This is a genomic window from Pantoea cypripedii (genome assembly GCF_002095535.1).
Lineage (GTDB): Bacteria > Pseudomonadota > Gammaproteobacteria > Enterobacterales > Enterobacteriaceae > Pantoea > Pantoea cypripedii.
Window position 1 is genome coordinate 1,725,091 of the sequence record NZ_MLJI01000001.1, and the last position, 57,671, is coordinate 1,782,761.

The 57,671-nt window shown below is 55.9% G+C and carries 54 protein-coding genes (2 of these 54 only partly in view); 33 read left to right on the top strand and 21 right to left on the bottom strand.

Annotation, left to right across the window (positions count from 1 at the left end):
- From HA50_RS08060 to HA50_RS08070, 3 genes are all read left to right on the top strand, one after another.
- Positions 1-147, top strand: partial view of a YgdI/YgdR family lipoprotein gene (locus HA50_RS08060; protein WP_084873940.1) — the 3' portion only. Its footprint begins 78 nt before the window's first position; the window shows 147 of its 225 coding nt (coding positions 79-225); its start codon lies off the left edge, out of view; its stop codon occupies positions 145-147.
- A 123-nt stretch (positions 148-270) separates the two neighbouring features.
- Positions 271-654: a hypothetical protein gene (locus HA50_RS08065; protein WP_084873941.1), complete on the top strand. Its 384-nt coding sequence runs from the start codon at positions 271-273 to the stop codon at positions 652-654.
- Positions 655-675: 21 nt separating this feature from the next.
- Complete coding sequence (locus HA50_RS08070) at positions 676-1,089, top strand: GNAT family N-acetyltransferase (protein WP_084873942.1); 414 nt, start codon at positions 676-678, stop codon at positions 1,087-1,089.
- Here the strand turns inward: HA50_RS08070 and HA50_RS08075 are convergent, their stop codons facing one another.
- Positions 1,090-1,752, bottom strand: coding sequence for an MBL fold metallo-hydrolase (locus HA50_RS08075; protein WP_084873943.1), 663 nt, complete (start codon positions 1,750-1,752; stop codon positions 1,090-1,092).
- A gap of 24 nt (positions 1,753-1,776) precedes the next feature.
- Positions 1,777-2,700: a muramoyltetrapeptide carboxypeptidase gene (gene ldcA / locus HA50_RS08080; RefSeq protein ID WP_084873944.1), complete on the bottom strand. Its 924-nt coding sequence runs from the start codon at positions 2,698-2,700 to the stop codon at positions 1,777-1,779.
- Between the two features lie 152 nt (positions 2,701-2,852).
- On the opposite strand from ldcA, the gene emtA reads away from it, so the two are divergent.
- Positions 2,853-3,494: a membrane-bound lytic murein transglycosylase EmtA gene (gene emtA, locus HA50_RS08085; protein ID WP_139810970.1), complete on the top strand. Its 642-nt coding sequence runs from the start codon at positions 2,853-2,855 to the stop codon at positions 3,492-3,494.
- A 79-nt stretch (positions 3,495-3,573) separates the two neighbouring features.
- Here emtA and HA50_RS08090 read toward each other — a convergent pair whose 3' ends face one another.
- Positions 3,574-4,524, bottom strand: coding sequence for a sugar-binding transcriptional regulator (locus HA50_RS08090; RefSeq protein ID WP_084873946.1), 951 nt, complete (start codon positions 4,522-4,524; stop codon positions 3,574-3,576).
- A gap of 184 nt (positions 4,525-4,708) precedes the next feature.
- Between HA50_RS08090 and HA50_RS08095 the strand changes: the two genes are divergently transcribed.
- From HA50_RS08095 to HA50_RS08125, 7 genes are all read left to right on the top strand, one after another.
- Positions 4,709-5,650, top strand: coding sequence for a D-ribose ABC transporter substrate-binding protein (locus HA50_RS08095; protein ID WP_084873947.1), 942 nt, complete (start codon positions 4,709-4,711; stop codon positions 5,648-5,650).
- A 13-nt stretch (positions 5,651-5,663) separates the two neighbouring features.
- Entirely contained in the window at positions 5,664-6,275 is a 612-nt protein-coding gene (locus tag HA50_RS08100; RefSeq protein ID WP_084873948.1) for a DUF2291 family protein, read from the top strand.
- Positions 6,275-7,789: a sugar ABC transporter ATP-binding protein gene (locus HA50_RS08105; protein WP_084878419.1), complete on the top strand. Its 1,515-nt coding sequence runs from the start codon at positions 6,275-6,277 to the stop codon at positions 7,787-7,789. Before HA50_RS08100 ends, HA50_RS08105 begins: the two co-directional genes overlap by 1 nt.
- A gap of 2 nt (positions 7,790-7,791) precedes the next feature.
- Positions 7,792-8,901, top strand: coding sequence for an ABC transporter permease (locus tag HA50_RS08110; protein WP_084873949.1), 1,110 nt, complete (start codon positions 7,792-7,794; stop codon positions 8,899-8,901).
- Positions 8,902-8,992: 91 nt separating this feature from the next.
- Positions 8,993-9,823, top strand: coding sequence for a transketolase (locus HA50_RS08115; protein WP_084873950.1), 831 nt, complete (start codon positions 8,993-8,995; stop codon positions 9,821-9,823).
- Entirely contained in the window at positions 9,816-10,760 is a 945-nt protein-coding gene (locus tag HA50_RS08120) for a transketolase family protein (protein ID WP_084873951.1), read from the top strand. The genes HA50_RS08115 and HA50_RS08120 overlap by 8 nt, the downstream gene beginning before the upstream one ends.
- 2 nt (positions 10,761-10,762) lie before the next feature.
- On the top strand, positions 10,763-12,250 hold the full coding sequence (locus HA50_RS08125; RefSeq protein WP_084873952.1) for an FGGY family carbohydrate kinase: 1,488 nt from the start codon (positions 10,763-10,765) through the stop codon (positions 12,248-12,250).
- A gap of 39 nt (positions 12,251-12,289) precedes the next feature.
- On the opposite strand, the gene HA50_RS08130 is transcribed toward HA50_RS08125, so the two are convergent.
- Positions 12,290-13,024, bottom strand: coding sequence for a flagellar brake protein (locus HA50_RS08130; protein ID WP_084878421.1), 735 nt, complete (start codon positions 13,022-13,024; stop codon positions 12,290-12,292).
- 183 nt (positions 13,025-13,207) lie between these two features.
- On the opposite strand from HA50_RS08130, the gene HA50_RS08135 reads away from it, so the two are divergent.
- Positions 13,208-13,456, top strand: coding sequence for a GlsB/YeaQ/YmgE family stress response membrane protein (locus tag HA50_RS08135; RefSeq protein ID WP_084873953.1), 249 nt, complete (start codon positions 13,208-13,210; stop codon positions 13,454-13,456).
- Positions 13,457-13,550: 94 nt separating this feature from the next.
- On the opposite strand, the gene HA50_RS08140 is transcribed toward HA50_RS08135, so the two are convergent.
- Both HA50_RS08140 and treA read right to left on the bottom strand, forming a co-directional pair.
- Positions 13,551-15,650, bottom strand: a complete 2,100-nt coding sequence (locus HA50_RS08140) for a TonB-dependent siderophore receptor (protein WP_084873954.1) — start codon at positions 15,648-15,650, stop codon at positions 13,551-13,553.
- Positions 15,651-15,844: 194 nt separating this feature from the next.
- Positions 15,845-17,524, bottom strand: coding sequence for an alpha,alpha-trehalase TreA (treA, locus tag HA50_RS08145; RefSeq protein ID WP_084873955.1), 1,680 nt, complete (start codon positions 17,522-17,524; stop codon positions 15,845-15,847).
- Positions 17,525-17,732: 208 nt separating this feature from the next.
- Here treA and ghrA point away from each other — a divergent pair, with 208 nt between their 5' ends.
- Both ghrA and HA50_RS08155 read left to right on the top strand, forming a co-directional pair.
- Positions 17,733-18,671 (top strand): glyoxylate/hydroxypyruvate reductase GhrA, encoded by a 939-nt coding sequence (ghrA, locus tag HA50_RS08150; RefSeq protein ID WP_084873956.1) that lies wholly within the window; start codon positions 17,733-17,735, stop codon positions 18,669-18,671.
- A gap of 47 nt (positions 18,672-18,718) precedes the next feature.
- A complete protein-coding gene (locus HA50_RS08155; protein ID WP_084873957.1) occupies positions 18,719-19,456 on the top strand; it encodes a phosphatase in 738 nt (245 codons plus the stop codon).
- A gap of 59 nt (positions 19,457-19,515) precedes the next feature.
- Here HA50_RS08155 and HA50_RS08160 read toward each other — a convergent pair whose 3' ends face one another.
- Together HA50_RS08160 and HA50_RS08165 are read right to left on the bottom strand one after the other, a co-directional pair.
- Positions 19,516-19,881 carry a helix-turn-helix domain-containing protein gene (locus HA50_RS08160; RefSeq protein ID WP_084873958.1) on the bottom strand — a complete coding sequence of 122 codons (366 nt, stop codon included), beginning with the start codon at positions 19,879-19,881 and terminating at the stop codon, positions 19,516-19,518.
- A gap of 69 nt (positions 19,882-19,950) precedes the next feature.
- Complete coding sequence (locus HA50_RS08165; RefSeq protein WP_084873959.1) at positions 19,951-20,211, bottom strand: type II toxin-antitoxin system RelE family toxin; 261 nt, start codon at positions 20,209-20,211, stop codon at positions 19,951-19,953.
- 278 nt (positions 20,212-20,489) lie between these two features.
- Here HA50_RS08165 and HA50_RS08170 point away from each other — a divergent pair, with 278 nt between their 5' ends.
- Positions 20,490-21,050 carry a TorD/DmsD family molecular chaperone gene (locus HA50_RS08170; RefSeq protein WP_084873960.1) on the top strand — a complete coding sequence of 187 codons (561 nt, stop codon included), beginning with the start codon at positions 20,490-20,492 and terminating at the stop codon, positions 21,048-21,050.
- Between the two features lies 1 nt (position 21,051).
- Here HA50_RS08170 and HA50_RS08175 read toward each other — a convergent pair whose 3' ends face one another.
- Together HA50_RS08175 and HA50_RS08180 are read right to left on the bottom strand one after the other, a co-directional pair.
- Positions 21,052-22,416, bottom strand: a complete 1,365-nt coding sequence (locus HA50_RS08175) for a CoA transferase (RefSeq protein ID WP_084873961.1) — start codon at positions 22,414-22,416, stop codon at positions 21,052-21,054.
- 36 nt (positions 22,417-22,452) lie between these two features.
- A complete protein-coding gene (locus HA50_RS08180; protein ID WP_084873962.1) occupies positions 22,453-23,337 on the bottom strand; it encodes a DMT family transporter in 885 nt (294 codons plus the stop codon).
- A 183-nt stretch (positions 23,338-23,520) separates the two neighbouring features.
- On the opposite strand from HA50_RS08180, the gene HA50_RS08185 reads away from it, so the two are divergent.
- Positions 23,521-24,246: a glutamine amidotransferase gene (locus HA50_RS08185; RefSeq protein WP_084873963.1), complete on the top strand. Its 726-nt coding sequence runs from the start codon at positions 23,521-23,523 to the stop codon at positions 24,244-24,246.
- Here the strand turns inward: HA50_RS08185 and HA50_RS08190 are convergent.
- Positions 24,234-24,797 (bottom strand): class I SAM-dependent methyltransferase, encoded by a 564-nt coding sequence (locus HA50_RS08190; RefSeq protein WP_084873964.1) that lies wholly within the window; start codon positions 24,795-24,797, stop codon positions 24,234-24,236. The two genes, HA50_RS08185 and HA50_RS08190, sit on opposite strands and share 13 nt — an antisense overlap.
- Positions 24,798-25,045: 248 nt before the next feature.
- Between HA50_RS08190 and exaC the strand changes: the two genes are divergently transcribed.
- The 11 genes from exaC to glnT all read left to right on the top strand — a co-directional run bounded on the left by exaC (position 25,046) and on the right by glnT (position 37,897).
- Positions 25,046-26,566: an acetaldehyde dehydrogenase ExaC gene (gene exaC / locus HA50_RS08195; protein WP_084873965.1), complete on the top strand. Its 1,521-nt coding sequence runs from the start codon at positions 25,046-25,048 to the stop codon at positions 26,564-26,566.
- 123 nt (positions 26,567-26,689) lie between these two features.
- Positions 26,690-28,027 carry an aryl-sulfate sulfotransferase gene (locus tag HA50_RS08200; RefSeq protein ID WP_084873966.1) on the top strand — a complete coding sequence of 446 codons (1,338 nt, stop codon included), beginning with the start codon at positions 26,690-26,692 and terminating at the stop codon, positions 28,025-28,027.
- Positions 28,028-28,280: 253 nt separating this feature from the next.
- Positions 28,281-29,168 (top strand): ABC transporter substrate-binding protein, encoded by an 888-nt coding sequence (locus HA50_RS08205; protein ID WP_084873967.1) that lies wholly within the window; start codon positions 28,281-28,283, stop codon positions 29,166-29,168.
- Positions 29,165-30,802, top strand: coding sequence for an FAD-dependent oxidoreductase (locus HA50_RS08210; RefSeq protein WP_084873968.1), 1,638 nt, complete (start codon positions 29,165-29,167; stop codon positions 30,800-30,802). Before HA50_RS08205 ends, HA50_RS08210 begins: the two co-directional genes overlap by 4 nt.
- A complete protein-coding gene (locus HA50_RS08215; protein WP_084873969.1) occupies positions 30,790-31,557 on the top strand; it encodes an SDR family NAD(P)-dependent oxidoreductase in 768 nt (255 codons plus the stop codon). The genes HA50_RS08210 and HA50_RS08215 overlap by 13 nt, the downstream gene beginning before the upstream one ends.
- The gene (locus HA50_RS08220) at positions 31,554-32,336 is read left to right on the top strand and encodes an amino acid ABC transporter ATP-binding protein (RefSeq protein ID WP_084873970.1); all 783 of its coding nucleotides are present in this window, start codon (positions 31,554-31,556) and stop codon (positions 32,334-32,336) included. The genes HA50_RS08215 and HA50_RS08220 overlap by 4 nt, the downstream gene beginning before the upstream one ends.
- Positions 32,337-32,403: 67 nt before the next feature.
- Entirely contained in the window at positions 32,404-33,285 is an 882-nt protein-coding gene (locus tag HA50_RS08225) for an amino acid ABC transporter permease (RefSeq protein ID WP_244193566.1), read from the top strand.
- A 2-nt stretch (positions 33,286-33,287) separates the two neighbouring features.
- Positions 33,288-34,355, top strand: a complete 1,068-nt coding sequence (locus tag HA50_RS08230) for an LLM class flavin-dependent oxidoreductase (protein ID WP_084873972.1) — start codon at positions 33,288-33,290, stop codon at positions 34,353-34,355.
- Position 34,356: 1 nt separating this feature from the next.
- On the top strand, positions 34,357-35,520 hold the full coding sequence (locus HA50_RS08235) for an aromatic ring-hydroxylating oxygenase subunit alpha (RefSeq protein ID WP_084873973.1): 1,164 nt from the start codon (positions 34,357-34,359) through the stop codon (positions 35,518-35,520).
- Positions 35,521-35,530: 10 nt separating this feature from the next.
- Positions 35,531-36,517, top strand: a complete 987-nt coding sequence (locus HA50_RS08240; RefSeq protein ID WP_084873974.1) for an aldo/keto reductase — start codon at positions 35,531-35,533, stop codon at positions 36,515-36,517.
- Positions 36,518-36,529: 12 nt separating this feature from the next.
- Positions 36,530-37,897 (top strand): type III glutamate--ammonia ligase, encoded by a 1,368-nt coding sequence (glnT, locus tag HA50_RS08245; RefSeq protein ID WP_084873975.1) that lies wholly within the window; start codon positions 36,530-36,532, stop codon positions 37,895-37,897.
- 62 nt (positions 37,898-37,959) lie between these two features.
- Here the strand turns inward: glnT and HA50_RS08250 are convergent, their stop codons facing one another.
- A complete protein-coding gene (locus tag HA50_RS08250) occupies positions 37,960-38,583 on the bottom strand; it encodes a TetR/AcrR family transcriptional regulator (RefSeq protein ID WP_084873976.1) in 624 nt (207 codons plus the stop codon).
- 62 nt (positions 38,584-38,645) lie between these two features.
- Between HA50_RS08250 and HA50_RS08255 the strand changes: the two genes are divergently transcribed.
- Positions 38,646-39,647 carry an alpha/beta fold hydrolase gene (locus HA50_RS08255; RefSeq protein ID WP_084873977.1) on the top strand — a complete coding sequence of 334 codons (1,002 nt, stop codon included), beginning with the start codon at positions 38,646-38,648 and terminating at the stop codon, positions 39,645-39,647.
- Here HA50_RS08255 and HA50_RS08260 read toward each other — a convergent pair.
- The 4 genes from HA50_RS08260 to HA50_RS08275 all read right to left on the bottom strand — a co-directional run bounded on the left by HA50_RS08260 (position 39,644) and on the right by HA50_RS08275 (position 44,153).
- Complete coding sequence (locus HA50_RS08260; protein ID WP_013508755.1) at positions 39,644-40,069, bottom strand: DUF3830 family protein; 426 nt, start codon at positions 40,067-40,069, stop codon at positions 39,644-39,646. The two genes, HA50_RS08255 and HA50_RS08260, sit on opposite strands and share 4 nt — an antisense overlap.
- Positions 40,070-40,086: 17 nt before the next feature.
- Complete coding sequence (locus tag HA50_RS08265; RefSeq protein WP_084873978.1) at positions 40,087-40,563, bottom strand: cucumopine synthase-related protein; 477 nt, start codon at positions 40,561-40,563, stop codon at positions 40,087-40,089.
- Between the two features lie 262 nt (positions 40,564-40,825).
- Complete coding sequence (fumA, locus tag HA50_RS08270) at positions 40,826-42,469, bottom strand: class I fumarate hydratase FumA (RefSeq protein WP_084873979.1); 1,644 nt, start codon at positions 42,467-42,469, stop codon at positions 40,826-40,828.
- A gap of 172 nt (positions 42,470-42,641) precedes the next feature.
- Entirely contained in the window at positions 42,642-44,153 is a 1,512-nt protein-coding gene (locus HA50_RS08275) for an anion permease (protein ID WP_084878423.1), read from the bottom strand.
- Between the two features lie 588 nt (positions 44,154-44,741).
- On the opposite strand from HA50_RS08275, the gene HA50_RS08280 reads away from it, so the two are divergent.
- Positions 44,742-47,519 carry a flavocytochrome c gene (locus tag HA50_RS08280; RefSeq protein ID WP_084873980.1) on the top strand — a complete coding sequence of 926 codons (2,778 nt, stop codon included), beginning with the start codon at positions 44,742-44,744 and terminating at the stop codon, positions 47,517-47,519.
- A gap of 97 nt (positions 47,520-47,616) precedes the next feature.
- Complete coding sequence (locus HA50_RS08285) at positions 47,617-48,582, top strand: FAD:protein FMN transferase (protein ID WP_084873981.1); 966 nt, start codon at positions 47,617-47,619, stop codon at positions 48,580-48,582.
- Here the strand turns inward: HA50_RS08285 and dcuR are convergent.
- From dcuR to HA50_RS08305, 4 genes are all read right to left on the bottom strand, one after another.
- Positions 48,576-49,295: a two-component system response regulator DcuR gene (gene dcuR, locus HA50_RS08290; RefSeq protein ID WP_084873982.1), complete on the bottom strand. Its 720-nt coding sequence runs from the start codon at positions 49,293-49,295 to the stop codon at positions 48,576-48,578. The two genes, HA50_RS08285 and dcuR, sit on opposite strands and share 7 nt — an antisense overlap.
- Complete coding sequence (locus HA50_RS08295) at positions 49,292-50,929, bottom strand: sensor histidine kinase (protein ID WP_084873983.1); 1,638 nt, start codon at positions 50,927-50,929, stop codon at positions 49,292-49,294. The genes dcuR and HA50_RS08295 overlap by 4 nt, the downstream gene beginning before the upstream one ends.
- A 55-nt stretch (positions 50,930-50,984) precedes the next feature.
- Positions 50,985-51,527: a peptide-methionine (S)-S-oxide reductase MsrA gene (gene msrA, locus HA50_RS08300; RefSeq protein WP_084873984.1), complete on the bottom strand. Its 543-nt coding sequence runs from the start codon at positions 51,525-51,527 to the stop codon at positions 50,985-50,987.
- Between the two features lie 64 nt (positions 51,528-51,591).
- Complete coding sequence (locus HA50_RS08305) at positions 51,592-52,158, bottom strand: flavin reductase family protein (RefSeq protein ID WP_167379242.1); 567 nt, start codon at positions 52,156-52,158, stop codon at positions 51,592-51,594.
- Between the two features lie 113 nt (positions 52,159-52,271).
- On the opposite strand from HA50_RS08305, the gene HA50_RS08310 reads away from it, so the two are divergent.
- A complete protein-coding gene (locus HA50_RS08310; protein WP_084873985.1) occupies positions 52,272-52,784 on the top strand; it encodes a P-loop nucleotide/nucleoside kinase family protein in 513 nt (170 codons plus the stop codon).
- Positions 52,785-53,040: 256 nt separating this feature from the next.
- Here HA50_RS08310 and umuC read toward each other — a convergent pair whose 3' ends face one another.
- Positions 53,041-54,303, bottom strand: coding sequence for a translesion error-prone DNA polymerase V subunit UmuC (gene umuC / locus HA50_RS08315; RefSeq protein WP_084873986.1), 1,263 nt, complete (start codon positions 54,301-54,303; stop codon positions 53,041-53,043).
- A 247-nt stretch (positions 54,304-54,550) separates the two neighbouring features.
- Here umuC and HA50_RS08320 point away from each other — a divergent pair, with 247 nt between their 5' ends.
- Positions 54,551-56,617 carry a hypothetical protein gene (locus HA50_RS08320; RefSeq protein ID WP_084873987.1) on the top strand — a complete coding sequence of 689 codons (2,067 nt, stop codon included), beginning with the start codon at positions 54,551-54,553 and terminating at the stop codon, positions 56,615-56,617.
- A protein-coding gene (locus HA50_RS08325) for a hypothetical protein (RefSeq protein ID WP_084873988.1) crosses the window boundary here: on the top strand, positions 56,586-57,671 show its 5' portion. It continues 774 nt past the right edge of the window; only the first 1,086 of its 1,860 coding nucleotides appear in the window; its start codon is at positions 56,586-56,588; its stop codon lies off the right edge, out of view. Before HA50_RS08320 ends, HA50_RS08325 begins: the two co-directional genes overlap by 32 nt.

Genomic DNA, 57,671 nt, shown 5'->3' on the forward strand with positions numbered 1-57,671 from the left:
CATACCAATGATGGTCAAACCATTGTCACCGAGGGTAAACCGGTGGTGGATAAGGACACTGGCATGATTACTTACAAAGATATCTACGGCAAAGAACAGCAGATAAATCAAAGTCAGATCAAAGACATGTCTTCTGTCGATCAATGATTTCGTCGTGCGATAACGTCGCGGCCCGCATCTGGCGGGCCATTTAGCGCCACAACGCAATATTCTGTGATACCCTCCGTAAAACCCCAATGAAATCATCATCTAACCTCAGCGGAGAATCCAATGAAGGCGATAGCTATTGTCGTTGGCCTGCTGGCGTGCCAGGTCGCGCCAGCCTGGAGTGAAAGCGAATTCCAGATTACCTGTCCCGGACGCCCAACCATGACCGTCTCGCGTGCTGAGTATGGCCTCAGCATGTTGATGTGGCCGACACACCATTTCCAGATTGCTGCGGGTCAGCAACGCACCCACCTGCAGGATGGCGATCCGGTCGCCATTACCCGTTTTCGCAATGGCGATCAGCTGATTGTCAATAAAAACAACGGCGACACCTTTTTCGTTTACGCCGACAGCGATAAGCTGTTGCCTTGTAATCGCACGGATAAACGCGATATCGATAACCTCTCGCTGGAGCGTTACGACGATAACCAGCATCCGCCTTCATGATTCCGCCACAAGGAACCGACAATGCAACTCAAGGTTACGGAAAGGGTGACACACCAGGATCTCGATGAAGTTCGTCTAGGACTTACCGCCTTTAACAGCCGCTTCATCAATATTGATGAGTTAAAATCGATTGGCGTGTTTGTCACCGATGATGATGGCAAAAAACTGGCCGGACTGACGGGCTCCACCACTGGCAACTGGTTACGCATTGATATGTTGTGGGTGGGTGACGCGCTGCGCGGGCAGGGGGTCGGCAGCAAACTGATACTGGCGGCGGAAGAAGAAGCACGCGCACGCGGCTGCTGTTATGCCCAGGTAGATACCGCCAGCTTCCAGGCCCGGCCTTTTTACGAAAAACTGGGTTATACGCTGCGTTTTAGCCTGGATAACTATCCGCGCCACCATCAGCGTCATTATCTGAGCAAGACCCTCTGATCAACCCGGTGGCTGCTGGCGTAAATCCAGCGGCGCCTGTTCTGCTTCATCAATGGCCGCCAGCCAGCTTTGTAGCGTCATTTTCTGCCATGCCAGATGACCCCGCGTGGTGCTCATCAACACCACATCCGGGCGTAATGACCGATACAAATCGAGTGACTGGAGCAGCTCAGCCGGATTGCTCTCTGGCACCAGTACGCTAATCCAGCGGTTATGTTCACGCGTCAGGGTATCCCCCACAAACAAATAGGTACGCCCATACGGAGAGTGGTAGAGATAACTGCTGCTGCCTGGGGTGTGGCCTGGCGTGGGTAACAGATGAAAATCGCCGAAATGCGCTTCCTGCTGGCTGAAGGTGTCATCCGGTTCGATCACCCGGCTGACAGGACCGAGTGCGCGGTTGTGACAATACAGCGCGCTATTAAAACGCTGCTGAATCACCAGCGCGCCCGGCGCGGCCTCATGCCAGTGGGTGAGATAATGACGAATGACACCGCCAGTATCGGCCAGCACTTCGTGATCGAGCGGGTTTTCAACCCGGCCAATCAACAGGTTGCCGCGCGGATGGCGCAGCATAAACCCATGCATCATCAGATCACTTTCCGCCTCTTCGGCGGGAAATTCCGGTGTGGAGATCCACAAATCGTCGTATAGCGGCTTCATTGTCGGTCTCCTGCGGCAATGCCGTTAGCGCAATGTCGGGTGGCCGGTAAAGGCGAACTGAGCTTCTCCGTTACGAATCTGCAAACTGGCGCTGGCACCAAGGGGGAGCGTGACGGTGTCGACGGCATGACCAAAAGCCAAATCGCTGATCACCGGTAGCTGATACTCATCCCGGATACGCTGCCAGACGGTGGCAAAATCAAAGCCGTTATCGTAGTCAGAAAGGGAGGTGCTGGTGAAGCTGCCGGTAACGATCGCCTTTTGCCGCGCCAGGATGCCGCTTTGATGCAGCTGAATCAGCATGCGTTCAATGCGGAAAGGATGTTCATTCACATCCTCGATCACCAGAATGCCATCTTCAATCTGCGGTAACCAGGGGGTGCCAATCAGCGAGCAAATCATTGCCAGATTGCCGCCCCATAAAGTTCCCTGCCAGCGTCCTTCATCTGGGCTGCTGCTACGCCAGTTAAGATTGACTGTAGGTGATGTCAGCGCATGCCAAAAGTGGCTAACGGTAAAATCAGATAATGCCTCGGCGCCAAAATTGCCTGCCAGCATCGGTCCGCTGAAAGTGATGAGCCCGGTCTGCGCCAGCAACGCCAGCTGAATGGCAGTGAAATCGCTGTGACCACACAAGGCAACCGGCTGGTTCAGCAACTGGCGCTGTAAACCCACGTAGTCAAGGTTATCCAGCAGCCGTGACGCACCATAACCGCCGCGTACCGCCAGCACAATGTCCGGCAGCGGGTTGAGTGAGGCCAGCTGATTGACGTCGTCCAGCCGTTGCTGGTCATCACCGGCAAAACGCTGAAAACGGCGGGCAATGGCGGTTTGATTTTCCAGATGATGCCCTTCAGCCTGCAAACGCGTCACTGCGCGCTGGGCGGCATCCTGATTGTGGCAGTAACCGGAAGGGGCGATCAGACGTATCGAACGGGGGGCAACCATAACTCTCATCCTGCTGTGGGCTGGCTTGCCGATGATGACGAAATGCGTTACGGAAGTCACGATCTGGCAAGGTTTTTTACGTATTTAGGACAAACGGCAATTTTACCTGGTCGTAAGCCAGGTATGATAGCTTGCGCCGAATCTATTGCGGAATACAAAATTCAGTGAAAATCCGACTACTTATGCTCTCTGCGCTGTTGCTGGCGGGATGTGCCAGCGAACCGCAAACCGTTGTGACTCCAGAGAAAAATACACCTTTAACCCAGGCACCACCGTCGAAAATCAATGACGCATGGTCAATGTTTACTGAAGATGCCGCCAGTCATTATGGTGTTGATGAGAAGTTAATCAGCGCCATTATTAGTGTCGAGTCGGGGGGCAACCCCACCGTGACCAGCCGTTCCAATGCGGTTGGGCTGATGCAGATTAAAGCTTCTACGGCGGGCCGTGCGGTGTATCGCGCCCAGGGTCGCCGTGGTCAGCCAAGCTCCTCTGAACTCCGCGATCCCGCAAAAAATATTGATATCGGCACCGCCTATATCCGTATCCTGCAGGAGTCAGAATTAGCAGGCATCCGTAATCCGCTAACATTGCGTTACGCCACCATCGTCTCCTATGCCAACGGGGCAGGGGCGTTGTTGCGCACCTTCTCGCGTGACCGTGACCGCGCCATTGCGATGATCAATGCCATGAGTCCTGACGAGTTTTATCAGCATGTGCAGAACAAACATCCGGCAGCCCAGGCACCGCGTTATTTGTGGAAAGTCACCACAGCGTATCGCACCATCGGTTAACGTTTGACGTATCTTGTAGCGGCGCGATTTATTGCGCTTGTTTTAAAAGACGCGCGATAAATCGCGCCGCTACGTCTGATTATCCCTCTAGCAGAAGTCTGGCGGTGGGATAATCGACAATCAGCACATTCACGTAGCCGCCGCGTAATGCGCCGCGAATCGCCTGGGCTTTTTCTTTACCACCTGCCAGCGCCACCACCTGCGGGCAACTTTTGACCTGCGCCAGTTCCATCCCAATCACCGGATCTTCTGCCGCGCTCAGCACCGGTTTCCCCTCGGCATCAAAGTAATGCAGGCAAATATCACCCACCGCACCGCGTTGTGCCAGGGTGCGCAGCATCTCTTCATCGTAATAGTTGCCGGAATTCCGCAGCAGCGCCGAAGGTTCGAGATCGCCAATGCCGACAATCGCCAGGTCCACCTGCTCAAATTTCTCCAGTACCACCGCAACATCAGGGTTGACCGACAATCGCTGGCGATCCTGCACTGAATGTTCAATCGACTGAGACGGCAGCAGCCATGCCGGACAATTCAACAGCGCCGCCAGATTTTGCGTCAGGATGGTGGCCTGTACATTGCCGTTGGTCCCCACACCGCCCAGCAGCTGGATCACGCCGCGACAGGGTGCATTGAGCGGATGCAGCGCATCCACCATGGCGCGGATGGTGCCGCTCCAGGAGGAGATGCCGATCAACTCATCGGCGCGTAAACGGGTTTCCAGATAATGTGCCGCCGCCGAGCCAATGGATTGCTTAATTTGCAGGGCTGATGCCTGCTCCGGCACATCCACCACAATTGCCTGCGGCAGCTGGTAAGCCTGCTCAATGGCTTTTTCCAGCTCGGGAAACACGTTGGCCGGGGGTACCACACTGATTTTAACAACGCCTTCTTTCACACTGCGGTTGAGGATGCGTGAGACAAAGGATTGCGACAGTTTCAGTAGTTGCGCGATGTCCGATTGCTTCATCCCCTCAAGGTAATACAGGGTGGCAATTTTCACCATCAGCCGTTGTTCGTCCTGTTTTGCCATGGTTTTTTCCCTCTTCAGATCTGCCTGGTATTGTTAATCACCCGCTCAAAAATAACAACGAAGAACAATTTGTGATCGTTTTCGCTTTTTCAGGATCCGGCATTGGACGACATCCATTGGCGGGTGCATAGTCACTATGCATATAAAATCGCAATTGAATATATATTCAAGCGGAGAAAAACCAATGAACGCGAACCTCGTCAAAGTTACCCTGCTGGCTTCACTCCTGACGTTTTCTGCTGCCTCGCTGGCGGCGGATAAGGGCCTGCTGGCCATTATTACCCCGTCACACGATAACCCGTTTTTTAAAGCCGAAGCGGATGGTGCGCAGGAAAAAGCCAAAGCCCTCGGTTACACCACGCTGGTTGCTTCGCACGATGATGACGTTAACAAGCAAAACCAGTTGATCGAAACGGCCATTGCACGCAAAGCCAAAGCCATCATCCTGGATAACGCCGGGGCGGATGCCACCGTCGGGCCGGTACAGAAAGCCAAAGATGCCGGTATCCCCACCTTCCTGATTGACCGTGAAATCAATAAAACCGGTGTGGCGGTAGCGCAAATCGTCTCCAACAACTATCAGGGCGCGCAGCTGGGCGCAGAGAAGTTCGCCAAATTGCTGGGCGGGAAGGGCGACTATGTTGAGCTGCTGGGTAAGGAATCCGACACCAATGCGGGCGTGCGTTCGCAGGGCTACCACGATGTGCTGGATGATTACACAGACATGAAAATGGTGGCACAGCAGAGCGCCAACTGGAGCCAGACTGAAGCCTTTAGCCGCATGGAAACCATTCTGCAGAAAAACCCCAATATTGTCGGGGTGATCTCTGGTAACGACACCATGGCACTGGGTGCGGAAGCCGCACTGAAAGCCGCAGGCAAAACCAACGTGATTGTGGTCGGTTTTGACGGCAGCGATTACACCCGCGACTCGATCCTGAATAAAGGCAATATCAAAGCCACGGTATTACAGCCGGGCTGGGATCAGGCGCAGATGGCGGTGGAGCAGGCGGATTACTACCTGACCCACGGCAAAGCGCAGAAGGAAGAGAAACAGCTGATGGATTGCGTGCTGATCGACGACAGCAACGCCGCGAAGCTGAAAACCTTCCGTCTGGCGCAGTAACGCGGAGGTCGGCATGAAGGGCAAAGCAGCAGGCGGATTGATCATGGCGGCGCTGACGTTGCTGCTGACGGCATGCACCGTGGTGGATCTTGATGCAAACGGCAATCCCATCATGCCGAAAGATCCCCATGCCAAACCGGGCTACACCAACCAGACGCCGCAGCAAATCGCGGAAGAAAGCTGGCAAAGCCGGGTCGCACAGCCAGCAGAAAAACAGGCGCTGAGCTGGGGTGATATGGAAACCAAAAGCCATACGTTGAAAGCGGGCACCAGCGAAAGCGTGTTTGTACGCGCCGGCGGCACGGTGACGGCGCTGGATAGCAGCAACGATCGCGAACGCGTCCTGACCGTCACCATTAATGGCAAACCGGTGAAGGTGTTGATCGGTCCGGTGCTGCGCAGCAATGCGATTCGTGATGCAGCAGGCTTCCGTTTCGAAGAGTTCACCAATCAGGTGCAGTACGCACAACTGACCAAAGCGCTGAATCGCCATGCGGTGAAACAGCTACCCACGGTGGATGCCAGCTGGGTGGGCAAACCGCTACAGGCGATTCTGGCGGTCACCATGGGGCCGGGCACGGTGGATGAAGTGGTGGCTGTGCAGTTGCAACAGGGGAACGGATGATGAGCGACGAAATTATCCTGCAGGCGAATCATATCTCGATGTTGTTCCCCGGCACGCTGGCGCTGGATCGGGTGGATTATCGCGTCTGGCGCGGCAAAGTGAACGTCATTATCGGCGAAAACGGTGCCGGTAAATCGACGCTGATGAAAATTCTTGCCGGTGTCCAGCAGCCCACCACCGGTGAAATGTTTCTTAACGGGCAGAAAGTGGTGTTCGCTGGTACGCGCGATGCGGCACGACACGGCATCGGCATGGTGCATCAGGAGCTGAACCTGTTTGAGAACCTCAGCGTGTCCGAAAACATTTTTCTCGGGCGTGAGATTCAGCGTGGTATCCGGCCGATTAACGAAGCGGAGCAGGCACGCCGCACCGCCGCGCTGATGCAGCGTCTTGATCAGCCGATCTCGCCGCAGGAAAAGGTCGGCAACCTCAAAGTCGGACAGCAGCAACTGGTGGAAATCGCCAAAGCGCTGGCGGAGGACGCCGACATCCTGATCCTCGACGAACCCACCTCGGCGCTGAGTAAAACCGAAGTGGAGATTCTGTTCCGGGTGATCCGTGAACTGACGCGCCAGGGCGTATCGATTATTTATATCTCGCACCGGCTGGAGGAGTTGATGGCGATTGGTGATGTGATCACCATCCTGCGCGACGGTCGCTTCCAGGCGGAAGCTAAGGTCAGCGAGATCGATGTGCCGTGGATTGTGCGCGAGATGCTCGGCAGCGAACCGGTCAGCAACTTTCTGCCGCCGAATCGCCAGTTCGGTGCGGCGGTGCTGGAGGCAGAACACATCACCTGTGTCAGCCCGAATGGCAACACGCTGGTGGATGATGTCAGCTTCCATGTGCGTTCCGGGGAGATTGTCGGCATTTACGGGCTAATGGGGGCCGGGCGTACCGAACTGTTCGAATGTCTGCTGGGCAGCCAGCGTAACTATCTCGGCAAGCTATGGCTCGATAGCAAGCCGTTGCCGACGCGTTTGCCAACCGCAGAACGAATTCGCATGGGGATGAGCCTGGTGCCGGAAGATCGTAAACGTGCCGGGATCTTTCCCATCTCCTCCGTCGCCAGCAATCTGACCATCGCCAGCCTGTGGCGACGCCTGTCGCACCGCATGGTGATTGCCCAGCAGGCGGAGCGCGAAGCGGTGAGCAGCACGGTGGGCAATCTGGCGATCAAAGTGTCATCGCCGGAGGTGGCTATCAGCGCCTTAAGCGGCGGTAATCAACAGAAGGTGGTGATTGGTCGCTCGCTGTTAACCAATCCGCGCCTGCTGCTGCTGGACGAACCGAGTCGCGGCATTGATGTCGGGGCCAAAGCAGAGGTGTTCCGCATGATGGTGCGCCTGTCGGAGCAGGGCATTGCGGTGCTGTTTTCCACCTCCGATCTGAAAGAAATCATGGCCGTCGCCGACCGTATTCTGGTGATGTCTGGCGGCAAACTCACAGCCGATCTTCCGCGCGCAGAAGCAGAAGAAGCGGCGCTGGTTAAAGCAAGCGCACAGGGGTTCTGAAGATGAAAAGCAACAGCGCCGTGGCGTTCGCCGCCCAGCCAGCAAAAGCCTTTAATTCACGCGAAGGGTTGATCCTGCTGCTGTTAAAACTGCGCACCTTTATCGCGTTGTTCCTGATTGTTGGTTTCTTCTCGGTGACGGTGCCAGATTTTCTCGCGCTGGGCAGCATGGTGATTATGGTGAAGCACATCGCCATCAACGCCTTCCTGGCGCTGGGTATCACCTTTGTCATTATCACCGCCGGTATTGATCTCTCCATCGGTGCCACGCTCGGGCTGTGCGGCATGATCGCGGGCTGGCTGATCACCAAAGGTATCGTGCTGCCGATGTTTGGTATCGCCATCTTCCCCAGCGTGTGGGTGATTGTGCCGCTGGTGCTGCTGGCAGGAGCCTTAATTGGTGCCGCCAACGGCTGGATCATTACGCGCTACAACGTCGCGCCCTTTATCTGCACCCTCGGCACCATGTACATCCTGCGCGGTACCGCGATGCTCACCTCCGGCGGCGAGACGTTTCCTGGCCTGCAAGGCAATCCGCTGCTCGGCAATACCGGTTTTGACAAAATCGGTGCCGGGTACTTTCTCGGCCTGCCGTGGGCCATCTGGATGATGGTGCTGCTGGCGCTGGTGATCGCCTATGTCGCCCGGCGGTTGCCGTTTGGCCGCCAGGTGTATGCGATTGGCGATAACGAGCGGGCGGCGGAACTCTCCGGGGTGAAGGTAAAGCAGGTGAAAATCTGGGTTTATACCTTGTCCGGCTTCTGTGCGGCGATCGCCGGGATTGTGGTGTCATCGCAGCTGGTGGCCAGCCATCCTGCCAACGGTACTTCATTTGAAATGAACGCCATCGCGGCGGTGGTGCTGGGCGGGACTTCGCTGGCGGGAGGACGCGGCACCATTCTCGGCACACTGGTGGGGGCCTTCGTTATCGGTTTTCTCGCTGATGGCTTAATCATGATGGGGGTCAGCGAATTCTGGCAAATGGTGATTAAAGGCATCGTGATTATTGTCGCGGTGATCATTGATCAGATGCAAAGCCGGATGCAGCAAAAAGCCGCGGTAGTGGCGCAGAAGGCGCTGATCGAGGAGGGGGGCAGTAACGCAAAAGTTTAATCGGTTGGGGTGCAGGCGGCCCTTGTCTGTCCCCCTTTTTTTGCTATGCAGGAATATATATTCAGATTCGATTTAAAATTCAGAGGTAACCATGAATCCTTTCAAATACTCTGTGGCCGATCTGACCGCCAAAGCGCGGGCGGTGCGTCGCCGTATCATCCAGCTCAATGCGGGCAGCCCGGCGGGTGGGCACACCGGTGCTGATTTATCGCAGGTGGAAATCCTCACAGCCCTCTATTTCCGCATTCTCAATTGCGCGCCCGATCGGACTAACGATCCGCAGCGTGACATCTATATCCAGTCCAAAGGCCATGCCGTGGGCGGTTATTACTGCGTGCTGGCGGAAGCGGGCTATTTCCCCACCGACTGGTTGCCAACCTATCAGCATGCTGACTCGCATCTGCCGGGCCACCCGGTGCGGCAAAAAACGCCGGGTGTCGAGCTGAATACCGGCGCACTCGGCCACGGCTTGCCGGTGGCGGTGGGTATCGCGCTGGCAGCGAAAAAGGATGGCAGCAATCGCATGATTTATGTGGTGACTGGCGACGGTGAACTGGCGGAGGGCAGTAACTGGGAAGCGGCGCTGGTGGCGGCACATTATGGCCTCGATAACCTGGTGATTATCAACGATAAGAACAAGTTACAGCTGGCAGGACACACGCGCGACATCATGAACACCGATCCCCTGCCGGAAAAATGGCGTGCATTCGGCTTAGAAGTCACCGAATGCAACGGTAACGATATGGCGGCGGTGGTGGAGACGCTGGAAAACCTGCCGCGCAATGGCAAACCCCAGGTGGTGGTGGCTGATACCGAAAAAGGCTTTGGTGTTTCGTTTATTCAAAGCAAGGCCGAGTGGCATCACCGGGTACCGAAGGGAGAAGAGGTCGCACAGGCACTGGAGGAGCTGAAAGATGAGTAATGCACAACACCTGGCCAACGTGATGGTCAACGCGTTTATTGACGCGGTCAATCGTGGCATCGATCTGGTGCCGGTAGTGGCGGATTCGACATCCACTGCCAAAATTTCCCCCTTTATCAAGGCATTCCCGGATCGCCTGGTGAATGTGGGTATCGCCGAACAAACTCTGGTGGGCACCGCTGCCGGGCTGGCGATCGGCGGCAAAGTGGCGGCGACCTGTAACGCTGCGCCTTTTCTGATTTCACGCGCCAATGAACAGGTGAAGGTCGATGTTTGCTACAACAACACCAACGTCAAACTGTTTGGTCTGAATGCCGGGGCCAGTTACGGCCCGCTGGCCAGTACCCACCACAGCATTGATGACATCGCCGTGATGCGTGGTTTTGGCAACATCGAAATCTATGCCCCTTCCTGCCCGCTGGAGTGTCGTCAGATCATTGATTATGCGCTGGAACATGTCGGGCCGGTGTATATCCGTCTTGATGGCAAAGACCTGCCGCAGCTGCATGATGAAAACTACCAGTTCCGTCCGGGTCAGATCGATGTATTGCGCACCGGGCGTGACATTGCGCTGGTGGCGATGGGATCGACGGTACACGAAATTGTCACGGCGGCAGAGCAGTTGCAGGCACAGGGGATCGATCCAGGTGTGATCGCCATTCCATCGATTCGCCCTTGTGATACCCAACAGCTGCGCGACCTGTTAAATCACTATCCAGCGGTGATCACCGTGGAAGAACATAACGTTAACGGCGGCGTAGGCAGCCTGGTGGCGGAGGTGCTGGCCGAAGGGGGCTGTGGCATCCCGCTGTTACGGCTGGGGATCCCGGATGGGCAATACGCCATCGCCGGAGATCGCGCCTCTACCCGTGCCCGGCATAGCATTGATGCTGCTGGCGTAGTGAACAATGCAGTGCGCATTTGCGCAGGAGCGTGAACATGGCAGGGCCGTTAATACTGGCGATTGATGAGGGCACCACCAACGCCAAGGCGATTGCCGTGGACCGCAGCGGCACGGTGGTAGCGCGTGGCAGCCAGCCGCTGACGCTGGCCCATCCACAGCCGGGGCTGGCGGAGCAGGACCCGCTGGCGATCTGGCAGGCGGTAAAACAGGCGGTGACGGATTGCCTGGCACAATGTGGCGGTGCGCCGGTCGCCGCTGTGGCGATCAGCAATCAACGTGAGTCGGTGCTGATCTGGCAGCGGCGTGACGGGCAGCCGCTCACCCCGCTGGTGAGCTGGCAGGACCGCCGTTCCGAATCGTTCTGCCGTGATTTGCGCCAGGCGGGCAAAGCGGCACGCATCACCGGCCTGACCGGGCTGGCGGTTGACCCGATGTTTCCCGCCGCCAAACTGACCGGCATGCTGGCGACGCTGCCGGACGGTCTGGTGCGCGCGCAGGCAGGAGAGCTGTGCATCGGCACCGTTGATAGCTGGTTAAGCTGGCAACTCACCGGCGGCGAGTGTTTTGTGACCGACCATGCCAATGCGGCCCGCACCCAGTTGTATAGCCTGCATGCGGGAGACTGGGATGATGAGCTGCTGGCGTTGTTTCATATTCCGCGCGCCGCCCTGCCACAAATTGTCCCTTCTGCCAGTGCGCAGGGAGTGGTGACCATTGGAGATATTCCCGGTTTAGCGCCCGGTACGCCGCTGCTGGCGCGTATCGGTGATTCCCATGCGGCGTTACAGGCGCAGCGCAACGGCAGCGAAGAGGTGGTGAAAGCCACGTACGGCACCGGATCGTCCCTGATGATGTCGATGGCAACGCCGTTGCTGACGGACAACGGCCTCAGCACCACGGTGGCCTGGCATGACGGCACCCTACGTTTTGCCTTTGAGGGCAATATCACCCACACCGGTTCTGGCGCCGCCTGGCTCGGACGCATGATCGGCGTCAGTGATCCACGGGAACTGACGCGCATGGCGCAAAGCACGCCAGATAACCAGGGTGTCTATTTTGTTCCGGCGCTGTCCGGACTGGGCGCGCCCTGGTGGGATCTGAAAGCCCGCGGCATGTTATGCGGCTTAACCGATGCGGCAACACCTGCGGTGCTGGCGCGAGTGGCACTGGAATCGATCACCTTTCAGATCGCCGATGTGTTTTTCGCCATGGAACAGGCGAGTGGCGTGCAGTTAGCGACGCTGTGCGTGGATGGCAGCGCCACGGAAAACAGCTGGCTGATGCAGTTGCAGGCCGATGTGTTGCAGCGTCCGTTGCACCGGGCGCCGACGCCGGAAGTCTCGGCGCTGGGCGCGGCATTGCTGGCCGGACGTACGCTGGGCTGGTGGCAGCAGGGCAGTGAAATGGCGGCATTGCAGGGTGGCAGCGTGATCTATCCGCAGGAGGAGCGGGCGCAACAGATACAGGAAAACTATAAAGGCTGGCTCGACGCAGTGTCACGCTGCCGTTATCAGCCCCATTAGTCTCGAACAGTGCGGCGCGACCAGGCCGCGCCGTGATGGTTACTGGAATCGATTCGCCTTGTCGCGCGCCAGGCGTTCCAGCGCAAAGATCACCTGCTGCAACTGGCGTTCCTGCACTGGTTCGATCGCGGTAAAGCGGAAACTCAGCCGTGGGGTAGTACGGGTTTCATTTTTGCTGGTGACGGTGCTGCGTTCGCCGATATGCAGCAGCTGCGCTGTCACCTCAAAATGACCATATTCCCCCAGTTCAACGCGCAGATGTTTAAACGAGTCGCCCTGACTCAGGCCTTCGGGCAGTTTTTCATCCACCAGCACCCCAATGCCGCCCAGCGACAGATCCTGCAAGCGAAAACGCACTTTGTTGCCGTCCGGCCATTCACTGTGGCACCAGAACACCGGTTCCATCGGCGCACTCACGCGGAAAAATTCACGCCGCTGAATTTGCCACACCAGTTCGGGCAAAGGGGCGCTAAAGGCAGGCAGCCCTTCATAAGTCACTTGCTGCAAACCGCTCAGGCTGAACTCCACTTTCGCCCCCTGGGTTTCCGCCGCGATGTTGACTTCGCCGCTACTTAACGCCAGGGCGTTATCCTGCGCATTGCTGCCGAGATCGAAGATCACCTGATCTTCGTCCGTTGCCAGCATCCGGCTGATAAACTGACTGTGGGAGACGCTCACCATCAACGGGGTCTGATAACGTAACAGGTCTTTCATCACATTCAGAACCGCCAATGTGCCTCGTTTTAGATATTGTTCTTTGTCGGCTTCTTTCACGTCCTGCTCCACTTTCCGATCGTTACCATCACGCATGTGCGGCTTTGCGACTGTTATCGGTACAGAATAAAGAAGCTTTAGCCTGCTAACTATTTTTTCCCGTTGCGTTTGTGCAGCAGATCAAAAATCCCCGACTATACTTAGCGCTGTGAACACCTTGATTAATAAAGTAAGGAGCATCAAATGGGTATCATTTCATGGATTATTTTTGGCTTGGTTGCCGGGATTATTGCTAAATGGATTATGCCAGGTAAGGACGGCGGCGGATTTATCATGACCGTGGTTCTCGGCGTGGTGGGTGCGGTTGTCGGCGGCTGGATCAGTACCCTGTTTGGCTTTGGTAAGGTGGATGGATTTAACTTCGGCAGCTTCGTGGTGGCGGTGATTGGTGCCATCGTGGTGCTGTGGATTTACCGTAAAGTTCGCAGTTAGTTATTTCTGAAATCCGTAGCGGCGCGATTTATCGCGCGGGTTTTAGAAGACGCGCGATAAATCGCGCCGCTACGGGATAGGCTTTGTTTAAGATTTAAAAATCATAACCAATGGTTGCCGTCACGGTACGTTCCGCACCACGGTAGCAATAACCGGTACCATAACAGGCTGCGAGGTATTTACGGTCAGTCAGGTTATTGGCCGTCACCTGCAACCACGCCCCTTTCAGACCTGAATGCCACGCGCTCAAATCAGCACGCACTGAAGCATCAAACAGCGTCACCGACGGCAGACGTGTGGTGTTTTCGTTATCTGCCCATTGCTTACCGATGTAACGCACGCCCGCCCCGGCGCTCAGGCCGTAATCAAACTGATAATGCCCCCAGAAGGATGCCATGCTGTTAGGGGTGACGTAAGGCGTATGGCCATCGTTGCCATCCACCGAGTCCTTAAAGCGCAGATGGTTCAGAGTATATCCGGCAATGGTGCTGAAGCGTGGGGTCAGCTGATTACGTGCCTCCAGTTCGATCCCCTGTGAATGGACCTTGCCGGAAGGTGTATAGGTGCCGGATATCACGTCACGGTTGGCGACATCGTTCTGCGTCAGGTCGTACACCGCGATCGAGTACATATCCCGCGTGCCCACCGGCTGGTATTTCACCCCGGCCTCATATTGCTCGGAGGTGGTCGGTTTCAACTGGTTGCCATTGGGATCGGTCAGCGAGGCTGGGGTGATCGCCTGGCTCCAGCTGACATAAGGGGAGATACCATTATCGAAGGCATATAACAGGGCCGCGCGGCCACTGATATGGTCGTCCTGGCGGCGGCTGGTGCCATTTTCGGAGACGATACGATCATAACGGCCGGAAAGATCCATATGCCAGCGATCCAGCTGTAACTCATCCTGTAAATAGAGACCGGTCTGATAGTAACGGCGCGTCTCTGCGGCCCAGTCGTAATCCGGCATGGTACCCACCGCTTCGCCGGTCCACGGATTGAGTGAGCTGGCATAGCCGCTGGCACTCAAAATATCGTTCTTATAACGATGATACTCAGCGCCGAGGGTGACACGATGCTGCAATGCGCCGGTGCTGAAATCCGCCTGCAACTGGTTATCCGTCGCCCAGGCCGACAGCGAGGAGCGTTCACCGGAATAATAACGGGTCAGCAGGTCCGGGTTGGTGGCATCCCAGCCAATCTGGTAGACCTGGTCCAGATCAACATTGGAGTGGCTGTAGCTGCCGGTGGTATGCACCGACCACACTTCATTGAAACGATGGGAGAAATCATAGCTATAGATCTGCTCATGACGTTTGAATTGATCGAGGGCGCTATCCCCTTCATAGAAACTGTCGCTCAGCTTGCGGCCATTATGGCTGTACAACGTACCTTCGGCAGGCACCGAACCGTGATAGCCACCGGAAGGATCTTTTTGCAGGTAAGCACGCAGAATCAGGCTGGTATCTTCGTCCGGTTGCCACATCAGCTGGGGCGAAATGGCGTACTTCTCTTCACGGGTATGATCGTATTGCGTGTCGCTGTTGCGGGTGATGCCGGTGAGACGAAATGCCCATTGATCGTTTATCGCGTTGGTGTAATCAAAGGCAGCGCTGTTGGTGGCATGGGTGCCGGTTGACAGCCGGAAGTGCCCCTCTTCAGAGAACTGCGGGCGTTTACTCACCATATTCACCAGGCCACCCGGCACCGTCTGACCATATAACGCCGAGGAGGGGCCTTTGATCACATCGATACGATCAAGAAACCACGGGTCCACCTGCAAAATATTGAAGCTGCCGCCATCGCTCATTACGCGCAGGCCGTCGAGGAAGGTGTTATCCACATCGCCACCGTGGAAGCCGCGCAGCGAGATGGTGTCATAACGGGTCGCGGCACCACCAAAGTTGGTAAACACGCCGGGGGTGTAATTCAAAGCCTGATTAAGATCGGTTGCCCCCTGATCATCCATCTGCTGCCGTGTGACTACCGAAATCGACTGCGGCGTGGTGATAAGCGGCTGGTCAGTTTTACTCGCGCCGCTGCTGCGGGTGACAAGGTAGCCCTGGGTCGGCGAGGTGGCGCTTTCCTGCGGTTGAGCGGTGACGACCAATGAGTCTTCAGCAACGCTGAGGCCGGGTAACGCCAGTGCCAGCGTGCACAACACACGGCAACGATTGAGGGTAAACAGGCGGGTCATGATGATTCCTCGGACAGAAAAGGGCAGGTGGTTGCCAAAAAGTGTTAATAGAAATAGAAATTAGAGTGAGAATTATTATCTTTTAGATAAGGTCATTTCAAGATGTAAAAAAATCATCATGTCGCTGTGAGGAAAATTAACAGCTGAAGGGATTGTACCGGCGCGATTTATCGCGCCGGTACAGGGCATGGCGATTAATGTGTGGCAGTCAGCGTCGGCATATTGGGGATATCCCGTGCGCTATTACAGGTTTTATCTTTCGGACAATATTTGTCGAGCAGCATTAGCGTCACGCCGTTGGTCCAGCCGAAGCCGTCTTGCAGGGGGTATTCACCGCCGCCGCCACCGCCGAGCTGTGCGCCTTCCACCACATATTTTTCCACCAGCTTGTGCTGTTTGTCGTAAGTCATCTGGACGTTTTGCAGGAAGCGCTGACCAATCTGCTGTGCCAGTTGCGGTTGCTTATAATGCTCCAGTCCGGTCACTGCCACCCATTGCAGGGGAGCCCAGCCATTCGGTGCATCCCATTGCTGGCCGTTATTCACCGTGGTGGTCACCAGTCCACCGGGTTTCAGCAGCTGTTTCTCCACCGCAGTGGCAGTGCGATCCGCCTGTTTATCACTGGCGAGCTGCATATAAAGCGGGAACAGGGTGGCGGCGGTTAGCTGCGGTTGTACCTGCTTTTTCTGCCAGTTGTAATCGGCGTACCAACCCTGCTGCTCATTCCACAGATAGCGATTGATCGCCGCCTGGCGTTTTTCCGCCTGTGCGGCAAATTGCTGTGCCTGATCGTTGTTTTTCGCCAGCTTCGCCGCTTTGGCTAAGGTTTGTTCGAGGTGAAACAGCAGGCTGTTCAGGTCAACAGGCACCAGTTGCGTGGTGCGGATCGAGGCCAGATTATGCGCATCGGTAAACCAGCGGGAACTAAAGTCCCAGCCGGAGGCTGCACCTGCACGCAGATCGCGATAGACCTGCTTTTTATCGCGTTGCGGGGCCTTCTGCGCGGTGTTGACATCATCCATCCAGGATTCGGTGCGTGGCACATCGCGATCGTCCCAGTAGCGGTTAAGCAGGGTACCATCACTCAGTTTGACCACCCTCTGGCTGGCCTGGCCTGCGGCGATCTTGTCACTGCCTGCCATCCAGTAGTCATATTCCTTCTGCAACTGCGGCAGGTACTTCGTGTAAACGCCATCACCGTCATGGGTTGCCAGCAAATCAATCATCAGGCTAAAAAACGGCGGTTGTGAGCGGCTCAGATAGTAGCTGCGGTTGCCGTTAGGGATATGGCCGTAGCGATCAAGCTCAGAAGCAAAGTTATCCACCATATCCTGCACCCGATCCCAGTGGCCGCTCTCCGCCAGACCGAGCATGGTGAAGTAGCTGTCCCAGTAATAAACCTCACGGAAGCGACCGCCGGGCACCACATAAGGTTTCGGCAGCGGCAGTAGCGAGTCGTACTGCCCGGTGTTGGGGGTAGAACGCGTCAGGACCGGCCACAGGCCATCAATATGCGCACGCAGGCTCTGCCCGGCTGGCGGCACATATTTATCCTGCGTGGCTGGCAGGGTGAAGTTGGCATCAACGAAATGTTTTAAATCGAAGTTGCGCTGGTTCTTTTGCATCTGCCAGTCGGCAAGAATCGAAGAGGGATTATATTTCGGGACCGCATCGGCAAAGGTTTTCTGGTCCGGATAAAATTTAGCCTGCTGAACGGCATTGAAGAGTGGCCCGAGACGCACGTCCGGTGGTTGTGGCTGGCTACTGAGCATACGGTTGTTATCTGCGGCCCCGGCAACGACAGACCCCATCAGCAGGGCGGTACTGAGCAACAGGCGAAGATGCCCCGGCGTGAATACGACATTTTTTATCATCGGTTTTTCTCCTTGTCCGAAAAAGTGGTGCGCTAACGCATTGACCACCCAAACAACTTTAGTCGCTATCGGGGGCGATAGCCGCCCGCAGCATCGGAAATGTGAAGCACCCTGAATTAATCACGGCAGAAATTGCCTTAACGCTACGGTTTTTACTTGCCCTGCGGCGCTATTTCCCTGAGTCTGAAAGAAAAAAATGGAGAGCAGTATGGAGATCATCTGGTATCACCCGTCGATAGACCCGGAGAGCTGGCTCAGTGGGTTACAACAGCGATTACCGCAGGCGCAGGTGCGTTACTGGCAGCCAGGGGATAACGCTCCGGCGGATTACGCGGTGGTACGTTCGCCGCCAGTGGAAATGCTGAGTGGGCGTGCATTGAAAGGGGTATTCGGCATGGGCGCGGGCGTAGACGAAATCCTCAATCAGGTTCAGCTTCACCCGCACATGCTGGGGGATAATGTCCCGTTATTCCGGCTGGAAGATACCGGGATGGCACAACAGATGCAGGAATATGCTACCTGGTGTGTGCTGGGCTGGTTTCGTCGCTTCGCTGACTATCAACGCCTGCAACAGCAGGCGCAGTGGCAGCAGCTTGATGGTTACACGCGGGAAAATTTCACCATTGGCATCCTCGGCGCGGGCGTACTGGGCAGCAGTGTAGCGCAGAGCCTGGTCCAGTGGGGTTTCCCGGTGCGTTGCTGGAGCCGTTCACCGAAATCCCTCGCGGGTATTGAAACCTTTTATGGCGCTGACCAACTGGCGGCCTTCCTTGATGGCACCCAGGTATTGATTGACCTGTTGCCAGCCACACCGCAAACCACCCATCTGATCGATAAAAAATTGTTTGCCTGTCTGCCGCAGGGCGCGTTTTTCCTTAATATCGCGCGCGGTGCGCATGTGGTGGAGGACGATTTGCTGGCGGCACTCAACAGCGGGCAGCTGGCGGCCGCGACGCTGGATGTGTTCCAGACTGAGCCGTTACCGGCAGACCATCCGCTGTGGTCACATCCGCATGTCACAATTACGCCACATAATGCCGCAATGACGTTGCCGCAAGAGACGATGGATTATATTGCAGATGCCATACTTAAGCTGGAGCAAGGGCTACCGGCTCCCGGTCTGGTTGATCGTCAGCGCGGTTATTAATTCACTTTGCCGTTTGCCTGTTGCAGACGGCCTGTCAGGAGAACCCGATGTATCCCGTCGATTTACATATGCATACCGTTGCCAGTACCCATGCCTACAGCACGCTGCATGACTATGTCGTGCAGGCGAAACAAAACGGTCTGAAGCTGTTCGCGATTACCGATCACGGTCCGGATATGGCCGATGCGCCGCATTACTGGCACTTCGTTAACATGCGCATCTGGCCGCGCGTGATTGATGGTGTTGGTGTGCTGCGTGGCATTGAAGCCAATATCAAAAATCAGCAGGGCGAGATCGACTGTAGCGGCCCAATGCTGGACGCGCTGGATTTGATCGTCGCTGGTTTCCATGAGCCGGTGTATGCCCCGCGCGATAAAGCTCACCATACCGAAGCGATGATCGCGGCGATGGCTGGCGGCCTGGTGCATATCATCAGCCATCCGGGTAACCCGAAATTCCCGGTCGATATCCGCGCCATTGCCGAAGCGGCGGCGCATTATGATGTGGCGCTGGAGATCAACAACTCGTCGTTCACCCATTCACGCCCAGGCAGTGAGCCCAACTGTCGCGCTATCGCTGAAGCGGTGCGTGATGCCGGAGGCCGTCTGGCGTTTGGTTCAGATTCCCATACCGCCTTTACTCTTGGTAATTTCGAGCATTGTTTGCGCATTACGCGGGAAGTGGATTTTCCCGAAGATCGCGTGTTAAATGTCACGCCGCGCCGCCTGCTCGATTTTCTTGAGCAGCGTACCGGCAAGCATATTGCCGAACTGGCGGATTTTTAGGCTTGAGTGAATGATGGCACTGTTTGCATGCGGCCACCCCCAAAGGTGGCCTTATGACATTAGAGAATGAGCTGTTCTGGGCGACAACCATAGAGCTTTGCCAGGCGCTCTCTGGTTTTTTTCTGCGGTTTGCTGTCTTTACGCTCTAGCTGGGAAATTGCACTTTGCGTCATGCCGAGTTTTTCAGCTACGTCATATTGCGACAGGCCAATGCGAACACGCCATGCTGCCTGTAAGCTGATATCCTGATCCATCATGATATTAACAACATCATTGGGTATGGTTTCATCGTCATGTTCGCCAGCGACGATGGGAATCGGCTCCCACTCGCCTTCAGCATCTGAGAGTAATTTTTCGTATTCTGAAACAGGAAGTACAACAAACTGTGGCTTACCTGTTTCATCATAAATGTACTGTTTTGACATAGTTTTTCCGGGTTGCCAGGAGTCGTAGTAAATATCATGGAGCAAGGCGGCGGGTTGCCCCGCCTTGTATCAGTAAGTTCTGGTGGTTCTGCGTTTAACTTCCTGAATCGTTATCACTACCGGTTCACCATCAATTAGTTCAAAGATTATTCTGTAATCCCCAACGCGCAATCGGTACTGAAGTTCGCGATCCTGCAACTTCTTAATATCCAGAGATACAGCAGGGAAGAAGACTAACTGATTCGTCTTTTCTCTTATGGCTTTATGGTAACGGCTATCGATTTTGGCTAGTTGCTTCAATGCATGCTTCGACCAAATCACTTCAACCATTATGCCCCCAATGTTAAGAACATATCCCGCCTGGGATGATGAGATAATAGGGCCGTAATCTAATCAATACAATGAATAATATCTAATTTTCTAATTAAAATCTTATGTGTTTTTGTGATGCCAGGAAAGCGCGTTTAAGCCATACATTGGCTAAACTCAGACCTATGGCATGGGACGAATATCTTTGGAGGAAATCAGGTAGTGATTTGATTAAACTATGCTTTAACGTATTTTATTCGGTTTATTCCAACTACTTTTTCCTCAAGGAATCCTGTTGTATGAATGAGTTTTCCATTCTTTGCCGCGTCATCGGCTCGCTGTTCAATCGTCAGCCGCAGGATCCGCTGCTGATGCCGCTGTTCACCTTGTTACGTGAAGGCAAATTACAGGCGCAGTGGCCGCTGGAGCAGGATGAGCTGCTGACCCGGCTGCAACAGAACAGCGACCCGCAGGCGCTGGCGGCGGATTACAACGCCTTGTTCGTGGGCAGTGATTGCAGCGTGCCGCCTTACGCTTCGCAGTGGCCGAACGGGCCAACCGAAGCTGAGGTGCGCGCGTTTCTTAGCTCGCGTGGCATGCCGCTGGGTGAAGCCCCTGCGGATCATTTCGGTCAGTTGCTGCTGGCGGCTTCCTGGCTGGAAGACCAGTCGGCGGAAGATGAGTCTGCCGCACAACTGGCGCTGTTTGATGATTACCTGCTGCCGTGGTGCGGTGCGTTCCTGGGCAAAGTGGAAGCCCATGCCAGCACCGCGTTCTACCGCACGCTGGCGATGCTGAGCCGCGAAGCGATTCAGGCGATGCGCGACGAACTGGCGGAAAGCGAAGACGACGCGGAGTAACTTACCAGCGGGGAGCGCTGCTGCCGAGAGGTACACCCGGTGTCGCCCACAGCTGGGGTGTGCCGGGCAAATAGGACGCGGCACGCAGCCTTGCACCAATGCCCCAGTGGGTAATTTCCAGTGCGGGCAGGGCATCGTCCGCTTGCGAGGCGATGCCGGTCTGTTCATTGCCTGGCGCAAAACCGTGCTGCTGCAACAGCAGAGCGGTACGTGCCAGCGACAAACGCGCCTGCCAGCCGGTGCCGTGGTTGCGCCGATGGCGTAATCCTTCCAGCACCGCCGCTGCCAGCATATAACCGGTGGCGTGATCCAGCGCCTGCACCGGTAAGGGCGTCGGTGTTGCGCTTCCGCTCCACTGCATCCCCTGATGTGCAATGCCGCTCGCCATCTGCACCAGGCTGTCAAAACCGCGTCGGTTGCGCCACGGACCACTCCATCCCCAGGCATTCAGGCTGACATCCACCAGCCCCGGTGACAGTTGCTGGCGTGTGGCAGCATCCAGCCCCAGTTTTTCCAGCGCATCGGCGCGATAGCCATGCACCAGCACATCAGCCTGCATCAGTAAGCTACGTAGCTGTGCCAGCCCGTCACGGCTTTTCAGGTCTAGCCGCGCGCAGCGTTTGCCGCTGGTGATCTCCTCTTCCAGCGTCGGTTCCTGCCAGCCGGGGGGATCGATACGCAACACCCGCGCACCGAGACTGGCGAGAAAACGTGTGGCGACCGGACCAGCAATGATGCGCGTCAAATCCAGCACGCGGATGCCGTACAATGGCCGCGCCGCGCTGAGCGGCCAGTCGGGGATCGTCCCGCCTGCTATGGCCTGCTGGGCGAACAACGGCTCCTGGCTGACGGCAATCCCCTGTGGATGTTGCTGCCATTGCTGCACGCTGCGCATTTCGGCGGCGCAGCCACCCGCATCCACTATTGCCTGTTCCAGTGTCCCGGCCGACCACTGCATCACTTCTGCCGCCAGCGCGGCGCGATCCGCATGAACGCCAAGCACGCTTTCCATCGCCTGACGATGATGCGCTGCGTTGGTGTGCAGGCGAATCCAGCCGTCGCCAGTCGCGTAGTCACCGGCAAACGGGTCCCACAGCGCCGCAGACGGGCGATTCAGGGGGATAAAGCTATGCTGAAACCAGCGCGAGGCCAGCCGCACATTAACGCTTACCGGTGCCGGACGGCCCAGTAAATCGCTCAGCGCCTGGGTGGCGAGACCGATGCTGGTGGCCGCCAGTTCACTGACGGCGTAGCAGGAACGAAAGGTATCGGGTTGGGAAAAGGCCAGTGGGGGCGCAGTGTCGTCTGCGCCGCGTAATCCCTGCCACATCTGCTGCCAGAGTGCGGCAGCGAGTGAATAATCCATGCGGAGCCTCCGGATAAATCGCGATCCTCAAGCCGGTCAACGGCGGCGTAAGCGGGGGAAGCGTGCGTGCATACGCAGATTACGCAGATTAATCACCGCAATCGCCGTACCCAGCACCACCAGTGAAGCCCCAAGGATCTTAAAACTGTTCAGGCTATCGCCCAGGATGGCAATCCCCATCAGCACCGCCAGCACCGGGGTCAGCAGCGAATAGGGCATGATCAGATTAACGTTGTACTTTTTCAGCAGCGCGTACCACAGGCTATAGGCGACGATGGACGAAGCAAGGGCGCTGTAGAGAATGCCAAACCAGCCACGCCAGCCAGCATGGCTCAGAGAATAAAATTGTTGTGATTCAGTGAGCCAGGACGCCACACCGACAATCGGCACCGCCAGGAACGAAATCCATCCGGTTAGCGTCAGCGGCTTAATCGGCGGGGATTTTTTCACGATCATATTGCTCACTGCCCAGCCGGTGGCGCTGCACAGCAGGATGCAGAGTACCCACCAGGCGGGAATGGTCGGGCTACCGGACAGCACCACCACGCCACTCAGGGATATCGCGATGCCAATCAGCTGCACCAGGCGTAGCTTCTCTTTCAGTATCACCATTGCCAGCAGCATGGCGATCGGGGTGCCGAGTTGCACCACAATCGCACCGGTCCCGGCGTCGGTATAACGCATGCCGACAAACAACAGCGAGAAGTGCAAAAAACCAAAGGTGAAGGCCAGTGCCAGCAGCCAGGGCAATTGTTCACGGGTGATGCGGCAGAAGGGGATCAGCACAATCGCCACCACCACAAAGCGCATCCAGGTCAGGAACAGCGGCGGAAGCTCCAGCAATCCCCACTTTATCGCTATGTTATTGAAGGCCCAGATGGAGACCACCATCAGAACCACAAAAAAATGCCGCACCGCCACAATGTCATCCTTCACACAAATTTTGTTCTCACCGGCTAATCATGGCATGAAGCGATGTATTTAGTGCGGAACGGGTAAAAATAATTTCTCTCAATGCTTAACTGTGAAAAATATAAGACATTGCAGGTAATTACTGTCAGACTGGTTTTCCGAAATATGACCTTGCAGAGGACAGTCTTCGGAATGACACAGACCCGCGCGTTACCCCTTGCCTTAATTCAGCTTGAAGTCCCGCCACCGGCCGTTGTGGCGCAAATTGGTGAACAACCCGCCTGGTTTATTGATGCGCTGGCATTACAGCCTGCTGATTACGTGATTGTGCGTCCGCACCTTGGCGATGCGCTACCTGCGTTTGACAGCATCAGCGGGGCGATCCTCAGCGGTTCCTGGGCGATGGTCACCGATCATGCCGAATGGAGTGAACGCACCGCCGCCTGGATTCGCGCGGCGCTGGAAGCGGAGTTGCCGCTGCTCGGCGTCTGCTACGGGCATCAGCTGATGGCCTATGCGCTGGGAGGCAAAGTGGCCGATAACCCCAATGGCTGGGAGCGGGGACTCAAGGCGCTGACGCGTCACCCGCAGGCAGAAAATGACCCGTGGCTGGGTGCGCTGCCGGAGGATTTCGAGGCCTGGTTGTCGCATCGCCAGTCAGTGATCACCCCTCCGGCACAGGCGCAGGTACTGGCGTCCTCTGAACAGGATGGGTGCCAGATTTTGCGTTATTCCGCGCAGGCGTTATCGGTGCAATTCCACCCGGAATTCAGCCGCAACATCATGTTAGCCTGTCTGCCTGCGGGTGAGCCTGACGATGGCAGTGAACTGGCGGGCGAAGATTGGGCGCGAGAACTGTTGCGCAGCTTCTGGCAGCAAACGCGACCTCAGCCGCGCGTGCAGGCTCAGGGCGCGTAATGACGGGTGCAGCGATAGACCCAGGCGGGTGGCACATTTTTCAGCACCCGCTGGCGCTGCCAGGTGAAATAACGTGACAGGCTGGGCTGCGTGAGCGAGGTGTACTGAAACTGCACAAACACGCCATGTGGACCCAGCGCATCATGGACGGCACGCAAAATCGCTTCGCGCGTGGTCGGCGGCAGCGACAGCAATGGCAGGCCAGAAAATATCGCATCATATTCCCCGGATAAATACTCCGCTGAACAGGCGCGGACCTGCATACGGTCATCCGGGAGGGTACGCAGCGTCTTCACCAGCTCCGGGCTGATCTCAAATACATCCAGTTGTGCCTGCGGTGACATGCGTTCCAGAATCTGCCGCGTCAGTACGCCATTTCCCGCCCCCAGCTCGGCAATACGCAGGCTGTGATCCCAGTTCACGGCATCCGTCATGGTGCGGCACAGCGTGGCGGAGGAGGGGGTAATGCTTCCCATCTTGCGGGGGTTACGAATGAACTGATGAACAAAGTTTGCTTTGGCGCGCATTAACGTCAGGGCTGAAGCCAACATCTCTTTCTCCTGGTTAGTGTCCTGTTTCATATTGACCCTATTTAAGGGCCATGTTTCGCTTTTTGCTGCGTGGCAGGCAAAACTCAGAATTATCCGTATCACTCAACCAGATAACCTCACACCGTTTTTTCCTTCGGCGCGGTCACAGTTTCCCATCGGCAGATCTGACAGCCTGGCTTTGATCGATCAATGTTAATAACAGGTTTCAAAGTTGTTGCATATCACTTCTGTCCCGCAAGGAGAAAACCATGCGTTACGCCGCTCCTGGAGAACAAGGTTCTCTGATTACACTACAACAGCGTTATGGCAACTTTATCAACGGTGAGTTCGTGCCACCGGTGAACGGTAACTACTTCGTTAACACCTCGCCGATCAATGCCTCGCCGATTGGTGAGTTCCCGCGTTCTGACCGCGATGATGTCGATAACGCTATCGCTGCCGCACACAAGGCGGCGGATGCCTGGGGAAAAACCTCGCCGCAGGCTCGTTCGCTGGTGCTGCTGAAAATCGCCGACCGTCTGGAGGAAAACCTCGAATATCTGGCCGTCAATGAAACCTGGGATAATGGCAAACCGGTGCGTGAAACCCTCGCCGCCGATATGCCGCTGGCGGTGGACCACTTCCGCTATTTCGCCGGTTGCGTGCGCGCCCAGGAAGGGACGGCGGCGGAAATTGATGAATTCACCGCGTCTTACCACTTCCATGAACCGCTGGGCGTGGTGGGGCAGATTATCCCGTGGAATTTCCCGTTGCTGATGGCGGCGTGGAAACTGGCCCCGGCGCTGGGAGCCGGTAACTGCGTGGTGCTGAAACCGGCGGAACAGACGCCGCTGTCCATCACCCTGTTTATGGAGCTGATTAAAGACCTGGTGCCACCCGGCGTGATCAACGTGGTCCATGGTTACGGTAAAGAAGCCGGTGAAGCGCTGGCCTCACATCCCGGCATCGCCAAAATTGCCTTTACCGGATCGACCGCCACCGGCGGCCACATCCTCGAACTGGCGGCGAAAAGCCTGATTCCGTCCACGGTCGAGCTGGGCGGTAAATCCCCCAATATCTTCTTTGAAGACATTATGCAGGCGGAGGAAAGCTTTATTGAGAAAGCGGCAGAAGGGGTGGTGCTGGGCTTCCTGAATCAGGGCGAAGTTTGCACCTGCCCGTCACGTGCGCTGGTACAGGAATCGATCTTCGAACCCTTTATGGCGGCGGTGATGAAACGCATCAAAACCATTAAACGGGGCAACCCGCTGGATACCGAAACGATGATCGGTGCCCAGGCGTCACAGCAACAGTTTGATAAAATCCTCTCTTATCTGGAAATTGCCCAGCAGGAAGGGGCGCAGGTGCTGCACGGCGGCGGTATTGAAAGCGTGGGTGAAGAGTTTGCCAGCGGCTACTACATCCAGCCGACGCTGCTGAAAGGCAGCAACAGCATGCGCGTGTTCCAGGAGGAAATCTTTGGGCCAGTGGTCGGGGTGCTGACGTTTAAAGATGAAGCGGAAGCCATCGCCCTCGCCAATGATTCGATGTATGGGCTCGGTGCCGGCGTCTGGACGCGCGATATCAACCGGGCTTACCGTATGGGACGCGCGATTAAAGCCGGGCGTGTGTGGACCAACTGCTACCATCTCTATCCGGCCCATGCGGCGTTCGGTGGCTACAAAAAATCCGGCATTGGCCGCGAAACCCATAAAATGATGCTCGATCATTATCAGCAAACCAAAAACCTGTTGGTGAGCTACAGCACCCAGCCGCTCGGCTTCTTCTGATGCTTCAGGCAGCGGGTCCGCCCGCTGCTTTTTTCCTGCCATGCCCCATTCGGACTATTCCTGTCACCATTCGCTTCTACCCTTTAAGGGCTTTTTCATTTCTCAGACACAGGATGGTGAACCATGCGATATGCGGCAAGGTTGTCTGGCGGCCTGCTACTGGCAGCCAGTTTTACCGCTTCTGCCATTCCCAGCGCCATACCCACTGGCGTGACCTGGTACGACCCCTCCCGCGCCTGGAACGGTTTTGTTTTGTTTCCCGGCAGTGATAACCAAACCCATCTGATCGATATGACCGGTAAAGAGGTGCAGCGCTGGCACTACGAAGGTTTTCCCAGCTGGCCGGTTCCGCGGGATCGGGCTGGTGGTCAACCCGGCCATCTGCTGGTGCAGCTGGAACGGCAGCAAAAACTGGCGGCTGAGGCCAATCCTGGTAACGGACTGGTGAATGCCAGCGTGGCGGAAGTGGACTGGAACGGCAAGGTGCAGTGGCACTACGGTAGCCAGCAGCAGCCGGTGCATCAGCATCATGAAATCCAGCGGCTGCCGAATGGTAATACCCTGGTGCTGGGGGCCACGCTGCGGCAGCTGCCGGGTTATCACTACCGGGTGATTGATAACAGCATTGAAGAGGTCTCGCCGCAGGGTAAAAAAGTGTGGAGCTGGTCGGTGGCCGATCATCTGGATGAGCTGGGTTTTTCTGCGGCGCAGCTGGCAATGATCCGCGACAGCAACGATGCCGATTTCCTGCATATGAATACCGCAGCACCTCTTGGTCCCAATCACTGGTTCGATCGGGGGGATCAACGGTTTGCCCCGGACAACATTCTATTTAACTCCCGCAACGGCAATGTCGCGGTGATTATCGATCGTCACAGCGGCAAAGTGGTGTGGCGTATCGGGCCAGATTATCCGGCCCTGAAACTGGATACCCCTCTGCCGCGCCCGCTCGATCAGATGATTGGCGAACACGATGTACATATGATTGGGCCGGGCCTGCCCGGTGCCGGTAATCTACTGATTTTCGACAATCAGGGCAATGCGGGTTTTCCACCCACCCGGCAGGGCTTTTTCTCTGCATCACGCGTGATTGAGGTGAATCCGCAGACCCGGCAAATTGTCTGGGAATATACCGGCGAGAAATCGGGCCAGGCGATCTCGACCTTTTATAGCGCTTACATCAGCAATGCCCAGCGTCTGCCGAATGGCAACACGCTGATCAATGAAGGGCAGAGCGGACGGCTGTTTCAGGTGACGCCACAGGGGCAGATCGTCTGGGAGTATGTCAGCCCGTTTTATGGCAAAGCGATGCCGCGCGACCATTATGTGTCGAACACCGTGTATCGTGCCTATATGGTGGATTATCGCTGGGCGCCCGCAGGCACGCCGCACAGCGAGCAGGCGGTGACTGCTGACTGCACACGCTATCCGGCATTGCCGGGATGTTTGTCGTCGAAATAATCCAGGCTGGTTAATCTCTGCACCATTAGCTCACTTTCTGCACTCCGTTGGTGATTCTCTGTTCAACGCGTCAGGCCGCACCAGATGACGCCTGGCGCGCTATCCCTTGCGCTCTGTGCATCCATGATTAATTAATCAGTTATTTAAAAACTGGCATAACGCTTGCAATTCTTCCTGTGCACCATCTTCGTTTTTTGTTTTTTTAATTCATCAGGGTCTTCAGGCATGTTGCCTTTCTACTGGAGTTAAAAGCATGAGAATGAAAAGTCTGGTTGTTGCTGCATCGCTGTTGGTTTCTGCCCTCACGCAATCTGCTGTTCAGGCGGCTGACGCACCGCTGAAAATGCATGCTGACCTGCATGCCCAGCTGCCGGAAAAAATCCGCAGCAGTAAAACCCTCAACCTGGTCACCGATGCCCATTACCCGCCGTGTGAATCCTTCGCCGAAGATAATAAAACCATGGTCGGTTTCGAGCCGGATCTGTGGGATGCCCTCGGCCAGGTGCTGGGGGTTAAAGTCAAACCGGTGTCGATTGATTTCGCCGGGCTGATCCCTGGGGTTAAAAGTGGTCGCTACGATGTGGCGATGGAGTGCATCTCTGACAGTGACGAACGTGAAAAGCAGGTTTCGTTTGTTAACTATGCCTACGCTACCAGCGAGGTGTACACCCTCGCCAGTGAGAAATCTATCACCAACGATCCGCTGACCCTGTGTGGCCTGAAAGTGGGCGTGCAGACCGGCACTGACTTCGAAAAAGCCATCAGCGAGATCTACAGCCCGAACTGTAGCAAAAACGGTAAACCGGCGATCCAGCAGGTGACATTGCCTTCTGCGGACGCGGTGCTGCTGGGTCTCTACTCGGGGCGCGTGGATTTCGTCCTCAATGATGCGGCCTCGGTGGATGATATTAAGAAAAAAGCGCCACATCCGATCCGCACCGTGCAGATGCCGCTGATGCCGAAATACTACCTCGGCATCGTGGTGGCAAAAGAGAACACTCAGCTGGAGGATGTACTGCTGAAGGCGCTCAACGTGCTGCATGAAACCGGCACCTACGACAAGATCATGGAGAAGTGGGATCTGGAGGCGATGAAGCTGGATAAACCCGGCATCAACCTCACCAGCACGCAGCCATTATGAGTGCGCAACAACGCCAGTATGATGTGCTGATTATCGGCTCCGGCGGCGCGGCGTTGTGTGCAGCACTGCGCGCCGCGGTCGGTGGCTTATCAGTGCTGGTGCTGGAAAAAAGTGCCTGGCTGGGTGGCACCACGGCGATGTCCGGTGGTGCTACCTGGGTGCCCGCTAATCACCATGCGCGCGCCGCCGGACTGGCAGATTCAGCGCAGCAGGCACTCGACTATCTGCGCGCTGCCGCCCCTGATGGCTGGCAAAGTACCGAAGATGCACTGTGGCAGGCCATGACGCAGCAGGCCGCGTCAATGCTGGCATTTATTGAACAACACAGCGCACTGCGTTTTGCCCTCACCAGGGAAAGCGATCCTTTGTGGCCGCTGGCGGGGGCAAAACAGCAGGGCCGGATGCTGGCACCGCTGCCGTTACAACCCCGGTGGCGGTGGCGCTTACGGCCCACGCCGTTGCCGCGTCTGTTTACCTATCACGAACTGCTGGGCAGCGATCTCTGGCACCAACCCGTGCGCACGTATCTGCGTTATCTGCCGCAGTTACTGCGTCGCCAGTGGCGCGGAGAGCTGACTAAAGGCGCAGCGCTGGTGGCCGGTTTGCTCGATGCCTGCCAGGCGGTGGGGTGTGAGTTGCTCACTGAAGCGGCGGCGGAGCGATTGCTGATGCGCGGCAGCCATCAGGTTAGCGGGGTGCGTTATCTGCATCAGGGGAGGGTGATGGAGGTGACGGCACGCTGCGGCGTGGTGATCGCCAGTGGGGGTTTTGAATGGGATCAACAACGCCGCAGCCAGCATTTTCCAGGGCCGTATGATTTTATCGCCAGCCCACGGGACAACAGCGGTGATGGACAACGCATGGCAGAGGCGGCAGGCGCGCAGCTGGCGCATATGGATCAGGCCACCATCAGTGGCGGTATCCCGGCGACACATAACCAGCCGTGGAGCGGTTTATCGATTTTCTTTCATTACGAACCCAACGCCATTCTGGTGAATCGTCATGGTCAGCGCTTCACCAATGAATTTGTCTTCAATCTGGGGGCCGAGCTGGATGCGCGTGATGATCAGGGGCAACCCCGGCATCTGCCGGTGTGGCTGATCAGTGATGCGCGTCTGCTGCGGCGTGCACCGCTGCTGCGTTACTACCGCTGGCGCTCACCCGGCTGGATCCGCCAGGCCGCAACCCTGGCACAGCTGGAGCAGCAGCTGGTGTTACCGGAAGGATCGCTGCAAGCCAGCGTGGCGCGGTTTAATCAGGGCTGTGCACAGGGGCAGGATGTGGATTTCTCGCGCCATCTCAGCGCCGCACACGGCAAAGCCGACCGGCGCTTGCAGGGCGGTCTGGCACCGATCTGCCATGCGCCTTTTATTGCCATTCCCTTTAACCGCACCTTCCTTGCCACCAAAGGCGGGCCGCGTACCGATGCCTCTGGCAACGTGTTGCATCGGGATGGTCAGCCGCTAGCCGGGTTGTATTGCGCCGGTGCGGCGATGGCGAATCCGATTGGCAGCAAAGCGGTGGGGGCCGGGACCACGCTCGGCCCCAATCTGACCTGGGGCTACATCTGCGGTACATCGCTATTGGCGCGCCATCAGGCCTTAACTCAGGAGCCAACATTATGCACAGCGTAAAAACCGCGCTGATCACCGGCGGTTCGCGTGGTGTCGGCCTGCGCATCGCCCGCGAGCTGGCGCAGCAGGGTTATGCCATCGCGCTACTGGTCCGCAGCGATCGCGAGGCGGCACAACGGGCCGTTGCGCAATTGCAACAACAGGGCGCAGACGCGGCGTTCTGGCAGGTCGATATCACCGACCGCCATGCGGTGCAGCAGGTGCTGGCACAGGTGGTGCGTACTCTCGGCACGCCTTGCTTACTGGTGAATAACGCCGGTGCCACGGCGGCGGCACCGTTGCTGGAACTGAGCGACGAACAATGGCAGCAGGTGCTGCACACTCAGCTGACCGGCACCTTTGTGATCAGTGTGGAAACGGTACGGCTGATGGCACCGGGTGGCGTCATCATCAACATTGCGGGGGCTTCGGCCCATCGCTGTTATCCCAATGCCGGGGCCTTTGGTCCGTCGAAAGCCGGGGTGGTCAATCTCACGGCGCAGATGTCAATCGAATGGGCGTCGCGGGGCATTCGCGTCTGCGGCATCAGTCCGGGGCCGATCCGCGATCCAGACAGCCACTGGGCCACTGACGAGCCGGAGCTGGCACGGGAGGTAGCGCGGCTACCGCTGCAACGGCCGGTGAGCGGGGATGAGGTGGCGCGCAGTGTCGCTTTCCTCGCCTCGGATGCGGCGGCGTCTTTTACCGGTCAGATGCTGATCCTCGACAGCGGTGGCCTGAATACCTGGTACATGACCGAACAGGAGGCGAGATGAGCAAAACGTTAATGGTGGATGCCCGACAGGTCACCAAATCGTTTCACGGCGTGGAGATCCTCAAAGGCGTGGATCTCAGCGTTGAACAGGGGGAAGTGGTGTGCCTGATTGGTCCGTCCGGTTCCGGCAAATCCACCTTTCTGCGCTGTATCAATCATCTGGAGAAGATCGATGGCGGTGAGCTGTGGGTCAATGGCGGCATGGTGGGCTATCGCCTGCAAGGGGACAAGCTTTACGAGCTGAAGGAGGCCGACGTGGCGCGCAACCGCGTCAATATCGGCATGGTGTTTCAGCGTTTCAATCTGTTCGGCCATATGACGGCGCTGGAAAACGTGATGGAAGCGCCGATGACGGTGAAAAAAGTGCCACGCGCACAGGCGATGACAGAGGCCAAAGCGCTGCTGGATCGTGTTGGCCTCAGCCATCGTTATCATTCACGCCCGGCGGCGCTTTCTGGCGGCCAACAGCAACGGGTGGCCATCGCCCGTGCCATGGCGATGAAACCCTCGCTGATGCTGTTTGATGAACCGACCAGTGCGCTCGATCCAGAGCTGGTGGGAGAGGTGCTGGCGGTAATGCGCGATCTGGCACGCGACGGTATGACCATGGTGATCGTCACCCACGAGATGGGCTTTGCCCGTGATGTGGCGAATCGTGTCGCTTTTATGGATAACGGCGCGATTATTGAAGTTTCTGAATCCAGACACTTTTTCGCCGCACCACGCCATCCGCGCACCCGGGATTTCCTCGCCCGTGTGCACGCCGTGAGCGCAGAGTGATTGACAGATGCCGACGCAAACTGTAGATCTTAATTAATCAGTTAATTAAATTTGTCCGGTTGAAACGATGAAGAGAACGCTGATGACGGATAAAACATTGACCTCCCCGCTGAACGCCACAGCGGATCATACCCGGCACGTGGTGGCGCAGCGCTATCCAGGCCGCTGGATCTCTGCACTGGTGCTGGCCGTACTGCTGGCGCTGGTGGCGCATTCGATGATCACCAACCCGAATTTCGCCTGGGGTACGGTGGGCAAATACCTGTTTTCACCCACTATCCTGCTCGGTCTGTGGACCACCTTCTGGCTGACACTGGTGATTATGCTGCTGGCGATCGTGCTCAGCGTGGTGCTGGCGGTGATGCGCCTCTCCAGTAACCCGCTGGTGGTCGGTTTCAGCCGCGGCTGGATCTGGTTCTTCCGGGGCACACCGGTGCTGGTGCAGCTGATTTTCTGGTACAACCTCGCGGCGCTCTATCCGCAGGTCAGTCTCGGTATTCCCGGCCTGTTTACCTTGTGGAGCGGCAGCACCAACGATCTGATCACTCCGCTGGCGGCCGCGATCCTCGGTCTTGGCCTGAATGAATCGGCTTATATGGCGGAGATTATCCGGGCGGGCATCTCGTCGGTGGATGAGGGGCAGCAGGAAGCGGCTCGGGCGCTGGGTATGACGCGCGGCCAGTATCTGAAGCGGGTGATTCTGCCGCAGGCCATCCCTTTTATCATCCCGCCGACTGGCAACCAGGTGATTGGCATGCTGAAAACCACCTCGCTGGTGAGCGTGATTTCTCTGTCGGATTTGCTCTACTCGGCGCAGGCGATCTACTCACGCACCTACGAAAACATTCCGTTGCTGATCGTCGCCTGTATCTGGTATCTGGCCGCCACCACCGTGCTCAGTCTGGTGCAGGCGCGTGTTGAACATCACTATCGCTGGACACGGGGTTAATTATGCAACTCGGTCTGTTTAATCTGATGTCCTACAAGGACAACCCGCGCGGTGTGCAGGGGGTGATTGAGGATATGCGCAGCATGGTGCTGCTGGCGGAAGAGATCGGCTTCGATACCGCCTGGTTTGCTGAGCACCACTTCACCAACTACTCGCTCAGCGTCTCGCCGCTGATGCTGGTGGCGCATATGGCGGGCTATGCCCGACGTATCCGTCTCGGCACCGCCGTTGTGGTGCTGCCATTGTATCAGCCGATGCGTATCGCGCAGGAGATTTCGCTGGTGGATCGCCTGACGGAAGGACGGCTGGTGCTGGGCATCGGCAGTGGTTACCAGGCGTGGGAGTTTGATCGTTATGGCCTGGATGTGGAAACCCGGGGTCAGCAACTGCTGGCGCACTGGCAGTTTATCAGTGATGCCCTGACTCAGGGACATACCCAGTCGCCGGACCGTTTCGGCCAGCCGCTGCGCACTGATTTCCTGCTCGACACCCTGCAAAAGCCGCTGCCACCGCTCTATCTCACCTCGTCCAATCCGCAGCTGATTGCGCAGTTCCAGCGCTGGCAGGCGACGCCGTTTTTTACCGCAGGTTATCGCGGCAGCCACAAGTTGCAACAGATGGTGGCGGATGCACGCCTTGGCTGGCAGCAGGCAGGTCTGAATGCCGACATGCCAGTGGCGGTGCAGCAGTACATCCACGTCACGGAAAATCGTCAGCAGGCGCACGCCGCGGCCGAGCGCGCGTTGTTTGTGGCACGCATGATCGCCGCCCTGCGCGAGAACACCAGCGTCAGCGAGCAGGCGTTTATCCATGCGCCGCCGTTGCCGGATGAGCCGTCACTGGAGACGGTAAGCAATAACCTGATGATTGGCGATGCGGAAACCGTCGCCGAGCGCATGCTGGCGGAGATCCGTGCCATCCGTCCCAGCCATTACAACTGTTTCTTCCAGTTTGGCGATATGCCGATTGCCGATGCGCGCCGTTCACTGACGCTGTTTGGCGAACGCGTATTGCCGCTGCTGGAAAAAGAACTTGGTCCATTGACCCTTCGCACCGCCAGAGGAGAGTGAAATGTATCGCGAGAAAATTGATGTGGTGTTTGACGACGGTGACAGCATCCTGCAACGCATGCTGGAACAGCAGCGACATGATGCCAGCCGCGCAGAGACGCTGCCGCCTGAGGCCTATAACAGCGACAGCTTTTTCCGCCTCGAAGAAGATAAGGTATTCCGCCAGGACTGGCTTTTTGTCGGCCATGTCTCGCAGGTTGCCAATCTGAATGACTTTTTCACCCTGGATGTGGTGGGTGAGCCGCTGCTGATTGTGCGCAACGATGAGGGCATTGCGGTGTTCTCCAATGTCTGTCTGCATCGCTGGGCACCGATTGCACAGGGCAGCGGTAACAGCCGATCGTTTATCTGTCCGTTCCACAACTGGACTTATAACACCCACGGCAAGCTGAGCGGTGCGCCATCCATGAATCAGGCGCAGGATTTTGACCGGCAGCAGTGCAGCCTGCCGAAGATTCGCCATGAAGTGGTATTCGGCATGATTTTCGTCACCTTCAATGCTGATGCGCCGTCGATGGCCGAACGGCTGGCCCCGATGGCTGAACGCTTTGAGCGTTACCACTTTGCCGATCTGGTTACCGCCTACACGCTGGATTACGACTGCCCCTACAACTGGAAGATGGCCATCGAGACCTTTATGGAGTGCTACCACCACGCGGCGGTGCACCGCACCACGCTGGAGGACAGCTTCCCCGGTCGTCTCAGCTCCATCATTGATGATGGCCCGGGCTGGACCATCTGCCATCAGCCACTGCGCAAAAACGGTGAGCTGAGCGAGATTCTGACCGAAGGACTGCAACCCTTTAGCGGCCTGAACGAGGAGCAGATGCGTTACAGCGAGCTGGTGCTGCTCTATCCCAACTGCCTGATTTCACTCAACCCGGATCGTATCTCCATCAGCGCCATTTTGCCCATCTCCCCCCATGCCACCCAATGGCATCGCGTGGTGCTGGTATCGCCTGAATCCGCTGCGCGTAATGACTTTGCCCAGACCGCCGCGAGTATGAAGCAGGGCAGCCTGACCATTATCGATGAAGATCAGTGGATCAATGCCGAGCAGCAGCGCGGCAGCCGTTCGCGTCTGGCCCGGCCGGGGCGGTTAAGCCATCTCGAAACCACCGTCTGGCATCTGGCCAATTACCTGAAAACCCGCATGGCGGAGTGAGGAGCAGGCAATGCGTTATGTAAAGCTGGGCCACTCCGGCCTGGAGGTCTCCGCACTTTGTCTGGGAACGGTGACCTATGCGCCACCGGCACGCAGTGGCCGGAGCTGGACGCTGGATGAAGAAGCCAGCCGGGTGTTGATCCGTGAGGCGCTGGAGCAGGGGATTAACTTTTTCGACAGTGCCAACATCTACGCCAAAGGGGCGAGTGAAGAAATTCTTGGCCGTGCACTGCGGGATTTTGCGCAGCGCGATGAAGTGGTGATCACCAGCAAATTATATAACCCGATGCGCAGCGGCCCGAACAGCAAAGGACTGTCGCGCAAGGCGATTATGCAGGAGTGCGATCACAGCCTGCGTCGTCTCGGCACCGACTATATCGACCTGTACGAAATCCATCGCTGGGACAACGACACGCCGATTGAAGAGACGCTGGCAGCGCTGCATGACCTGGTGAAGATCGGCAAGGTGCGTTATCTCGGTGCTTCATCGATGTTCGCCTGGCAGTTCAGCAAAGCGCTGCAAATCCAGAAGTACGAACGCTGGAGCCGTTTTATCGCCATGCAGAACCACCTCAACCTGATCTACCGCGAGGAGGAACGCGAGATGCTGGCGTTGTGTCAGGCGGAGGGAGTGGCGGTGACGCCATGGAGCCCGCTGGCGCGTGGTCGTCTGGCGCGTCCGGTGGATGCGGCGAAAGCCAGCACCCGTGGCGCGGACGACAGCTATACCGATTTTCTCTATGCCGCGACCGTCCAGGCAGACAACGCGGTGATCCGTGTGGTGGAGCAGGTGGCGCAAACGCGCGGTGTGCCGATGGCGCAGGTGGCATTGGCATGGCTTTACAGCCGTCCTGCGGTGGTTTCAGCGGTGATCGGTGCCACCCGTTCCCTGCACCTGAGCGACGCACTGGCGGCGCTGGATCTGACGTTAAGCGCGGAGGAAATCGCCGCGCTGGATGCACCCTATATTCCCCATTCTATTGTTGAACATGACTAAGGCAGGGCATTAATGAAAACCGCGCAACAGATCGCCGAGATCAAACAGGCCCTGATGGCCAAAGGGGTGGAGTATTGCATGGGGGCGTACGTGGATATCCACGGCGTGCCGAAGGGCAAAGTGGTGCCAATCGGGCATCTGGATCAGATGGCGCAGGGATCGGAACGTTATACCGGTTATGCCCTTGATGGACTGGGCCAGTCGCCGCACGAAGACGAGCTGACCTCGGTGCCGGATCTCGACCATATCATCCAGCTGCCGTGGGAACCGAAAATTGCCTGGATGCCTGCTGACAACCACTTCAAAGGCGAACCCTATGCGCTCAGCACCCGGGTGGCATTGCAGAATGTTATCAAGCAGGCCAACGCCATGGGGTTTGGTTTTAACCTGGGTATCGAGTGTGAGATCTACCTGCTGAAACGCGAGGAAGATGGGCGTCTGGTGGTGCCGGAGCGTGATAACAAACTGAATAAACCCTGCTATGACTTGCAGGGCTTTGTTGACCAGTTCGGCTGGCTGGATGAAGTCTCCTCCACCATCAATGCGCTGGGCTGGGATCTATATTCACTCGACCATGAAGACGGCAACTCGCAATACGAGTTCGACTTCAATTACGCTGACGCGCTGACTACCTGCGATCGTTTTATTTTCTTCCGCTTTATGGCGAAACACTACGCCAAACAGCGCGGGCTGATTGCCACTACCATGCCAAAGCCGTTTGCCGACAAAACCGGCACTGGCGCGCATTTCAATATGTCGCTGTATGACATCAACAGCGGGGCCAACCTGTTTAAACGTGATGCCACCAGCGCCGATGATCCCTGGGGACTGGGGCTGAGCGACACTGGTTATCACTTTATCGGCGGCTTGCTGAAACATGGACGCGCGCTTTGCGCCGCGTTTGCCCCGACGGTGAACAGCTACAAACGTCTGGTGCGCCAGGGGGCGATGAGCTACTTCTCATGGGCACCGGTATTTAACTCGTGGGGATCGAATAACCGTACCAACGCGGTGCGCGTCCCGGCAGGCGGCGGGCGGTGTGAATCACGTAATGCTGATGGCGCGGTGAACCCTTATCTGGCGGCAACGCTGGCACTGGCGGCCGGTCTGGAAGGTATCCGCGAGAAGATCGATCCGCGTCAGCCGAATGAAGACAACCTGTATGCCATTAGCGAAGCCGAGCGTCGTGAGCGGGGTATCGACTTCCTGCCGCAAAACCTGCTGGAAGCGGTGGAAGCCTTCGATGCCGATCCTTTTGTCGCGGCGACATTGGGGGAAGCGCTGAAGAAAGAGTTTATCCACTACAAGTTGCAGGAGTGGAACAGCTATCACCTGCATGTCAGCCAGTGGGAAATTGATCGCTATAGCACGATTTTTTGATGTGCGAATCCGTGCGTTTTTGGGCCAGGTCGGCATGAATGCCGACCCTACCGGTGCGAATGTCAGGCATCAAGTCTTTCAAACACAAAATTGCGCATCACGTTGATCGCCTGCTTGTATTTGAAATTGGGGAACATCACGTTGCGGAACAGCACGCCATCCAGATAGGTCGAGATTAGCATCGCCATGTCGGTCGGATTCACCTCGCGGAACAGGCCGCTGGCAATGCCTTCTTTGATGGTGTTCTTCAGAATCAGTGATTCTTTTTCATAGAACTTTTTGATGGCTTTATCGATGCTGGCGATGCGGCCATTGGTGCTGGAGTAATCAAGGCTGATTTTGGCCAGTTTCTGTAACAGATGGAACTGCAGAATATGGATTTCGATCCACAGGAAGATCAGATCACGGGGGCCATTGGCGCTGGCTTTGATGTCGTCAAACTGCACAAAGGCGCGTTCCACCGCCGATTCAATCACCTTGATAAACAGGTCCTCTTTGGAACCGAAATAGTAGTAAATCAGCGCCGAATTCAGCCCGGTGGCGGTGGCGATATCTTTAATGCGCACCGATGAGTAGTTCTGCGTGGCAAACAGGTCAAACGCCGACGATTGCAACAATTCCGCCACGTCGCGCTGGGTTTTACGGGGTTTCCTGCTGCCGGGTTCTGCTGCTGGGGCTTCCTTCATGGCGACATCCTTATGAAATTAACTAATTAATTAACTCTATCATATCGACAATGGAGAACGGCATGGGTTTATGCGCTTTTTATCGACTCGGCGAGTTGCCGCTGGTTAGCGGTGAAACGCTGCTTGACACCCGCATCGGCTATCAAACCCTGGGTCAGCTTAACGCCAATCGCGACAACGCGGTGGTGATTTTTAGTTATTACAGCGGCACCCATGCCAGCTATCTGCCGTTGATTGGCGCGGGAAAAACCCTCGACCCGGCGCGCTGGTTTATCGTGCTGGTGAATAAGCTGGGTAATGGCGTCTCGACATCGCCTTCCAATGCGGTTTTACAGCCCGGCGCAGCATTTCCCCGTGTCACGCTACTGGATAACCTGCGTGCGCAGGAGCAGTTGCTGTTCGATCATCTTGGCATCCGCCGTATCGCGCTGGCGTATGGCTGGTCAATGGGGGCGATGCAGGCATGGCATCTGGCTGTGGCGCGACCGCAACAGGTGCAGAGCCTGCTGGCGGTGTGTGGTTCAGCCCGTTGCTGGCCGAATAATCAGGTATTTCTCGACGGAGTGCGTGCCGCGCTGTGCTGTGACGCGCAGTTTGCGGAGGGGCATTACTCAACGCCGCCGCTGCGCGGTCTGGCGGCTTTTGGCCGGGTTTACGCAGGCTGGGCCTATTCTGCCGCGTTTTTCCGCGAGGCACGCTGGCGCGATCTGGGCTTCGATTCGCTGGAGGCGCTGCTGGTGGACTGGGAACGGGATCATCAGGCACTGGACGCCAATGATTTGCTGAGTGCGTTGTATAGCTGGTATCACGCCGATGTCGGCTTGCTGGCCGGGGGCGACTGGCGTGCGGCGCTGGCGCAGATTGGCGCGCGTTGCATCGTCATGCCGTGCGACAACGATCGCTATTTTACGCTGGAAGAGGCGGCGCTGGAGGTGGCGGAATTGCGTCAGGGCGAGTTACGTCCGCTGGTTTCTCCTTATGGGCATTGTGCCGGTGCGCCCGCCCGATTTGCGGAGGCATCGGCACAGATAGACAGCGCCATGCAGGCGCTGCTTCATGCTTAATCGATAATACTGAGTTCGACCGTACGGCCCTGATCGAACCAGGTTTCCAGCCCGGTGACGCGCAGTTCCAGCTTGCCTTCGATCACCTGGCCGATATAGGAGATCGGCAGCGGCTCGTCAGCGGTGTCGTCGCCATACACCACGCACATCTGCTGGCGCGGACTGTAGTAGCACACGGCACCGGTGACTTCGCCGTACTGTTCGCGGCGCAGTTTACCCACATCCTGCGTCAGGTATTTGTTTTCCCACGGCGCGACGATCGGCAGGGTGAAGAACACCATATCGCCAATCAGTTTGCCGTGTTGCAGCACGCTTTTCAGCGGCAGCTTTTCGCGCAGCACTTTCGCCAGATTGGGCACTTTGTCTTCCCATACTTCGATGACGCAGATCTTCTTGTCGGCAACATGCATAGCCAGTTTCATGATGTTTTCTCTCCCAGTCAGGCTTTAACGCGACGAAAACCGTCCCCGAGACCCCAGGGAAGAATAAAATCGACCCACATATGCAGGCGGTTAGCCCAGGACAAGGCGCTATGGGACAGGCGCACCAGATCGCTCAGGGTTTCACACTCACCCGCCACCTCGACATAGGTGTGCAGCATGCGGGCGGCATCCGGCAGGCTGACGAAGTCAAAGAAGTTGGCTTTGTAACCCATGATTTCTTTGATCAGCAATTGCAGGGTTTTCAGATCCGCTGTCGGGTTGTCTTCCCCGACACGGATCAGCCCCCACAGCATTTCATCCGCCAGCGTGCGGGTTTCCCCTTCGGCAAAAATGATGGTGCTGAGGTACTGACCACGGGCGCCGGTGCCGCGTGGCACTTCCCCCCTACCGAGTGCGGCAATTTCTGCCGGTTGTTCAAACCAGATCTTTTCGCGTTGCGCGTCAAACAGCGCTATCGCTTCATCGACCGTCATAACGTTCTCCTGGTGTTGGCGTGAATGTGGCGCATGCCACGAATTTAATTAATCAGATAATTAAAAATGAGCAAATTTTGTGCCAGCAGGAGAATAAAAATTAATCAGTTAATTAATAGTGGGTTAGCAAAAGAGCGTGGAGGTGAGTGGGTTTGAATGACGTGAAGTTGTTGTGTTGTAGTGCAGATTGCACCAATGTGTAGCGGCGCGATTTATCGCGCAATTTGGTGGAGGTGCGCATTGCTGCGCACCTCAGGGAGGGTTACTTCACGCAGGCCGCGCACTGATTATGGATCTGCTGGAAGAAATCATTACCTTTATCATCCACCAGAATAAACGCCGGGAAGTTCTCCACTTCAATCTTCCAGATCGCTTCCATTCCCAGTTCAGGGTACTCGACGCATTCAAGGCTCTTAATGCTCTGCTGCGCCAGTACTGCGGCCGGACCGCCGATACTGCCGAGGTAGAAGCCGCCGTGTTTATGGCAGGCATCGGTTACCTGCTGGCTACGGTTGCCTTTCGCCAGCATTACCATGCTGCCGCCGTTGGCTTGCAGCAGATCCACATAGGAATCCATACGACCGGCGGTGGTAGGGCCAAGTGAACCAGACGCATAACCTTCTGGTGTTTTGGCCGGACCCGCGTAATACACCGGATGATCCTTGATGTACTGCGGCAGACCTTCGCCGTTATCAATGCGTTCTTTCAGCTTGGCATGGGCAATGTCGCGCGCCACGATGATGGTGCCGTTCAGCGACAGGCGGGTAGAGACCGGGAACGACGACAGCTGAGCAAGAATGTCTGACATCGGGCGATTGAGGTCTACGTGCACCACTTCGCCTTCACCCTGCTGACGCAGTGCTTCCGGAATAAAGCGACCCGGATTGTCTTCCAGTTTCTCGATCCAGATCCCTTCGCGGTTAATCTTCGCCTTAATGTTACGGTCCGCCGAGCAGGAAACGCCCATGCCAACCGGGCAGGAGGCGCCATGACGTGGCAGACGCACTACACGGATATCGTGAGCAAAGTATTTGCCACCGAACTGCGCACCGAGACCCAGCTTCTGCGAAGCTTCCAGCAGCTCCTGCTCCAGCTGCACATCACGGAAGGCCTGACCGTGTTCATTACCTTCGGTCGGCAGCGAGTCGTAGTAGTGAGTGGAGGCCAGTTTCACCGTCTTCAGCGTGCTTTCTGCCGAGGTGCCGCCAATCACAAACGCGATATGGTAGGGCGGGCAGGCGGCGGTGCCGAGTGACATCATTTTGTCGATCAGGTAATTCTTCAGTTTCGCCGGAGTGATCAGCGCTTTGGTTTCCTGATACAGGTAGGTTTTGTTGGCGGAACCGCCACCTTTGGCGATACACAGGAATTTATACTCGTCACCGTCAACGCTGTAGAGGTCAATCTGCGCGGGCAGGTTGGTGCCGGTATTCACCTCTTTGTACATATCCAGCGCGGCGTTCTGTGAGTAACGCAGGTTATCTTCGATAAAGGTGTTATACACGCCCTGCGACAGTGCGGCTTCATCGCCGCCACCGGTCCACACACGCTGACCTTTTTTGCCCATGATGATGGCGGTGCCGGTGTCCTGACAGGTCGGCAGCACGCCTTTAGCGGCGATTTCGGAGTTGCGCAGGAACTGCAACGCGACATATTTGTCGTTCTGGCTGGCTTCGTCATCCGCCAGAATTGCCGCCACCTGTTTCTGATGGGAGGCACGCAGCATAAAAGAGGCATCATGGAACGCCTGCTGTGCCAGCACAGTCAGGGCTTTGGGATCGACTTTCAGTACTTCTTCGCCATCGAAATTTGCCACGGAAACATAGTCGCGGCTGAGCAGGTAGTACTCAGTATCATCTTTGGCGAGAGGAAAAGGGTTCTGATAATAGAAAGGTTTATTCGACATGTTGGCTCACTCAGTTATGTGCAGCCCATCTGGTACAGAGAAGACGGGCTGCATCATTAGCGATTCGTTATAGGTTTTTTCTCTCGCCAGCCCGGCGCTGGGCTGACTGGCGAGTATCATAGCATTTTAACATTCTTTCGCGGCTGCGATTTTTAACATCGAAGCAACATCATCAGAACATCAGCACCATCCACGGATAAGCAATCACCATCAGCAGCACCAGGAACAGTCCACCGAAGATGGTGCCCAGACGCCAGTAGTCTTTGGTGGGCAGATAGCCGCTACCGTAGTAAATCGGGCTGGGGCCAGTACCGTACGGGGTGATGATGCCCATCACACCCAGTGAGGTACACAGCATCAGACAGAACACCGGCATATTGATGCCAGGGATAGCCGCCGCAATGGTCAGCATGGCAGGCAGCAGCGCGGTGGTGTGCGCGGTGGTACTGGCGAACAGGTAGTGCAGCACATAGAAGGCAATCAGCAGTACCACGGCAGAAACCTGTGGGTCATAACCGTGCAGCAGTTGACCCCCTTCTTTACCCAGCCAGGCGATAAAGCCAACGCGTGCCAGACCATCCGCCAGCGCCACCAGGGTGGCAAACCAGGCGAAGGTGTTCCAGGCGGCTTTATTACTGGTGATGTCGCTCCAGTTCAGTACGCCAGTCCACAGCATCAGCACAATCACCAGCAGGGCGGCCATCGCCGGTTCAATCCAGTCGGTGGCGAAGATCCACATCAGCAGCGCGGAAATCACGAACACCAGCAGCAGGATTTCATTGCGTGACAGTTTGCCCAGTTTTGCCAGCTCGGCGGTTGCCCAGCGTGGCACTTCGTCATTCAGTTTCACTTCTGGTGGGTAGAGCCAGTAAGCCAGCAGCGGCATGGTGAGGATCAGCAGCACACCCAGCGGCAGGAAGGCGAGGAACCACATGCCCCAGGTGATATCGAAGCCAATCACGCTTTTTACCAGCGCCAGCGCCAGCAGGTTCGGAGCCAGCGCTGACAGGAACATCGAGCTGGTGATACAGGTAGCGGTGATCGCCACCCACATCAGATAAGAACCAATTTTACGCGCGCTGGGGTCATTGGGTTTTGAACCGTACAGCGGCGGCAGGTTGGCAATAATCGGATAGATGGTCCCGCCGCTACGTGCGGTGTTAGAAGGCGTGAACGGTGCCAGCAACAGGTCAGCAAAGGTAATGGCATAACCCAGCGTCAGGCTGCGACGGCCCAGATATTTCACCAGAATCAGCGCCAGGCGGCGACCAAACTGGGTTTTATCGTAGCCAGCGGCAAACATAAAGGCACCGAAAATCAGCCACACGGTGGAGTTACCGAAGCCACTTACTGCCCATCGGAAAGACTGGGTGGCCATTTTAAACTTCGGATCGGCGATTTCGGCCGGGCTAAACAGCAGGTATTGGCTGAACAGCGCGATCACCACCACGCCGGTCAGGCCGATCACCGCACCGGGCAGCGGTTCGAAGATCAGGCCGACAATCACCCCGACAAAGATAGCGAAGAAGTGCCAGGCGTAAGGCTCCAGCCCTGCGGGTGTTGGCACCAGGAGTAACAGCACAGCGATCACCACCGGCAGGCATAACATAATTAGCCGGTTTTTATTCCCCGGCGCGGCAGGCGGCGCTTTTAGGGGTTCACTCTGGGTAGTTTGTGTTTTCATGGTTTTGGTCTGCAAGTTGTGGAGAATGCGATTAACGTTCCGGGACAACAGGTGTTACCGTTATTAATGCTCAGTTGATACTTTTTTAAGCTGCCGTTACGTCTTTAATGCTTCTTTAATTGCAATGTTGAAGAGAGAAAATTGCGTAATGTAAATATGATGCGATTTATTAAAAACTCCATTTTGATCTGGATCAAAAAATCGATTCAGTATTAAATCCTTTTTGTCTTTGTCATATATTTTTACCGTTGCTTAATTCTTTTCTGGCGGTGCCAGAACGTCATGAAGCTAAAGGGAGAAAGCCTTTCTGCCTGCGATGCGTCTCATAACGTGATGATTTATCATAAATTAATTTTAATGTAAATGAAAAAATTGATTTTTGACAACCTTTCACTAACATTTTAAGTGGCGCATATTCAGCTGTTGTGTTTATTTCCAGAATAATTTAAAAGTTAAAAAACTAAACTTATTAATTATGTAACTAAAGAAATTGGTATATTGTTGGTATGAAATCGGACCTCTTAAATAAATTTGAAATAACTGCGTCTGTCAAAGAATTCGAAACTTTTAAATTTTGGAGTTGTTATCATGAATACGCTCACCCCGATTCTTAATCCACTCACTCTGCCGAAAGGCGCTGTATTGAAAAACCGCCTGGTGATGGCACCGATGACCACCTGTACCGGTTATTTTGACGGCGGTGTGACCAGCGATCTGGTGGACTACTATCGCGTACGTGCGGGCAGCATCGGTACTGTGATTGTCGAATGTTGTTTTATCGACAACCGAGGCCCGGCCTTCCCCGGTGCCATCGCCATCGATAGCGACAACAAAATCCCAGGCCTGGCGAAAATTGCCGACGCCATCAAATCTCAGGGTTCCAAAGCGATTTTGCAGATCTACCACGGTGGTCGCATGGTGGAACCGGCACTGATCGGGGGTAAAACCCCGGTGGCACCGAGCGCCATTGCCGCACCGCGTGAAGGGGCGACCACCCCGCAGGCGCTGACGGCGGAAGAAGTGGACGTGATGATCACCAAATTCGGTGATGCGGTGAACCGTGCCATCAAAGCCGGTTTCGATGGCGTTGAGATCCACGGTGCCAACACTTACCTGATTCAGCAGTTCTATTCCCCTAACTCCAACCAGCGTGATGACAAATGGGGTGGCAGCCGCGACAACCGCGCGCGTTTCCCGCTGGAAGTGCTGGAAATCACCCACAAAATGGCCGACCGCTTTGCGGCGGCGGACTTTATCATTGGTTACCGCTTTTCGCCGGAAGAGATTGAAGTGCCGGGCATCCGCTTTGACGACACCCTGTATCTGCTGGAGAAACTGGCGGAACGCGGTCTTGACTATGTACACTTCTCCGTCGGCCAGCTGCTGCGTCCGTCAATTGTCGATACCAAGGATCCGACGCCGCTGATCACCAAATATCTGGCGCTGCGTTCGCCGACGCTGGCGAAAGTGCCGGTGATTGGTGTTGGCGGGGTGGTGAATAAAGAAGATGCGGAAAACGCGCTGGAGCATGGTTTCGATCTGGTGGCGATTGGTAAAGCCTGCATCGCCTACCCGGACTGGGCCGATCGCGTGATCAAAAACGAACATATGGAGCTGTTTATCGACAGCACCAAACGCGAAGAGCTCACCATTCCGGAACCGCTGTGGCGCTTCTCGCTGGTGGACGCGATGATCCGTGACACCAGCGACACCGGCCGTAAATACAAAGCGGGCGTGTTCCAGGAAAAAGTCGAAGCCGAAGCGCTGAAACTCAAAATCAACGTGACGCTGGATACCGACCGTATTACCGATATCTCGCTGGTGCCGGATGCCTCGCTGGATGTGGATTTCACCAGCACCTTCGAAAGTCTGCGCTCCCGTATTCTGGTGGCGAACAGCCCTCACGTGGATGCCGTAACCGGCGCAACTACCCAGAGTGAGGCGCTGAAAAAAGCGGTATCACGCGCACTGGCGACTTCCAGCAAAGAGCATGTGATTGACGAGGGCGGTAACCCGAATGCGCCAGTGAATTACGATGTGGTTGTGGTGGGTAGCGGCGGTGCCGGTCTGGCGGCGGCGATCCAGGCGCATGACGATGGCGCACGGGTGGTGATTATCGAGAAGATGCCGACTATCGGCGGTAACACGATCAAAGCGTCCGTCGGTATGAACGCGGCGGAAACCCGTTATCAGCGCCTGAAAGGCATCGAAGACAGCAAAGAGCTGTTTTATGACGAAACGCTGAAAGGCGGTAAATTCAAAAACAACCCGGTGCTGTTGCGTGAGTTTGTGGAACAGGCTCCCGGCGCGATTGACTGGCTGACCGATAAAGGCATTGAGTTGTGCGACATCACCATCACCGGCGGGATGAGCATTGACCGTACCCACCGTCCGGAAGATCGTTCCGCTGTCGGTGGCTTCCTGATCAGTGGTCTGGTGAAAAACGTTAACCAGCGCAATATCGAAGTGCTGCTGGAAACCTCAGTGGCGGAAATCCTGTTCGAAAACGGCGCGGTCAGCGGCGTGAAAGTGGTGGATGAGTACAACGACAGCCGTATCCTCAACGCGAAAAGCGTGATTGTGGCGACCGGTGGCTTCAGCGCCAACCGTGAAATGGTGGTGAAATACCGCCCTGAACTGGATGGCTTCGTCACCACCAACCACAAAGGCGCCACCGGTAGCGGCATCGCCATGTTGCAGAAAATCGGCGCGGATACCGTCGATATGAGCGAAATCCAGATTCACCCGACAGTCGAACAAACCACCTCGTACCTGATTTCCGAAGCGATGCGTGGTGGTGGGGCGATTCTGGTGAGTCAGGCGGGCAAGCGTTTCTACAATGAAATGGAAACCCGCGACAAAGTTTCCGCCGAGATTATCGCGCTGCCGGAGAAAAGTGCGTGGATCATGTTCGATGAGCAGGTGCGTCAGAACAACAAAGCGGCGGATGAGTACATTGCCAAAGGTTTTGTCATCAGCGCGCCCACCCCGCACGAGCTGGCGGTGAAACTGAATATGAATCAGGAAGCGCTGCAAACCACCCTGAACCGTTACAATCAGTTTGTTGAGCAGCAGAATGACGAAGATTTTGGCCGTAAAACCGCGCTGCGTCATCCGCTCAATCACGGACCTTACTTTGCCATCCGCATCGCCCCAGGGGTGCACCACACCATGGGTGGTGTCACCATCAATACCGACACCGCAGTGCTGGATGCGCAGAAACAGGTGATTCCGGGTGCCTGGGCGGCGGGTGAAGTGGTTGGCGGTATCCACGGTGCCAACCGTATCGGGGGTAACGCGGTTGCTGATATCATTATCTTTGGTATCAAAGCCGGACGTAACGCGGCGGCACTGGCATTAGGCTAAGCAATAAATTACGGAAAACCATCGTAGCGGCGTGATTTATTGCGCTCTTTTAAGAACCGCGCGATAAATCGCGCCGCTACAACTGAACGAGGCGATAATGACAACAGACGCAGGCGTCTATGCGTATTCCGCCGTTCTGATGGGTTCGCCCATTCTGCTTAAACTCTTCGAAGATAACCCACCCCTCGCTGCTCAGGTATTCCGGCTGATCAAACAGCAGGAGAACCTGTTTACCGTCAATCGTGCCGATTCAGAAGTGATGGCGATCAATCATGCTGCCGGTCGCCATCCGGTGGTGGTCAGTGAGCCGGTATTTGCGTTGATAAGCATTGCCCACGCGGTCAGCCTGCTGCCAGGCAGTGCCTTCAATTTCACCATCGGGCCGGTGGTCAAACGCTGGAAAATCGGTTTCCAGGGCCATGAGGTGCCGCCTGCTGAGGCGATCGCGGCGTTATTGCCCCTGACCGATCCACATCAGGTGGTACTGAATGAGGCTGAACGCTCGGTATTCCTGCAACAGCCCGGCATGGAGATCGATCTCGGTGCGATTGCCAAAGGTTACATTGCCGACCGCGTGCAGGCTTTTTTACGCCAGCAGGGCGTGCAGCAAGCGCTGATTAACCTCGGCGGTAACGTCCAGACGCTGGGGTCTCCGCCTCATGATGCCGCAGGCTGGGGCATCGGTCTGAAAAAACCGTTTGGCCGCGAGGATGAACTGCTTGGTGTGCTGCGGGTACAGGGTAAGTCCGTGGTGACATCGGGTATCTATGAACGCTATTTCGAGCGGGATGGCCGTTGCTGGCATCATATCTTCGATCCGCGTACCGGTTATCCGCTCGACAATGAACTACTGAGCATCACGGTGATTTCCGATCGTTCACTGGATGGCGATATCTACACCACGCTGCTGTATGGCATGGGGGTGGAGCAGGGGCTGGCGTATCTTGCTGACCAGCCCGAACTCGACGCGATTTTTGTCACGCGCGACAGGGAAATTATCTGCTCCTCACCGCGTCAGTTTCGCTTTGAGCAACTCGATACTGCGTGGCCGCTGCGTTACTGACAATACTGTTGCAGCAGCGAATGGTATTCCGGTTGCAGGCGATAGCGGTACACCGGGCGACCCGTGGCACCGTAATGGATGCTGGTGAACAGAATATTAATCTGCGCCAGCCAGATCAGATATTTACGGCAGGAGACGCGGGAGATGTTCACTTCCGCCGCCAGCTCATCGGTAGAGAATTCCGTGCCTGGGTGGGCATCAATCCACTGACACAGCGTGCGCAGCGTCTGTGGTGTTAGCCCTTTCGGCAGGCGCTTGCTGTCATGCTGCGTCGCCGGGCTGCCGTGAATCAGTAAATCGACATCGGACTGCTGATAATAATGCTGGTTATCCATCAGCGATTTTTTCTGCCGCCACTGAGTCAGCGCTTCTTCAAAACGCGGGAACTGGAACGGTTTGATCAGATAATCCACCACGCCGTAATGCAGCGAGGTTTTGATGGTAGCGGCATCCGCAGCCGAAGAGATGATAATCACCTCTACCGGGCAGTTGGCTTTACGCAGCTCTGGCAGCAGGTCGAGACCGTTTTCCTGCTGCATATAAATATCCAGCAGCACCAGATCGACCGGTGGTTCGCTGTTGAGGATCTTCTCTTTCGCCTGCTGTAACGTTGCGGCAGTACCACAGCAGGTAAAGCCGGGCACCTGGCCGATATAGCAGCGATTAAGCTCTGCGACCATTGCATCATCGTCAACCACTAACACGTTGATCATGCGGTTTGATTTCCTCCATCCCAGGGTAGCTGAACTAAAAATTGTGTATACACGCCGGGTTCTGACTCCACGCTGACGTCGCCGCCCAGGCTTTCGGTCTGCTGCTTCAGCAGGAACAGGCCGACACCGCGATCGTCACCTTTGGTGGAGAAACCTTTGGCGAAAATGGTGGGCAGAATCAATGGGTCAATGCCGGGGCCATCATCGCTCACCTCGCACGCCAGCCAGCCATTTTGATAATGCAACATCACATGGATCTCACCTTCTGTCTGGTCATCCAGCGCATCCAGCGCGTTCTCCACCAGATTGCCAATCACGGTAATCAGCACCGCCATCTGTTGCTCGTTGCCGCAGTCGGGCAAAAAGCTGGCATCGCTGATGGTCAGACTATGCCCGCGATCCGATGCGCGACTGATCTTGCTCAGCAGGAACCCGGCAATCACTGGCGACTTAATTTTCTGCACCAGCGAACCAATTTCGGTCTGATAGTTATTGGCGGTTTTCAGCACATACGTTTCCACCTGCGCATAATTTTTCATATGCAGCAGGCCGAGGATCACATGCAGCTTATTCATAAATTCATGCGAGCGCTCACGCAGCGCATCGACATAGTTTACCATGCCGCTCAGGCGCTGCATCAGCTGGCTGATTTCGGTTTTGTCCCTGAAGGTGCACACCGCGCCAATAATCCGTCCCTGGCTGCGCACTGGCACCGTATTGCTGAGCAATACGTGGCCGTTAACATTCAATTCTTCATCACGGCGCGGACGGCCACTTTGCAGCACATCCTGCAAATGGGTGTTGATCACTGAGGCGTCGTAAATGCGGTCGGCACTGATGGCGCTGGTGGCGATCTCGGCGCTCAGCAGCTTCTGTGCCGCCTGGTTGACCAGCGTGACCTGGCCCTGATCATCCACTGCCACCACACCTTCTTTCACCGAGTTGAGGATCGCCTGACGCTGCTCGAACAGCGTGGAGATCTCATGCGGTTCGAGGCCAAACAGAATACGCTTCAGCACCCGCACCAGAATAAAGGTGCCGAGTGCACCCACCAGCGCGCCAATCAGTATCGTCCATAGCACGCTCCAGCGGCTCTGGTTTATCTGGTCAGTCACCGCACTGAGGGAAATACCAATCACCACCACGCCAATCTGCTGTTTTTGCGCGTTATACACCGGGGTAAACACGCGTAGGGCTTTGACCAGCGCCCCTTGATTCACCGAGACATTTTCATGGCCACGCAACGCGGGTTCGAGATCGTCACCGATAAAATGCTGGCCGACCAATTCCGGATTGAGATGGGAATAGCGAATGCCCTGCATATTGGTCACCACCACAAACAGCAGGTTATTACTCTGCTGGATTTCTGCGGCGATGGGCTGAATTAACAGGGCATTGGGCGGCAGCAACAGCGCGTGTTGTACTTCCGGCGAATCGGCCAGGGTGCGCGCCACCGCCATGGCTTTATCTTCCAGCTGCGCGCGCGTGGTGGCACCAATCTGAAAGAAGTAAATAAGGTGGACGCTGAGCAGCACCAACGCGATCACGGTGCTAAGCATCAGCGTGACCAGCGTATTGAGTTTCATCGGTCGCTTACGCGGTGGGAAATCCGGTGGTGAATAGGGTTCTGGCATAGGCAGGTATCGTCGCGGTTTTTTTAGGGGTGCGTGCAAGCACGCACCCGGACGGTCATTCGCTCTGCGGTTTCATGCGGTTAGCAAAGCTTTTTTTCAGCTTCTGCAACTTCGGCGGGATCACGGCGAGGCAGTAGCCGTTACGCTGGCCTGCGCCATCCCAGTAATCCTGGTGATAATCTTCCGCCGGATACCATTCCCCCAGCGGTTCGATGGTGGTGACAATCGGATCTTTATTATCTTCCTGCGCGCGGGCGATAGCCGCGATGGCTTCCGCTTCCTGCTCGGCGTTGGCCGGGAAGATGGCTGAACGATACTGGGTGCCGATGTCGTTGCCCTGGCGGTTAAGCTGCGTCGGGTCATGGGTGACAAAGCTGATATCCAGCAGATCGCCATAACCTATCTGCGCCGGATCGAAACCGATACGGATCGCTTCGGCATGGCCAGTTGCACCGCTGCATACCTGCTCGTAAGTGGGATGAGGACGCGTGCCACCGGTATAACCACTTTCGACTGACTCAACACCAATCAGACCTTTAAATACCGCTTCGGTACACCAGAAACAGCCACCCGCGATCACCGCGTATTCAATTGCCATGTCTTTACTCCTGTCAGGGCGAAAGCGTTACTGTGGGGGCGCGCTTTCATGAAATCAACCTTGTTTAGATTAACATTTCTGGCTTAAAGTCGCGGTGTTTATCGAGCAACAGATTGCTCATCACGGTAAAACGACCTTCACCGGTATAGTGCAGGGTCGGCGGAAACTCCGGCTTCTCCACCACATGCGCTTTGACGATCTCAAAGATAAACAGATTGTAGTTATCCACCATCGTATCGTCGTACAGCTGACACTCAAAACTGGCGAAGCACTCCTGAATCAACGGCGCGTTAACTTTTGTCGCCGGTTCTGCGGTCAGCTTAAAGGCATCAAACTTGTCGATACGATCGCCGTGGCAGTTACCAATCGCCACGACGCTATCGATTAAATCGGATGAGGGAACGTTGATCACGCACTGGCCGCTTTGCCGAATCAGTTCATGGCTGTAGTTGCCTCCGGCGATCATACAGCCCACCAGCGATGGCGAGAACTCCAGGATGGTGTGCCAGCCGAGCGTCATGATGTCGTGCTGATCGCCAAACTGCGAGCTAACCAGCACCACCGGTCCTGGCTCCAGATATTTCCGCGCCTTGCTGACCGGAAAATCGATTTTATGCAGATTCTGGTTCATTGTGCTGCTCCTTTTACTCGAAGGATGTTTTAAGTGTAGCGAACCCTGGGCAGGGCTTTACCTGCGCGTCAATTGCAGGCATGGTAAGCCGTCATCTTAAAAGGAGCTGCTTTATGGCGTCTGCGCGCGCGTTAACACAATCCCCCGCCACTTTACATCTGCTGTGCGGCAAAATTGCTGCCGGGAAATCGACGCTGGCACATCGGCTGGCTCAGGAAACGGGCGCGGTGATCATCAGTGAAGATGCCTGGCTGGCGCATCTGTTTGCCGATGAAATGCGTGAGGTGACGGATTATGTCCGCTGTGCCGCGAAGCTGCGTAACGCCATGACGCCACACCTGATCTCGCTGCTGCGCTGTGGGGTATCGGTGGTGCTGGATTTCCCCGCCAATACGCTGCAAAACCGCCAATGGATGAAAACGGTGATCCAGACCGCCGAGGCCGCGCATCAGCTGCATTTTCTCGATGTTACCGATGACCTGTGCAAAGCGCGGCTGCATGCGCGCAATGCGGCGGGTGAACATGATTTCGCCGCCACCGATGCGCAGTTCGCGCTGATCAACAGTTACTTTGTCGCCCCACAGCCGGAAGAGGGGTTCAATGTGGTGAGCTGGCCGGCATCGTAGCCGCGTGGGTTAACGGACCACTAGTACATTAGATAACGACCTGAACCGCATTCTTGCAGGGTAATCTCATGCATAAAAACGGGGGAAAAGTATATGCATCCCATCGTTATTGTATAAATAATCCGTTTTTCTATACATATCCTGATAAATAAAGATAAAAAAGCTGATTTTTAAATATGTTAGCAAACATATTATATCAATGAGCCATTGTGCAAATTGATCATAGCCCACAGTTAAAAACTCCAGTGTTTACGTATTATCGCACCACCGGTACATCAGAAAACCGCGTGGTGTAGGCGGGTGACAGCATCTCCCGTTTCATCGACCAGGCTTTCTGGATGCCCTGACCGGCAAACCATAATGCGCCACGCTGGTGGGCATTCAGGCTGTCGATCAATTGCATCAACTGTTCGCTATTGCGTCGTGGCGGGTAGTCGGCGAACAGATCAAACTGTGCCACACCGTCACTGAAAAAATCCCCCAGCATCACACCCCCTTTCAGATAACGTTTGCCGGGCATCCAGATCTTCTCCAGGCAGCTCAGTGCGGCATGGATAATGTCGCGGCTATCCTGTGTCGGCGTGACCAGTGTGGTGCTGGCTGAATTGGCATAGTACGGATGATGGGGATCGTGCGGGCTGGTGCGGATAAATGCGCCGATATGGCGGCAATATTGCCGTTCACTGCGTAATTTCTCTGCCGCACGCGCGGCGTAATTGCTGATGGCTTCGCGCATATCACCGTACTCGGTCACCCGGTCACCAAATGAACGTGAGCAGAGGATGTTTTGCCGATTGGGGATCACCTCCTCAAACGCCAGGCAGGGTTCACCACGTAGTTCACGTACCGTGCGTTCCAGCACCACGCCAAATTGTTTGCGGATCAACGCGGTCGGGGTATCCGCCAGTTGCAGGGCTTTCTCAATCCCCATCAGATTCAGCTTTTTCGCCAGGCGGCGACCGACGCCCCATACCTCATCCACCGGCACCATCCCCATCAGTTTGCGCTGACGTACCGGAGCAGAAAGATCCATGACGTTCTCCGCTTTGGTCCAGCGCTTGGCGGCCCAATTCGCCAGTTTGGCGAGGGTTTTGGTCGGCGCAATGCCCACGCCGACCCGCAGATGCGTCTCTTTATAAATACGATCGCGCATCTGCCGACCAAACGCTTCCAGGGAGATGCAGTTATCGACGCCTGTGAGATCAACAAAGGCCTCATCAATTGAATATTCATCGACACGCGGAGCCATCAGAACCAGGGTATCCATCACGCGCTGCGACATGTCGCCATACAACGCATAGTTGGAGGAGAACACCACCACCTGATGGCGCATTAATTCTTCACGCTGCTTAAAGTAGGGCGCACCCATTTTAATGCCAAGTTTTTTGGCTTCTTTACTCAGCGAGATGATGCAGCCGTCATTGTTGGACAGCACCACAATCGGTTTGCCGCGCAGGTCCGGGCGAAACACGGTTTCGCACGAGGCGTAGAAGGAGTTGACGTCGACAAGTGCGTACATAATGAACTTCAGGCTAGCTGTATTTATATACAGTATTTTTCAATTACCCGTCGCGATCAAGGGGTGAGCAGGGGATAAACGCAAAGACATTGAAGTTGAGGAGAATTTAGTTGCCTTACCTGCGAAAAATCTGAGCGATCTTGCATTAAAGATTTTCTATCTCAGGCCGATGCTCATAAGAGCATTTCCTGAATTTCACCCTTTTTTTGCTCGCCATCCCTCTGCGAATAAGGACACCGCGCCAGATATGTCACTCATCACCCATACATTAGAAAACCTCACAAAAGCCTTGCGTACTGCGTTGCGTGTCTCAATTGAATGCAATGAGCGCAGCGAAAATACCCATAAAATTTTAAACGTGTTACGTCAGGTTGAGCTGACGCTGATGCTGCATCAACAACCTATCTATGCCATTGCCGGTACGCAGGGAGCGGGTAAAACCACTCTGGCAAAAAGCCTGCTGGGCATTGACGATAGCTGGCTTGAGGCGAATCCGGGACGGGGCGAGCAGATACCGTTATTTATTGAGCAACGGCACGATGTTCAGGGTGATTATCCGCAATTTATTTATGTCTGTGCTCACCACAAAACCGGTGAAATTTTTGACAGCCAGCCGCGCAGTGGCGATGAGCTGAAACAGATGCTGCGTGACTGGTCGCAAATGGTGAATCAGGAGATAGAAGGGGGCAAAATCCTCTATCCGAAATTAATCATTAATAAGTCAGACAGTTTTATTGATGAAGAGATGGTCTGGGCGCTGTTGCCCGGCTACGAGATCAGCAACAGCCAGAATCATCGCTGGCAGGGCATGATGCGGCATGTCATGGTCAACGCCAGAGGCGTGTTGCTGGTCACTGACCCGACGTTAATGGCAAATACGAACCAGAGCCTGCTGGTGAACGATCTGCGCAGTGTGTTCGCCGATCGTTCTCCGGTGATTGTCGTGACCAAAACAGAAAGCCTGAACGATGCGGAGAAGGCCGAGGTAAAAGCGAGCGCTGCCGCACTTTTTCATGAGACCTCCTCACCGGTGGTCGCTGCCGGTGTCGATAATCAAGCGCAGTGGATAGGTGAGCTCCGCACTGCATTTGCTGAGGGTATCCATAATAGCGCCGCGTCAGAAGCGGCCGCGATCGAACGTTTGATGACTCTGGTCAATGACGATGTTGCGGATATTATTGATAACCTGAATCTGCTGTACGCGGAGCAGGACAGTGGCGAGGAACGTACCGTCGCTATTCTTGAAGCGTTCGATAAAGCAGCCGAGCGCTATGAACAGCAACTGCGTAAAGCCATCAAACGAGAAACTGACGGGCATCGGCAAAAAGCCACTGAATCTTGCCAGCGCCGTTATCAGGAAGAAGAAGAAGGGCCGGTCAATAATTTAAAAGGACTCGGTCGTCGTCTGATGTTTCAGGGGGCGGAGATTGATCGTGAACGCAAAAATCGGGTACTGGACGCCTGGCAAACCCGCTTTGAGCAGCAATCTCTGGCCGATCACAATATGGTCGCGCTGGAAACGCTCAACCGTCGTGAGTTGAGGCATTACGGTCTTTCACAGGAGACGCTGTCACCCCAACGGTTGACCTCGCCCGCGGCGACAATGGGATATTTGTCGGTGGCTGAGGAGGATAATTTTTCCTCGCTGGCCCCTTTGCGCCATCTGCTGGGATCGGCTGCAACAAGGGATGCGCCGCCGCAGTTAGACCAGCTTTCCACGGTATTAAAAGTGCTGCCTGCCATGACGATGGAATATGCGCGCGGTTGGGTGGCGATCAACCAGGCGATGCCCGCAGCGTCAGAGCTAACCAGCGAGTTGCGGCCACAACAAATTCTCGACGCGATTTTTAGCGCGCAGAGTAGCATCCACCCGGTGAAAACCGCGCTGATGGCGTTTATCGGTGCCGACGCCGCGGACGGCACGCTGGATGGCGAAGTGGGCACTCCGCAGAATGAAGATAGCGGCGTATTTACGCCTGTCGCGATAGCAGGCAAAGCGATGCTGGTCGGTGCGGCGGTTTATGCGTTGTATCAGGTGGCGGGCGTGGTGAGTGAGAGTGATAAAGCTCAGGCCTGGTATATTGAACGGATGATGAAGGAACTGGCGCAATATAATGAAAACGTCATCATCGAGCGTTATCAGGACACGATGGGCGATCTGCGTCAGCTGATTGAAATCAACCTCAACCGTTTATTTGGCGTGCAGGATGTCCTCACGCAGAAAAGCTATCTCTGGTTAGCTATTCAGGGACTCACGACGGTACAAAAGGAAGCCCGGCAGTATGAAGCCAGTATCAAACAATATCTGGCGTGATATTTGCCATGAGCGTTATCGATGGGCGGAAAATAGCTACATCAACCTGCTGCGTCAGGTTGATGCCGAGCGGTTAATCCAGCCTCATGCAGACATCTCCCGCCAGATATCGGTCATTGTCTATGGTCCGACGCAGGTGGGAAAAACCTCCCTGATTCTGACCCTGCTGGGCGTCAGGGATGACTGTTTTAAAGAACTTAACCAGCTGCTGCGTGGTGGGCAGGCATTAGGTCACGCGTCAACGGCGCGAACTTACCGTTACCGGATATCACGGGATGATGCCTGGTATTTTAGCCACAAAGACCAGGGAACAACCGCCTGGTCGGATAGCGGGGCGGCAGATATTTTCGCCAGCCTGCGTGCAGAGGTTCAGGCGGGCAGGCGCTACTTTGACAGTATCGACGTATTTATTCCGCAACGTTTCTTCCATCCTCAGCAGCGGCAAAATGGTTTGTTAATCCGCGACCTGCCGGGTATTCAGGCTGCGGATGACAATGAAAGGGAATATGTGACTCAGCTTGCCAGCCAGTTTATTCGTTCTGCGGATGTGATCCTGCTGACCGGCAAAGCGGATTATTTAGGCTTTCTGAAACCCGAGGAGTTGGGTAATGACCTACTGGCTGACTGGTTCTGGCAGCCACATCGCTACAAAATTGTATTAACCCGGACTTTTAGCAACAGTTCCATTCGGGAAATGTTGCGCCGTGTTTCCCCCGATAAATCCTGGCTGCAGGCTTATTTGTTTGAGCAAATCAATACGCTGGAATTGCAACTTCCGGCGGAGATGCGTCAACACATTTATCCGCTCGAATGCGGTCACTCCTGGCAAACCCTGATTGAGGGGGGTGACGATTATGCTGACTATTGCCAACGGTTGCGTGAGCAGATATTAACCGACCTGCGCCATCATATGTTGCAGGCGGTCCATCCACTTTCTCGTTTACGTACGGGATACGCCTTACCTGAATTAATTATCCGCCACCGGGACAAGTTGCAGCAGCAGTACACAGCGCTGCACAGCACGCTGGACAAAGAACAGGAATATTACCTGCGT

Excerpts from the sequence above, each read along its gene's own strand:
- HA50_RS08255 (WP_084873977.1), top strand. The coding sequence starts at position 38,646 with ATGGGTTTATGCGCTTTTTATCGACTCGGCGAGTTGCCGCTGGTTAGC.
- HA50_RS08110 (WP_084873949.1), top strand. The coding sequence starts at position 7,792 with ATGAAAAGCAACAGCGCCGTGGCGTTCGCCGCCCAGCCAGCAAAAGCC.
- HA50_RS08215 (WP_084873969.1), top strand. The coding sequence starts at position 30,790 with ATGCACAGCGTAAAAACCGCGCTGATCACCGGCGGTTCGCGTGGTGTC.
- HA50_RS08205 (WP_084873967.1), top strand. The coding sequence starts at position 28,281 with ATGAGAATGAAAAGTCTGGTTGTTGCTGCATCGCTGTTGGTTTCTGCC.
- HA50_RS08260 (WP_013508755.1), bottom strand. The coding sequence starts at position 40,069 with ATGAAACTGGCTATGCATGTTGCCGACAAGAAGATCTGCGTCATCGAA.
- HA50_RS08070 (WP_084873942.1), top strand. The coding sequence starts at position 676 with ATGCAACTCAAGGTTACGGAAAGGGTGACACACCAGGATCTCGATGAA.
- HA50_RS08100 (WP_084873948.1), top strand. The coding sequence starts at position 5,664 with ATGAAGGGCAAAGCAGCAGGCGGATTGATCATGGCGGCGCTGACGTTG.
- HA50_RS08185 (WP_084873963.1), top strand. The coding sequence starts at position 23,521 with ATGACACAGACCCGCGCGTTACCCCTTGCCTTAATTCAGCTTGAAGTC.
- HA50_RS08250 (WP_084873976.1), bottom strand. The coding sequence starts at position 38,583 with ATGAAGGAAGCCCCAGCAGCAGAACCCGGCAGCAGGAAACCCCGTAAA.
- HA50_RS08280 (WP_084873980.1), top strand. The coding sequence starts at position 44,742 with ATGAATACGCTCACCCCGATTCTTAATCCACTCACTCTGCCGAAAGGC.
- HA50_RS08190 (WP_084873964.1), bottom strand. The coding sequence starts at position 24,797 with ATGTTGGCTTCAGCCCTGACGTTAATGCGCGCCAAAGCAAACTTTGTT.
- dcuR (WP_084873982.1), bottom strand. The coding sequence starts at position 49,295 with ATGATCAACGTGTTAGTGGTTGACGATGATGCAATGGTCGCAGAGCTT.
- umuC (WP_084873986.1), bottom strand. The coding sequence starts at position 54,303 with ATGTACGCACTTGTCGACGTCAACTCCTTCTACGCCTCGTGCGAAACC.
- HA50_RS08320 (WP_084873987.1), top strand. The coding sequence starts at position 54,551 with ATGTCACTCATCACCCATACATTAGAAAACCTCACAAAAGCCTTGCGT.
- HA50_RS08135 (WP_084873953.1), top strand. The coding sequence starts at position 13,208 with ATGGGTATCATTTCATGGATTATTTTTGGCTTGGTTGCCGGGATTATT.
- HA50_RS08065 (WP_084873941.1), top strand. The coding sequence starts at position 271 with ATGAAGGCGATAGCTATTGTCGTTGGCCTGCTGGCGTGCCAGGTCGCG.
- HA50_RS08105 (WP_084878419.1), top strand. The coding sequence starts at position 6,275 with ATGAGCGACGAAATTATCCTGCAGGCGAATCATATCTCGATGTTGTTC.
- ldcA (WP_084873944.1), bottom strand. The coding sequence starts at position 2,700 with ATGGTTGCCCCCCGTTCGATACGTCTGATCGCCCCTTCCGGTTACTGC.
- HA50_RS08175 (WP_084873961.1), bottom strand. The coding sequence starts at position 22,416 with ATGGATTATTCACTCGCTGCCGCACTCTGGCAGCAGATGTGGCAGGGA.
- HA50_RS08140 (WP_084873954.1), bottom strand. The coding sequence starts at position 15,650 with ATGACCCGCCTGTTTACCCTCAATCGTTGCCGTGTGTTGTGCACGCTG.
- HA50_RS08125 (WP_084873952.1), top strand. The coding sequence starts at position 10,763 with ATGGCAGGGCCGTTAATACTGGCGATTGATGAGGGCACCACCAACGCC.
- HA50_RS08120 (WP_084873951.1), top strand. The coding sequence starts at position 9,816 with ATGAGTAATGCACAACACCTGGCCAACGTGATGGTCAACGCGTTTATT.
- HA50_RS08160 (WP_084873958.1), bottom strand. The coding sequence starts at position 19,881 with ATGTCAAAACAGTACATTTATGATGAAACAGGTAAGCCACAGTTTGTT.
- HA50_RS08310 (WP_084873985.1), top strand. The coding sequence starts at position 52,272 with ATGGCGTCTGCGCGCGCGTTAACACAATCCCCCGCCACTTTACATCTG.
- HA50_RS08265 (WP_084873978.1), bottom strand. The coding sequence starts at position 40,563 with ATGACGGTCGATGAAGCGATAGCGCTGTTTGACGCGCAACGCGAAAAG.
- exaC (WP_084873965.1), top strand. The coding sequence starts at position 25,046 with ATGCGTTACGCCGCTCCTGGAGAACAAGGTTCTCTGATTACACTACAA.
- HA50_RS08075 (WP_084873943.1), bottom strand. The coding sequence starts at position 1,752 with ATGAAGCCGCTATACGACGATTTGTGGATCTCCACACCGGAATTTCCC.
- HA50_RS08155 (WP_084873957.1), top strand. The coding sequence starts at position 18,719 with ATGTATCCCGTCGATTTACATATGCATACCGTTGCCAGTACCCATGCC.
- HA50_RS08220 (WP_084873970.1), top strand. The coding sequence starts at position 31,554 with ATGAGCAAAACGTTAATGGTGGATGCCCGACAGGTCACCAAATCGTTT.
- HA50_RS08090 (WP_084873946.1), bottom strand. The coding sequence starts at position 4,524 with ATGGCAAAACAGGACGAACAACGGCTGATGGTGAAAATTGCCACCCTG.
- HA50_RS08225 (WP_244193566.1), top strand. The coding sequence starts at position 32,404 with ATGAAGAGAACGCTGATGACGGATAAAACATTGACCTCCCCGCTGAAC.
- HA50_RS08305 (WP_167379242.1), bottom strand. The coding sequence starts at position 52,158 with ATGAACCAGAATCTGCATAAAATCGATTTTCCGGTCAGCAAGGCGCGG.
- treA (WP_084873955.1), bottom strand. The coding sequence starts at position 17,524 with ATGATAAAAAATGTCGTATTCACGCCGGGGCATCTTCGCCTGTTGCTC.
- HA50_RS08275 (WP_084878423.1), bottom strand. The coding sequence starts at position 44,153 with ATGAAAACACAAACTACCCAGAGTGAACCCCTAAAAGCGCCGCCTGCC.
- ghrA (WP_084873956.1), top strand. The coding sequence starts at position 17,733 with ATGGAGATCATCTGGTATCACCCGTCGATAGACCCGGAGAGCTGGCTC.
- HA50_RS08235 (WP_084873973.1), top strand. The coding sequence starts at position 34,357 with ATGTATCGCGAGAAAATTGATGTGGTGTTTGACGACGGTGACAGCATC.
- HA50_RS08200 (WP_084873966.1), top strand. The coding sequence starts at position 26,690 with ATGCGATATGCGGCAAGGTTGTCTGGCGGCCTGCTACTGGCAGCCAGT.
- HA50_RS08170 (WP_084873960.1), top strand. The coding sequence starts at position 20,490 with ATGAATGAGTTTTCCATTCTTTGCCGCGTCATCGGCTCGCTGTTCAAT.
- HA50_RS08095 (WP_084873947.1), top strand. The coding sequence starts at position 4,709 with ATGAACGCGAACCTCGTCAAAGTTACCCTGCTGGCTTCACTCCTGACG.
- msrA (WP_084873984.1), bottom strand. The coding sequence starts at position 51,527 with ATGGCAATTGAATACGCGGTGATCGCGGGTGGCTGTTTCTGGTGTACC.
- glnT (WP_084873975.1), top strand. The coding sequence starts at position 36,530 with ATGAAAACCGCGCAACAGATCGCCGAGATCAAACAGGCCCTGATGGCC.
- HA50_RS08285 (WP_084873981.1), top strand. The coding sequence starts at position 47,617 with ATGACAACAGACGCAGGCGTCTATGCGTATTCCGCCGTTCTGATGGGT.
- HA50_RS08230 (WP_084873972.1), top strand. The coding sequence starts at position 33,288 with ATGCAACTCGGTCTGTTTAATCTGATGTCCTACAAGGACAACCCGCGC.
- HA50_RS08210 (WP_084873968.1), top strand. The coding sequence starts at position 29,165 with ATGAGTGCGCAACAACGCCAGTATGATGTGCTGATTATCGGCTCCGGC.
- HA50_RS08115 (WP_084873950.1), top strand. The coding sequence starts at position 8,993 with ATGAATCCTTTCAAATACTCTGTGGCCGATCTGACCGCCAAAGCGCGG.
- HA50_RS08165 (WP_084873959.1), bottom strand. The coding sequence starts at position 20,211 with ATGGTTGAAGTGATTTGGTCGAAGCATGCATTGAAGCAACTAGCCAAA.
- HA50_RS08240 (WP_084873974.1), top strand. The coding sequence starts at position 35,531 with ATGCGTTATGTAAAGCTGGGCCACTCCGGCCTGGAGGTCTCCGCACTT.
- fumA (WP_084873979.1), bottom strand. The coding sequence starts at position 42,469 with ATGTCGAATAAACCTTTCTATTATCAGAACCCTTTTCCTCTCGCCAAA.
- HA50_RS08295 (WP_084873983.1), bottom strand. The coding sequence starts at position 50,929 with ATGCCAGAACCCTATTCACCACCGGATTTCCCACCGCGTAAGCGACCG.